We start from the raw sequence: 53937 nt of genomic DNA, 5'->3' as shown, positions 1-53937 counted from the left end.
AGCCGGCCTCGAAGAGCACCCCCAAGGGGCCGGCCACGGGAATCTTGATGGAATTCTCTTTGGTCACACTTGTGTGGGGAATTCGTTAAGCATCTCGAAAAGGCCAAAAATGGGCAGGGCTGCGGACGCCCTCCGGCTTTTGGGCCACACCCGGCCAGAATCGCGGGGATCGGAGGCGATTTTCGGCCCCGGGACGGGTGCCGAATCGGCCCAAAATGGCTATAAAGGACGGGTCTGTTAGCGCAGGTTCCGGAGAATCAAGATGAGCAGGTTGAAGCTTGTTGCCGCGGTTGCTGTCCTGTCGGCGGCAGTCCTTGCCCCCAGCCTCTCGGAGGCCCGGGTGCATCACCGGCATCACCGCTACTACGCCAACCCGCTGCCCTACCCAATCAGCTACCTGCACAATTACGGCCCCGGGATCACCCCGGGCGCCTTCGCCTATTATGACGGTCCGTCGAACAACCACTGCTACCAGGGCGCGGCCGCCTATATCGGGCAGGACCGCCGCAGGCACCCCTGCTTCTGAGGGGCGCCTGTCTCCAGCCGACAAGTCGTACTTCAAGTCTTATTTGGCGGCTCCTGACAGCAACAATTGCTTCTCGATCTCGTAGACCGGCAGCTTGACGAGATCCTTGCCGACCTCGCCGTGAAGGGCTTTGCGGACGGCCTCCGAATAGTCGGCACGGATCATGCCCAGCGCACGCGGCGAGGCCACCATGGTCAGCGCCGAGGTCTCCCCCGAGCTGACCGCAATATCGAGCCGGCCGGCCAGCGTCCGCAGGAAGGCGCGTTCGGCCTCATCGTGCCAATCGGTCTGCTCGACCGCGCTGCGCGCACCGCCAGTTGCGGCATGAAATCTGCCTGGCGCATCGGTCCCCTGCGCGCTGGTCGACGGGTTGGCCTGCTCGTGCACCTCCTTGGTGTGAAGATTTGGAAACATCTCGTCACCGAGATTTTCCAGGATGAGCGCCTTGCGCCCGTCGCACACGACGAGCCAGTCGCCTTTGTCGATTCTCATCTTGTTCATTGAACTGCTCCAAACGAAGTGTCGGCGTGGTCCCATGATCTTGCGGGGCCAATCAATCGGAGATGCTCTTCGAATGCCTCGAAGGACTGCTCACGGCGACAAGACTACGTGCGAAGCCGAGCTTCGGAATTGCGCGGGATCAAGGTTGGCTATGGGTCCAATTGCAATCGCTTGGCGGCGGTGGATCAAGCCTGCGGTTGGCTGAAGGTTCATTCATCAGCATTACATTTCGGCACCGCCACAATTTGAATCAGAACCTCTTCGATATCTTGCATCGCGTTTTGCAGAGGAAGACATCATCATGAAGCTTAAGATTGGCCTCGTTGCCGCGTCCCTGTTTGGTGCCCTTGCGGCATCGCCGGTGGCGTCCGCCATGCCCATTGCGCCCATTGCGCCTGCGCTGCAGGTCTCCAACATCGAGCAGGTCCGGTGGGTCTGTAATCCCTGGGGCCGCTGCTGGTGGCGTTCAGACTACTACGGGTATGGTCCGAGATATTATGGGTATGGGCCCCGGTACTACGGTTACGGCCCGAGATATTATGGTCCTCGCTATTACGGCTATCGCGGCTGGTGAAATGTGGAGGGGCCTTCGGGCCCCTTCGCATTTTTGGAAGGCGGTGCGCCCTCCCGAAGGCGCCGCGATGCGTAGACCGATTCCAAAACTGATCTAGATCAAAGCAGGAAAATGCCGCTGCGGCAGTTTGCGTCGATGGCGGATTTCATCGTTTTCCAATGCCCCCAGACGGGCATGAACGTCCAAACTCATCTGGAAAAGCAGCCGAAACTCGAGAGGCGGAGCTTCGAGGCGTTCAGCTGTCCCGCCTGCACGCGAGTCCATTTCATCGATCTCGCCTCCGGCCAGCCGATGAAGCGGGAGCGCTAGAGAGCGGGACGTATCGTCATCGTCCACACGTCGCACCTCTGTCACACCGCAATACTACGGCCCCGCTTCGCGGTTTACGGAATCACGACGTTTCACCATTGATATGATTTCCATCATTGAAACGGCTGCGGGCCAGACGAATGTTGTTCAGTGCTCTAGCGCCCTCCCCCGCCCTGCAGCTGACGACCTTCACCGACATCGATGCGTTCCGGCCGGCGGAGCTGTTTGAAGATGCCCGGAGCATCCCGCTCGATGTTGCGAATTTCGAGGCGGCTCGCGCGGTTGTCTGCCTGCCGGCGTGCCGGATCATCGTGATGCAAACTTTTGCGCGCATCCTGGATACGGCCTATCGCACGCCCGGCGGGATGGTGTTGCTGCCGATGTCGGATGATGGGCGGGCGAGTCTCAACGGCGTGGAGCTGGACTCGCGTTTCTTCGTTGCGCTGCGCGGCAACGACGACTGCCATTTCGTCGAACCCGGGACCAACCTTCACGCGATGCTCATCCTCTCGCCGGCCTTGCGGGATCGCGGCTGGTTCGACCGGGCCGACATGATCCAAGCCTATGCCCCGGACCGCACCGCCCTGATGCATGTGCGCCAGCTCATCCTCGACATCCTGCGAACGGCCAGCGCCGAGCCGGGCCTGTTCGCGATTCCCGAGATTGCCGCGCATCTCCAGGAGGGGCTGCTCCTCGCCATCGATGAACTGTTTCGCGTCGACCTGCGCACAGCCGGCGACAGCCGGATCGCGAACGGGCGGTCGTCAAGGCTGATAGAGCGGCTCGACGACTACGTCGCCGCCCATCCGATCGCCCCGATCTATTCGGACGGGCTCGCGAGCGAATTTGGCGTCTCGATGCGCACGCTGGGCAGTGCCGTGTCGAAGCTGCGCGGGATGAGCCTGCACCAGTACATCCGGTTGAAGCGGCTGTGGGCGGCCCGCGCCCGGCTTCTGAAAGGCGGCGGCAGCCTGACCGTCGCAAGCTGCGCCCGCGCACAAGGCTTCCACCACATGGGCGAATTCGCCGCGATCTATCGCGCGACCTTCAACGAAGCACCCTCGGAGACCCTGGCGCGCGGCCGGCTGCTCAGTCTTCGGACCGCGTAGCCTGTTGCGCCGGTCGCGGGGCCACGCGCCATTAGAACACAGACAGAACAAAAACCGGTGGATGGTTGCGCGCTTGCGCAACTAATTTTTGGCGTTCCGCGTCTTGCTCGCGCCCCTGAGCGGCACTGCCGGTGAAGGAGCCGGGTTCGCCCAGCCCGCCATCTGCAGGCAGGTGAGCAGGTCGACATAGCTTTGTATTCCCCCTGCCGCAGCCTCGCCTTCGCAGCTTTCGCGCGCCGGACCCGGAACAGTCAGCCAAGTCGAACTTAGCTGCTGCTGCGCAAGTGTCTCGTCACGCACGCATTCGCCAGCGTCCTGCGCCAGGGCCAGCCCTGACGCCTTGTCGTCAGCGGAAACATCCCTGCAAAGGGCTTCGACGTTGAAAACGGGCACACGGTCGGAAATCGGTATCGCGGGCTGGCCAAGAAGCGATAGTGCCAAAAATGCTGCTTTCATAAGATCCCCTCCCTTGAAACGGGTTGGATGCGGCAGCTTGAGGGAAGGTTAGGCCCGGTTTGTTTCCGGCTGGCTTCGCCGGGCCGGCAAAGAGTTTCGTCCCGTCCTTGCCCGGCAGCGGATTGTGGGCTTCCCGATTGACGCCGGTCGTAGGGATGCCGAGCCTGTCCTGCAGACATTTCCGGCCATGGAACCGCGGGAGATAACCGCCGCAAAAAGACTGAAAGTGGCGCGCTCGGAGAGATTCGAACTCCCGACCCTCGGAATCGAAATCCCAAAAAACCAAATTCCAGGGCTGTCTTGGCTCGTCCAAGCCGGTCCACGTAACCCCTTGATCTAGCTGCCCCTTTGATTGACGCCCGGTCCAGGCCTGTCTTAAACAGAACAGGAACGATCACGCCAATCTTGGTGCAAAAGTTTCCCGGGGAAACCGCGCGCCGAACCCCGGAGCCGGAATCCGATGCCCCGTTTCACCGACCGATACGTCGCCTCGCTCAAGGCCAAAGGGACCGAGCGCTTCGAGGTCAAGGACGACGCCTGCAAGGGGCTGGCGATCCGGGTAACAGCTTCCCGGAAGACCTTCTGCTTCCGCTTCAAGCGTCACGGGAAGATGCAGCGCATCACCCTGGGGGAATACCCGATCATGACGCTGGAAAAGGCGGTGCTCGCAGCCAACCGCCGATATGCCGATCTGCGCGAAGGCCGCAACCCGATCAAGGGAGCCCAGCTCGAAGCGGCTGAGGCTATGGTCGGCGCTGATGAGCTGACCTTCAACCGGCTGGCCGACCGCTACGTTAACGAATACGCGAAGCCCCGTAAGAAGTCGTGGAAGGACGACGAGTGGGTGCTGAAGCGTGCGAAAACCGAATTCGGTCCTCGCATCGTGTCGACCATCACCCGCAAAGAGCTGGTCGTCTTCCTTCGCGGGCTCGCCGCCACCTCGGTGCGCAACGCCAACAAGACCCAGGCGTCCATTTGCACCATGTACAATTGGGCCAACCTCGAAGACGAGACGATCATTAACCCCCTCGCCCGCATTCCCAAGGTTGGCGGAAAAGAGCGCGAGGAAGACCGCGTTCTGAGCGACGACGAACTGAGGGCCGTTTGGCCTGCCTTCGTCACCCCGCCCGATAATGTCTTCTCAGTCGCCGTAGGGATCGCCGTTCGCCTGATCTTCCTATCCGCACAACGCCCGTTGCAGGTCTCGGGTATGCGCCTTGACGAGCTGATCGACCTTGACGGCCCCGCGCCGCGCTGGGACCTGCCCGCGTCCCGAATGAAGCGCCCCAAGCCTCACTCGGTCCCGCTGAGTGCTGAAGCCGTGCAGCTCATCAAGCAGGCACTTGCGGAGAGACTGTACGAAGATAGCCCCTACGTCTTCCCGTCGACTCGGGGCAAAGGCGACAAGCCGATTGATAGGCACGCCCTGTCGCAAGCCGTCCGCCGACTTCGACTGAAGCTGAAGATGGCCGAGTGGTCGCCCCACGATGCACGGCGATCAGCCACGACGTGGGCTCGCGCAATGGGTATCCCGCGAGATACAACGGAAGCGCTCACGCATCACGCCATTGTCGGCAGCGGCAAAACCTATGATCGATACGACATGCAAGCTGAGAAGCGGCAGGCAGTCGACGCAATCGCGGCCTACGTCTCCAAAACGCTCCAGCCGAAGAACAGCCAAGCTAAGGAGGCGGCTTAAAGGCATCGTTGCTTACCGAGCCCACTCCGCCAAGTGAGGAAATTCTCGTTCAATCTCTTCGAATGTAATTTTCGTTTGGAAATTGTCGAGATGCGGAGCGTATTCAGCCCTTTTTCCCTCGCTGAAGAATATCCCTGTCGAAGCATCATGATGCGGCAACACCTTCGGCGGCGGCTTGTCTACCCAGCATTCTGCTCGCAACGGATAACCTCGCGCCTGAACGCCATCTGCCTTAAACTTGTCTTTCGGCTGTTTGATCTCAAAGTGAATGGCGAACCTTCGAGAGCCCCCGTCATCCTCAAACATTGCGAGGATGTCCGTTTCCTTCCCGCTGCATCCTAGGCAACGGCACCCCTCAGTGAAGTAAAACCTCCACCACTCTGCCGTTGGATTTTTCCGGTAGGCTTGCATTTCCTTGTGGAGAATGCGGGCGTCAGAAGAACTTGAAAATTTGGATTTCGACAAGACCCAGCGCCGGAACTCGGCGTCCTCTACCAGACTCCGGGCTATGGGTGCGGCGTATTGATATTCGATGGAGCCATATTTCATTTCAACTTCCGATTCCTATTTCTCTCAAAATTGCATTTTCAGTGTGTCGCTCTGCCCCTGCCTCGCAATGTCGGCGGCTGTCGCAGCCTGTCGTGTAACAGTTCCTCATAAAAACGTTGGCGCCTCAGCGTGCCACCTCACAAGAGCTTCCATATCGACTATAATGAGCTTGTCCGATAGTTGGGCCGACTCCATCGCTTCGTCGGTAAACGTGGATGTCGTCACGACGTAACCACGCAGAGCCGTCTGCTCTTCGATGACGCCTTTGAATTGTTGGATGGTAGGTCGACCGACCTTATTGTCACTCGAATTTCGTTTGCATTGAACGATGATCAGACCATCGGGGTGGATGGCAAAGCCGTCGACTCCGAAGTCATTTGACTTTCGCGTCGCCCACGCCTCAAAGCCCGCAGCTTCGAAGAAACTCATAGTATGCCGCTCGAACTCGAACGGGTCCATGCTGAGCAGATAAGCCCGAAGCGCTAGCTCCTCCAACGGAACGGTGACACGAGCGGGGTCCATTGGCTGCTCTTTCATCGCAGCCTTCATTTGCGCACTGGTGCGGCGCAATCGCTCGTCTTGGACAATCGCGTCAATGATCTCGGCGATGTGGGGGCGTGCTTCGGGGGTCGTAACAACCGCCTCGATTATCGAAGTGATACCCGCTGTCCCGAGAAAAATGAGTAAGAGTACCGGAACCCCGAGAGCCCCGCCAAAGGCTGCAATACCGGCAGCGTGTCCACCGACCAGGGGAAGTGAAGCCAGTGTCGCGGGCAGAGCGATCTTCATCGGAAGCGGAAGGTCTGATTTCCGGTAATTGGAAACGGCTTCAGAAACACTTTTTGCAATCGCGGAGACGGCCGTTCGCGAATTGATGAGCGTATTTAGCTTCTTGAACTTCTCGATTGGACGCAGGTCGCTTGCGAGCACAGCGCGCGAATCGCTAAGCCATTGAATGGCGAGTACCCGATCTTCGGCCCGCGTGGTGTGCCTGATCGCCGCAGCAAAGCAACCAACCAGCCACTTCTTGATGCCTTCTGTGATTGCATCGAGCATTGCCGCTTCCTTAAGGTGGTGACCGTCTTTATAGTGGCACCCGACGCACTAGCCAAGGGAATCGGCATGAGAACAGCATTGATACTAATAATCATTTTTGGCGCCCCTTGTGCCGTTCACGCCGAAGACAGCGCTCCTAGCAGACTAGACAGCATCACCAAGTCGGCGCGGGACATGATGCCTTCGATGCCGTCTGTCTCTTTGCCGTCAATGCCGGACCTATCGCTTCCCGACCTGTCCGACCCATCCGGGAAACTAATGGCAGAATTCAACTCGTTCACCCAGCAGGTTGGCGACGCTTTGCCCCTGCTCGAACAGATGGGCTATGAGGTCACCACGTTTAAGGTTACTTGGGGCCTCCCGCCTAAAGCTCGGTTGCGACTAAAGTCCAGCGGCAACACCGACCCGCAGAAGGTAAGTGCTATCGCCGCAAAGGCCCCGAGCAATGGCGTATTGGTATCGGCTCTAATCAGCAGCGCGGTGACGGCTAAGCGTATTCAGAGCACCATGAAATTGGGGACGGCCTTTCTCGATGTAGACTTCGCCGTCCCGCCGCGCGTGAATATGAAGTTTGTCAGCGCGAAGGAAGGCAGCAAAGAGGAACCACGCGACCTGGACGACTTAGAGTTCGCCTGTAAGAACTGAGACCCTTCACCGCGAGCCCGCGTCGTCCGAACAATCGCCCGGCTTGCCGCCCTGGTTTATGCAGGCCCGATACAGCCACGGCACAACGTAGCTTCCGGCCCATACTCCTCGCCCCGCGTGATCGGCTTCGCGTTGCGCGCTGTCGTATTTGCCTTTGGAGTAGCGCGGCCAATCGAACGCGAGCCCGCCACGGACCAGCCATTCCGCAAGATCAACGCTGCCAACTGAGCAGGTTGCGACCGTACGCCCATAGACATCACGCCCAACCGGCTCGCAGCTAACCGGCCGCCGCGCAATGAAGGCGTCCAGCTCGTTTGCTGCTTTGGCGCCACAACGATACGGCAAGCTGTCGTCGCCTCGGCAGAGCTGCGAGCTTTCAGGAGCATCAATGCCCCATAGCCGAATGCGGTTGCCGTGAATTTCGAGCGTGTCGCCGTCGATGATGCTTGCCTGTCCGATCAATTCACCAGCAGTCGCCTCGTGGATAGCGAAAGCGGATGCTAAAAGAGCTACGGCTAGTCGCAAGCGCTGCATAATGTCAGCGAAGCTCCGACATGAGGCACTCGTTCATGACGCCGAAGTCGAGGAGTTTTGGTCCCCTAGGATCGCGAAGAAAGTCATACGGGGGAAAACGTGACTCGCGCTGGAAATCGCGAGCCTTGATTTCACAAATCGCAAACTTTTTGCTTCCAAGAGTGTCAGCGTACTCGGTCAGTTTTAGGTACTTGTTGAACTGAATACCCTTCGCGGAAACGCACTCCTTAAGTGCGTCTTCGCCTCGCTGTTGCGGTGGGTTATTGGCAAGCGCTTCAGCGCAAGCGACGTAGATCATAGTTTTGTTGTACAGAACAAAGGCAATCGCTGAGTCCCCTTCCGCAGCCCGCTCGGCGGTCAGGGGCGGCACTTTATCTCTTATCTTGCGCTGGCGCTCTTTTTCCGCAGCCTCCTTAAATTGCTGAAGGTCTGCGTAAGTCGACTTTCTGAGCGTCTCGTAGAGCGCGTCGGTGTCGAGCACCTCAGCAGCGAAGCAAGCGGCAACATGAAAACTCACCAAGCTAAAAACTGCGATTCCTCTGAAAAGCTGCGTCGGCAATAGTTCACCCCCTGGATTCGCGCGCGGTTTAATTGCTCCCGTCGTGCACGCTTGACTAGCTTAGAACATAGTGCGAACATTGCCTAGTCCCCCTGTCGCCCGGATTTCTACATGCCTGAGGCTGCCGTTTCCAAGCTCCAGTCGGACGCGCTAGCGTTGGAAGCTGCCGCCGATCAGGCAATAGCGGCTTGCGGCGGTGACGCACGCGAAGCCGTGAAGGCGCTGTTGATTGCGAACGAGTTTCTAGAGCGCGAGATGGAAGAGCGGGTGTCACGCGGGTACATTCGCGGCGTGAAGCATGGCAGGTTCAATACGTATTCGGGATAAGTGTCGCATGGGAAACGACGTAGTACCTTCCGAGGGTGGCGGTTTTCTTGATCAACTCAACCTTCCGAAGATTGTGGCTGGTCCAGCGGGTGAGGCTATCTCGCGCTTAATCGGCGGCGCCGTTGACATTCCGGCCGCTTGGCTCGCGAGCGTTACACAGCGAATAAAGGACAAGACAGAAGCTAGAAGCGTGGTCAGCAAGGCCGTCGCCGATGCCGCTGCTAGTCTTGCAAAAAATGATCCGGAGGTAATTCAGCGTGCCGCACATTCGCTTTTGACCAAAGAATTGCGGCACCAGACGAACCGAGAGGAAATCGCAAGGAAGACAATCGAATATTTGGGCGAAGATCCCCCAGCGCAAACAGCGAAGCCGGACGACGATTGGCTGAACGTTTTTGAGCGTTACGCCGAAGATGCTTCCTCGGAGCGGCTCCAAGATCTTTGGGGTCGGATTTTTGCGGGCGAGTTGCGCAAACCGAAGGCATTCTCTTTGCGGACCCTACGATTTGTCGCCGAGTTAGACGAGAACGTCGTTGCGTTATTCGAAAAATGGTCACCCCGCGTTGTCAACGCAGATTTTATAGCATTCCCGTCCCAACATGGAGTTGAGTTCACCGAGCTCCTTCAATTGGAGGAGTGCGGCTTGATTACTGGAGCGACCGGTTCATTGAGTAAGTCGTTCGATGCAGGCAGCCTACCGGATGGGCAGATCGCTAGCTTTGGTTTTCAGTTCAAGAAGCATCTGTTGTTGGTGCATGCTCGCGCGCCTGTTAACTTGCAGGTTCAAAATGTACTACTAACCACCATCGGACGCGAGATATACGCGATCACGCGCACGCCAGCAGCGATGGAGCCAGTCCAAGATTTCGCCAACCGTCTTCCGAAGCACAATCTCTTGGAGATCGTGTGCTATCCCTTGGAAGGTGGCGCAGCAGGGCGGCTTTGGTCGAAGCCAGAAGAGCCAAGCTCCGTAAACCAAACGCCCGCCGAACGTGCCTAGTTCGGCTGAGTGTTTGGAGCGCCCTTCGACGCTTCGATGGAAGGGTGAAGCACGGCAGGTTCGATACGCATTTCGGCTAAATTAAACCGGCATGCCTTTCGGTGCATGCGCCCTAACTGTTCTTCTTTCTTGCCGCTGCTTTCAACTTCTCAACGCTCAATCTCACCGCTGCCAGCGCAGCGCGCCTTCTCACCTCTTCCGGCCAGTTATCCGTGGGCTCCCGCTTGGGCGCGCGGGGCGGACCTTGCAGCCGACACTTCTCCACCAGCGCTTCGATATGCCGTCGCGTTGTGAAGTACTGCCTGCCGATCTTGAATAGCTCAAGATTGCCCCGTCTGTGCTCGGCTTTGAGCGTTGCGATCGATATCGTATTATTGAAGATCAGCTCGCAGACTTGTTTCAGCGAGAGAGGTCGATCAAGCTCAGACACGCTAGGATCACGCATCGCGCTGAACTCAGCTAGGGAGATTGTTGGGTGCCGCCTTTGATGCTTCATCGAAAGCGCGCCCTACGTCGCCCAATTCGGGGTTGAACTCGATATCGATCCGACCATTTTTCCCTTTGCGGACGGTGACGAGATGGCGGCGCCCCTCATCGAGAGCCGCAGCCAGCTTCTCTTGCATCTGCTCCGTATCCAAGCCTCGACCCCATACATGCCGGGTAACGACCAACCCCATAAGCCGCTCTAGATCGGCGGGCACTCGTTGACGATCACTGCCCGCTCGATTTGACATGAACACTCCTGAAACCACTCAAACACGCCTGCAAGACTGTAAGACTCTTCGACTGCTGGATCACCGGGCAGTGGCCCCGCCACCATCAGCACGAAAGACCCATCCGGCTTTCGGTACATGCGATCCTCAAGCTCAAACGATTCTAGCGTCACCGGATGCCAATCGTCGTAGTGCCGCGTAGCGATCAGTTGCATTCCCCGCCCCTAAAGTTGGAATGCTTTGTCTGTTGCAAAGGCGGCGATTGCCGTCAAAGGGATTATTTCGAGGGCAATCGCGTTTGGTGTTAGATGTAGGTGACGAATCTCACAGCTTCAGGCGTCATACCTCACGAGCCCCGAACATGCGGCACGCTTCGGGTACCGTGTAAGCAACTCTCTCGCGGGCTTCTTGCCGAGGCACCTTTCCAGAAATAAGGGTCCACAATAGGTAACTACTGCCTGCACCGCAAAGCTCGGAATGAACGTCTTGCGCGATGCTGCCCAGGCGAGCCCGGGCAAGATCATGTCCGGCAACGAGTCGATCAACACAAGGGCGTCAATCGAGTTCTGACAGTCGCGCAGCTTTACGAGTGCCGGGACCAAGATATCTAGGGACGGCTCGTACGTTGAGCCCTGCCGTGGTGCATACTGAATACGCATCGGTCTTCCTTATTGCCCTGATGTCCCTGTGTTGGCGCTAGGCTTGGTGCCGTTGTCGCCAGGGCCTTGCATGCTCGTGCCGAGCTTGCCGTTCAGCGACATGTTCGCAACGCTCTCCGCGCGCTGCACAAGCCGCTGAAAGTACGCGCTCGGGCTAAGCTCGACTTGCACGTTGTTGTGCACTTCGGCCGATCCTGTGACGGTGCCGGACACGCTGACATCCTTGAAGCCCGACGACTGACCGATTGAGCGAATTGAGTCCTGCCAGCCGCCCGACGTGAGGCCGCCATCACCACCCTCCCGGAGATATCGACTCGACGGCCCATCCAACATCGTCGGTTGAAATCTATCGAACCGCCCGGGCTGCGGCACAAGCGTATTGTCCCATATGCTCGCCTTCCGTCGCTGCTTCTCGATAGCGTTCGCCACAGCCCATTCAGGATCGGCCCAATCGGCGATGTTATTGTCGAGCTGCTCGTCTGTGCTCGTGCGGATGCTCTGTTGCTGAAAGTACAGCCCGGCTGCCGTTGCAATTGCCGCTGTCGCGCCGGTCGCAGCGGTTAGAGTACCGCCAACCAGAGGCACAACACCTCCCGGTGCTCCGCTCGGAACGCCCGGCACCGCTGCCCGCGCTGCCAGTACTTGTAGCGCAGCCGACGCAGAATTGACGCTGCCGATGAACGTCACCACGCTGTAGGCCAACCCGCCGCCCGCCGCCACGGTCGCGATACCTGCGAAGATGCCAGCGGCCCTTTGCGCCTCGGGACTCAGATTGGTAAGCGCGGTCGTCGCGGCGTTCGCCGCATTGGTGACGCCCGTCAGCCAACCTTCGTTGGCCTTCACCATCGTGTTGGAGAGTGCTTCGGTGGAGGCCGTGAGCCTATCGACCGCCGCCGCTAGGCCCTTGTTCATTTCGTCGGCGACTTTCTGCGCGTAGCCGCCTGCATGCCCCAAGTCGCCCTTGGCCTCGTCGAATTTGTCCCGCTCTTGCAACAGCGCAACGCCGCGCGCACCTTGCTTGTCGCCCAAGAACGCCTGCATCAGCATGGGGTTGCCGGACTCGATGATACGATTAAGCAGCGCCTCACCTTTGAAGCCCTGCTTCGTAAAGTCGAAGTATTCGTTCGCGGCCTTGGCGAGGTGGCGCTGATCGGTCTTTGAGAGCTTATCGCCGCTCGCTTCAGCCGCGTTCGCTACCATCTCGGTAAACTTGCCGCGATCCGACAATATTTCGTCGCCGTGCTCTTCGAGCTGCGCATTGATGCCTGCGATAGCCTCTTTGCTCAACCGATTGCCGAACGTCCGGGCCATCTTGTCGCTGAGCCCCTCGCCGGTCACCAAGCCGTGCGCGGCGAAATCGTCAATTTTGATCCCGTTTTGCGCGAGCACTTCCCGGCCCTTGCGCGTGGGTGCCATCTCGCGGGCGTAGAGCTGCCGAGCAAACACGCCTGCTTCAGAGCCAACAATGCCGCCACGGCGCAAGGCCATACCCATTGCAAGATTGACTTCGGGCGAAACACCAGCCGCATTCGCAGCCGCCGCGCTGTACTTCGTGAACTCCTTTACATCCTCGAACGTCATGTTCGATTTCTTCGTCGCTACGGCGGCGAGGTCGTTAAGGTGCGTCGCCTTCCGCTGAGCGTCGGCGGGACTATCGAAGTGAACGCCATACTGAGAGATCATCGACTCCATCAGCTCAGCGTTCTGTTCGGGCGTGACGCCCATCGCCTTCGCACCGATAGCCGTGGGACGCGTGATCGCGAGGTTGGTCGCGGCGTCGTACTTCAGACGCCCGAACGTCTCATGTGCCTTTTGAGTCGCTTCAACGGTCGCGCCGTAAAGCGAGGCCAGCTCATTCTGTTGCTTGCGGAGTGCCACCATGTCACTCTCGCTATAGCCCGTGCGGGCCTTGATCGACGTATCTTCCCGCAGATAGGGCAGCGCATGCTTGATGGCGTCAACGCCCCCGTGCACGACCTTCATCGCGGCGTAGCCCGCGACAGTCGCTGCAATCGCCTTGTGCGCGGCGTGAACCTGATGCAAGAAGCCAAGATGCTTCTGCGCTGCGGCGTTCGCCTGATTGAAGCTGTTAGCGTACTTGCCGCCCAGGTTGCCGCCATCCAGCTCCCTTGCGGCTTTCTCGGCCTGCTTCAAAGTCGCGATCAGCTCACGGACCTTCGGACTCGCGAGATCATTCGCGGAAATTGTGGCTGTTACGGAAGGATTACTCACTATCCCATCCCCTTATTTTGGTTGCGGATGAATTTGTCGAAATCCGCGAATAGCTCGTAGTATCGAATTAACTTGCGCAGCCGCATCGCCTCGACGCTACGCACGTCAAGGCGATTGGCACTGATTAGCGAGGCGATCAGATACCGGGCTGTTCGGAAGGGTTTTTATCGGGCACCAATTCTAGGATGATATTGGTGATGGCACCCCGTAACCGCATGAAGTCTGACACAGACAAGTCCGACAGAATAAGATCGTCGACGCCCGTCATGTCCGCCGCGAACTGCAACATCGACTTATTGTCGTAGACATATTCGTGACTCTCGGTTTCGCCCTTGTCGTTCTTCACCGGCCGGATCGTAAACGGGTCACCGTGCTTAACGATTAGCCGCGCCTTCGGCGTTCTGAGGTTAAGTTCATTGACGACGCCATCATGGGTTTTCAACGGCGAAGACAGCTTGAACGTTGCGGTAGTCATTGAAGGTTTGATCCTGTCAGATGTTGGCGGGAATGAGTTTCGACGTGTCGACTTCGAGCTGTGCGAGAAATCGACTGAGCGGCGCGCCCGTCGTAGCGTGCGTGTCGAGCGCGTATTTGAGCTTCTTGGCTTCTGCGGTATGCCCTTGCCCATTCATCTGAAGGGCGTTGAATCTGATCTCCGCGAGCCGTCTCAGCTTCTCGGGCTCGACGTTCGATACGGCCGGGGCCTGTTTCGGCGCGGCGCTTTGCGGCTGCGCCCAGCCGCGATCACGATTGAATGCCTGCATGCTTGCGGCGATCTCGGCACGTCGCGCGGAGCGCGGGTCGTCATTGGTCGTCATGGTTTCTTCCGTGGCTTGTTCGGTTTCGATGGGCAGGCCGCGCAGGAACGCGCGGGCTTGCTCGACTGTCAGGTTTTCGGGAGTGCGCGACGTAAGAAGCTCCGCAGTCGCCGAAGGTCGTTCCGTAGCTTCCGCCAGTGTCATGATGGCTGCACGCCAACGCCTTGGACCGTCCGTCTCGCGGATTGAGCCTCGCTCGCGAACGGAGAAGCCCGCATCGTGCGCTGTCTCGCGAGACACGACCGTGCCACGAGGCAGAACAACGTTATCTTCCTCGTGGGGGTGCGGGATCGCGCTCTTTTCGGTGTCCGGCCAGGGAATGATGCTGAAGCCTTTGGCGATTGCTTCTTCTCGTGTCGTAATGTAGCCGTCCGGCAATATGACACGGTGATCCAACAGTGAATGCGGGTGAACCCACGCAAACTTGCTCGAATTCATTGCTCTGTCCTCAGTATCGACGGCGCGGCCAGCCGGTGGGCACGTAAGGCCCGACGCGCACCGCGCGGCCCGTGTTGATGCCGGACTCGCAGATGACTTCGAGTCGGCGGATTTCGTGCTGTAGCGCCTTCGTATCGGCGCGATGGTAGACTGACCGTCTGCCGTTAAACTGCACCTCTTGACGCGCCTTCCCGGCCAGCAGTTGATGGTACGCTGCGCGAAGTTCAGCCAGCAAAGCACATGGGTTATCAGCGGGGACAGCGCCCCCGCTGGGATTGAAGTTGTTCATTTCGTGTAACCTCTACTTTGACGACGTGTCGTCTTCGGGCGAGAAGTCTTCCCGGTTCTTAGGAACCGGATACGGCAGGCCCGCCGCTGTCAGTTGATCCTTCTCGGCCTTGCGCTGAGCCGTAACCTCTTCGAAGTCATACCCGCGCTCGCCAAGCTTCGCCTCAAGAGTTGCAAGCCCGTTCTCCATTTCCAGAATATCGGCTTGCGCCGCCTTCAAGGGGTCGGCGACCGGCTTGCCTTCGCCGCGCCAAACAGCGTTCGCGTAGGCGTCCGACGCTTCCCAAAACGCAGGGGCTCCCTTCGGGAGTTTAATGCGTCCTGTCTCACAAGCCTCTTCCAGCCACGCAACGAACGCCGCACGATAGAACGGCTCGACGATTGCCGCCCGCCTCCGCTTGTTAATCCGCCACGGCAGCTCCTGAGCCAAGCGCGCTGCGCTGAACGACGTGTTCGCATAGTCGCCACTGGCATCTTCATAGCTGCCGCCCGCCGCCTTCGCTGCCTCGCGGCTGAGCGACTTGTCGAAAGCGTCATATGTCGAATTGGGCGACTGTGCTCGATGCATGACCAGCTTGTCACCCCTCATCATGTGAGTGACGACGCCGGGTTGAAGGTTGATTTTCACACCTTCATCGCCGCCGTAATAATCCGTCTGCGCTTTCGCCCACGCTTCCATCGACACGCCAGGGGGAACCTGCACGCCCAACGGGTCATCGGTCGCGATAGTCTTGAACGCAGCCTCACGCGGCAAGTCCGACTCAACGGTCGCGGCAACCATGCTCTGGACGAGAGCAGACGCCAAGGCGAACTCTTGATGCGTCTTCTTGGAATGCGCAGAGGTAAGCGCAGCCGCCAAGGGCGAGATACCCCGAATCTGCCCGGGCGCGATAATATCGAAGAGATGCCCGACGCGCGGACGGCCCCACGACGTGCGGGCCTTCACAAAGATAGCCTGCGGCGCGGTGTTGAAGTTGCCGAGAACGAAAGGCCTGATCCAATAGCCTTCAAGTCTGCCGGTCTTATCGAACTGCACGCCCTGCATAACGCTGCCGTTGTTGTTTCCATCGGCCACGCGCGTGATGCTTTGGTCAAGTTGCCGAGCATCAAGCAAGTTGACTTTGGTGCCGGTAGCCGCCCCAGCCGCTCGCTTCCAGTCGAGCAGAAAAACCGTCTCTCCCGTGAGCAAGAACGACTTAAAGGCGGCAGTCGCCAATTGATGCAGCGTATGCCTGCCCGACGCGTCGCACTCGACGGGGTTGCTCGCCCACGTCGCCCATGCCGTTTCGATCTGATGCGCGAGCGCGCGGGCCTCTTCCGGGGAAATGCCTAGCGCGTCGGCGTTCGGTCGGGACGACAACGTGAGTCCGGTCCCAATTGCGTACGTCGCGAACGTCTCGACCAGGGCGGCAACGATCGGATTCGAGAACAAAAGATCAAGATTGATAGACGCGACTAACGAGCGCTCGCGGCTGATCTCACTGCCGGGCGTCCCCCAACTCGGCTGCCAGCCGTTGAGATACCCCGCAGTAAAGGGCCGTGCGTCATAGCGGCGCGCCCACACGATTGAGGGCCGGCCATCCGTACCATCCATGATGCCCGCTTGCGGGGCGAACGCGCCTTCAACGGGCGCTAGAGCGTCGGGCTTAGCTGCCCCACGCCAAAGCGCGCGAACCTTATCGGTGAAACCCATTTCTTACTCCCGAGCGCGGGCTGTTTTAGTCCAGCCCTTTTCAGCATTGAGCGCCGCGATGCTGACTTCGATCTCTTTCAGTCGGGCAGCTTTCGGGTCGCTTGAGATGTCGACCGTAGCCGCACTGAGGCCGATCTGCCCTTCTCGGTCCATTGCTTGCAGGTACGGATTTGCGGCCGGAGGCGCTTTCGCCAACAGACGCTTGGCCGTTTCGACATCCAGCCCGGACTCTGCCATCTCAAGGGCAAGATCGGGATTGCGTCGGCCTTCGGCGCTTGTGAGGATTCCTGTGATACGCAGCCGCTCGCTCGTGATAGCTGCGTTCTCCTCGCCGGTCACGACGACCGGCTTCCTCTGTGCTCGCATAATTACCTCATGGGTTGCGAGAGCGCGGCCAATCGTTTGGCCGACTCTCTAAGTGACGGTGTTGGTTGTGTCGGTGGGGACGGCTTGTTAGCCGTCAGGGCGTGGGCGTGCCTTGCGATAGCCAAGGCATAGACCAAGCAATCAAGCGGCTCGTTTCGCTTGATTGTGCGGTGATACGCGTAGCGCGGTGCTCCCTTCACGTATCGGACCCGCAGCTCTTCGGAAGCGAGGCCCTCGAAGTAGTCCGCGTCCAAGTGATCCGGCAGGCGGATAAGGCCGGGTCCGATCTCTTGAAGGGCAAGCGCCTTCTGAGCGGTAAGCTTGCCGCTGTCCGCGCCCACCAACATGAGCCTGAGCTGTCCGCGCAATCGACCGCCTTGCGCGATTATCGGTCGATCAAAGCCGGACACACCCTTTACGGCATACGCTGCGCGGGCTTTCCGCCGCTGAGCTTGCACGAACTTCGAGACCTGATCGGCGTTGAAGCCGGAGTCAATCGCCTGCACATACACGGGCAAGGCTCGCCCGTCTGCGGTTGCGAAAGTGGTCGCCATTGCTTCGTCGAGCTGTCGCCATACAGCGTCGCCGCTTGTGTCCCCCGGCAGCTTGAGGTGATTGAGGACGCTGAGCGTCTGATCGCCGTGGTGACCCAAGAACGTGCACTCAAGGCGATCCGCCTGCACGTCAACCCCGGCCGACACGAAAACGAGATTGGGCGCATAGGGCGGCGCGATCTTCTCGGCACGCTGTTGCAGCTCCGACGAAGACAGCTCGACCTCGGTGCCCGCGTCGTACACTTGCGCTAACGTCGTGTTGTAGAAGACTTGCTTGGCTTCAGGCGTGGTCGCCGCTTCAAAGTTTTGTGCCACGGACGCCATTGTCGAGAAGAGCGACGACAGCTCCGTGATATGGTAGGACCGAATGCCCGGTTCGCCGTTTGCAGTCGCTTCCCATCGTCCGCGCTCGATCATCGCGCGGCGTTTGGCTTCGTCGATTACGACTCCGCAGCCATCGCATGAAAGGTGCGCGGTCGCGGGCTTGCCTTCGTCCCACTTCAGATTCTCAAATGCGAATAGCGCGGAGTGTCCACAGTCGGGGCACTTCACGACAAGGCGCCGTTGATCGCCGCGCAAGTACCATTGATTAATGCGCGAGCCCATCCGGGAGGTCGGAGTCGACACGATGACGATCTTTCGGCCCTTCCCTTCGAACGTCTTCGTTCGCTTTATCGCAAGGCCTATGGGGTCTCCCTCGGGGCCAGCGGACGCGGCAAACCTGTCGATTTCATCAAGGAATAGATATTTGATCGCGCGAGCGGCAAGCTCGTCAGCTTTGAACGACGAAGCAAAGCTGAGCTGCCCTCCAGGGAATGTCTTTGCAGCGAGTGAATTCGTGCCCCCGCTGCTCCCCTTTCGGGTGTCTTGGCCTTTTCCGATCAGCTCTCTTAGTGCGGGCGACGAAGAGACCAACGGGTCAAAACGCTCCCGCACGAATTCTTCAGAGCGCGCGCCGGTCGGCGATACGTGGAGCATCGGGCCAGGATCACCGGCAATGCAATGCCCCATGATCGCGTTGATTACTGTCGACTTGCCCGTCTGCGACGCCAGCATAAGAACGATGATTTCAACATCGTCGTCCGCAATCGCGTCGATAGGCTCGCGCTGATAGGCTGTTAGTCTGAGCGGTCCCGGGATTGCGTTTGCCGAGCCCGGCAGGATTATTTGTGATTCCGCAAATGTGGTAGGCGCGACGATGGGCGGCGGTGCAAGCGCGCGCAGCCAGCCGCGCGCAAGCTGCTCATCGATCATGAAAGGGCTTCGGCGTCCAAGTCTGCAAAGAATTTGGCTTCATCCGCGAGCGTGCCAAGCACGTCACGGACTTCGGTTTCGACGATGCGCGCGATCTCCCGCGCGTCAGTCTTGCCCGCCACCTTGGGGGCGAGGCGATGGCCTAGCGACAGAAGCGCAGTGCGTGCCTCCGCAAGGATACGCTGGCCTGTAGCCGTCACAGCCTCGCGCGGTATGAGCGAGCCTTCGAGCTTGGCGTTCAGAAGCTCAATCTTGCGGGCTCTCAGGCGCTCGGCGTGCGCTCGTGCCTCTGCGAGACTATCGGTAGTAGTGTGGCCGCCCTCGCCCCTGCCGTTCGCCGCATGCCCGATGACGCGAGCCGGGTCCGGTATCGATTGTGCGAGTTGCGCCGCTTGCTCGAAGCTCGCGGTTTGCGGGTCAAGCCCGGCTGCCGTCACGGCGCGGCGAATAGTCGCCTGATCCAGGCCCGTTGCCTCGGCAACGCGACCGATCACGCCTTTGGGTCGACCCATGATCATTCTCTGCTATAGATTTTTGATTCTGTTTTTCCGCAAACACTGCGGCCGAGCACCGCAACGGACGAATTTCAGGTTGCCGGAAGGACCCAAGCGTGCCTGTGCGGCCCGCTGCCATGGCGCATTGTGCGCGACTTCGGCATTACATCAGCGACAAAGCCACTTCGCACATGCTCGGCTGCATTACGGTGGCATACGCCGCGATACCCGGCGGGGCTTCGCGCTTGTCATAGCTAAAGGATGCAAGAAAGCTGTGCGTGTCGAAGTCTTGGCCGCCAATCCTCAAATTCCTCGGGAGCGCATTGCCGCTCGCGCGGAATTTGGCCAAGCATTGGAGGATATAGACACGCGACTTCTCAGCGGTCGTGTTGTGCTTCTCGAAGCTCGGAAGCACATCGGGATACTCGTTCTGTTGACTCATGGTTCTTCTCTCTGTGTCGTGGACGCGCGCCGCGCCCACGCATGGGCGAACCGCCTGCGCTCCATACGGGTCGCGGCGCGCTAATCCGCCGCTGCCCTGTCGACGCGGCTTGCGGCGGTGTCTTGTCTTGCTATTCCGGGTCGGTTGGCGGTGCGATGTAGGGAAGACCTTCGGCGTGCAATTGCTTCTCTATCTCCCGGGGCAAGAGCGAGTTCAGTTCGAATTCAGCTCGCCGCTGCCACTCCTTACGCGGCACTGCTTTCTCGTTTCCGAGCGCATAGCTTGGGGTCTCGGCAAAGACGCCCTTTATTGGCAGCCTCGACTTACCGCGTCTCACAGCGGCGAACTTGCCGCCCACGGTGAACGCGCTGCGGACGGTAAGGCTCGCAGATGTTCCGCCCGTGAGCCGGTATGTGCTCGCGCGCAACCCTTGACCGCGAGTCACAGAAGCTCCGCTTGTCGACATGATATTGATACGCGCTTTGGTCGCCGTAAAAGATGCCGATAGGTCAGTGCGCGTCGTGCGTCTGACTTTGCCAACGGCACCCTTGAGGCGCGCTCTCGGCACCCCGATGTCTTCCGCGATTTTGGTTAGAGCAATCCTCCGCGCTGCCGTGGCGGATTTGTCGACCGCGCGTCTTATGGCGTTACGGAGGCCTCGCGCCGATAGCTCGCGCGCCCAGGCTTCGAGCTTGCTCGCGTCAAGCGTTACGGTGATTACGGACATACCCGGTGACCTGTTTGTTAGTTGAAGTATTCGCTCGCTGTGCTATCAGCGCCGCTTTAACGAGCTAGGAGCTGAGGAACTTGAAAGCAGCGAAGACGAAGAAGCGGCAACGCCGCGAATGGAGCGCGACCGATGTTCGCGATCTCAAACGCCACTCGAAGGCAAAGACACCTGTCACGAAAATCTCGAAAGAGATGAAGCGCACGATTGGCGCTTTGCGTCAAAAGGCTTTGGCGCTCGGTATCGGCTTGGGTCATCAGCGCTGATACGACACGGGCAGCCGCGCGCTCCTATGCCTGCGGCTGCCGGTAGGTGTAGCGTGCCGCGTTCGCGCCAGCGCGCTCCAGCCACTTCGCTGCGGTGTTCGCCAGCTTTTCGGCCCCTTCAGCGCCACGCCATTCGTTCTACGGCCTTGTTTGCCGCAACGGTCGCCAGGACGGCCCAAAGGTTCTTTAGTCGCTCATCTACGGTTTTTGACATCGGCATTCGCTCGGCTCCCACTTCGTGGGCTCTGCGGGCTCCGGCATCGTTGCGGCGAACCGGTCGCCCTGCTCAACCATGCGCGCGAGCGGCGATCCGGGCGCGATGCTCGGCATAGCGTGGCGATCAACCCGCATGCGCAGCGCGTCCACGGCCGGAATGCGGCCGATTGCGCCGAGCTTCTCGGCAGCTCGGTTGATGAGATCGGCGAGTGCGTTCAGCTCGCCTGCGAGCGCCTCATTCGCCATTATCATCGCTCGATTTGTCAGCGTCGCACGCGAAGGGCTTCGACCCGTCACCACTTCGCAGGTAGTTCAGGGGTACTTCATGCCCAAAGCGCTCGCCGTCACCGTAGCATCGCGCGGAGCCAACCCCGACGCAGGACGCCATCAAGGCTGCCAGCACTTCCAGCGCGTCGGCTTGACGTTCGCTTGCCTCCGCGAGCCTATCAAGCTTCGCCCCGATGGCGATCAGCGCGAGGTCGCGGGTGGGGACTGTATCAGCGGGCGGCTTCAGGCCTTCGGCGAGGCCCTCGAAAACAGGATCACTCATAGGGCGGTTCTTTCAATGTGGGGCGGGTGTGCGGGGGTGAACGCCGCGCGGACCGGGGACCCGGTAGACCCGCGCGGCGCATGCCCCGTTCAGGACAAGAGCCAGTGAGCCCGCATTCGCTGGCCCTCACCTATAGGGACGCCCTCGACAAAATCGGCTGGAATCCGGAATTGATCGGGTAAGCCTTTGTACGCATGAGAACTTCGTGCCGGGCATCTACAAAACGGCACGGCCATCTCGACCTCAGACTAGAGGCAAGGGTCCATCCTAGAGGACGAACTAAAGCACAGAAGAGCGGCTTTCTCTCTCTCTCTATACAGAAAACTAAACCAACAGTTGATTGATTTAATTGCCTCTACTAAAATTCGCGGGTGTGAAAACCCTTAAAGGTGATCCATGAAGCGCGTCCAAACAGTAATGATTTTCACAGTTATGACAGTCGCTGTTACGTATTCCGCCGAGGCTTTAGCGGCCTGCAATCATTTTCGATTGACCTTCAACAACGGCGGCTGCGTTCAAATGAATAGTTCAGTGTTGATGGGGTACACGGGCGGGGCTGAGGCCGCCTATCGAGTGGTAAAGCCGGCCCCGCCTGCCAATGGCATCAACTACGACCTGGAAGGCGCCAACATGACGGAGTGGCGTTTTGTGGCTACGACGAACTATTCTGATCGGCCCGAAAATTCTGACATTGCGATGATCGACACAGGTAAGCGAGCCATGAAGGCGACTTGTACGCAAGACATCAACTGCCATCACGGGAATTAGACGAAGAACGCTCCCACTCCCGACGCGACCTAAGTCCATCTGTGTCACCCGCAGCCTTATAGGCTGCGGGGAAGTGACACATGGGGAGTTTGGACCGAAAGCGTGTCAGGTGACACGCTCTGACACGCCTGACACGTTTCACCCCTTAATGCTTGATTTTGCTCGACTTAGCGGCGTTGCGAAAGCGTGTCAGAGGCGTGTCACTCTACCCGAAAACCGAGCGTGTCAGTCGGCGTGTCACCCGACCAACTGACACGCTTTCTGACACGCCTCTAATCGACGACGTAAAGCCGCCCTCTTCGCTCCGACAACACCTTATCTTCGACCGCCTTATCTATGACCCGCTTAACCCCCGTCCGGTCTAGCAGCGCTAGCGGCTTCCCATCCAGATCGCAGAATTGCCGCCGCTCCGCGTTCAGAGCTTCTCTGAGCGCCGCAGGCATCAGGGCCACCGAACTCAGCGGCTCATCGGCTGCAGCGGCCTTTTCGGCCTGCTCGCGCGCAACGCCCATGAGCATCGCCACCCGGTCTTCCCGTCTGTCAGAGACCTTGAGCGGCGTGACCTCTTCGTCGTCCACGGCCATGTCAATACCTTCGCCGACAGTGACCGGGCGTACGATACAGCTCGTAACGTCCTCGCCGTCTTCGTCCCGGCCAATCACGACTTCGACCAACTTGAACCTGATAGACTGAGCCTTGGAGGCGTCGCGCATCTTCTCGACACTGAGCATTGAAGCGCCCTTTCCTTCTTCGGCCAACAGTGTGAAGTCGACCGCGCCCAGGATCGCGCTAGAGCCGCGCATGCCCTTTGATACGTCCTTGCCGCTGTGATGGACGATGAGCACAGCGCAATCGAGCGCAGACGCAACCTTGCGCAGGCGTTCGCAAACGGTGCCCATATCCTTGTCGCTGCTCCCGTCTGCGCCGGTTGTCGCTGCGGCCAGCGTGTCAAGGATGATGAGCCTCACGGGCTGTCCGCTCTGCGCTTCACACTCTCGCGCAGCCGCTATCAACTTTTCGGCGGCTTTGCTGTCGCGGAAGAGATTGGGGACATTGTCCATCAACGCTACGTCGCCGCCACGCGTATCATTGTTATCGGCCCACGCCTTTGCGCGCCCGGCAAATCCTTCGGCACCTTCAGCGTAGCAATACAGAACATCCCCGCTCCGAGTTTTACGGCCGAACCATTCACGGCCTCGCCGCGCATGGCTCGCTAGGTCGAAGACGACGAACGACTTACCGACGTTCGGCAATCCGTACAGAGCGCCCACGCTGTTGAGCGGGATGAGTCGTTTCACTAGCCAACGAATAGGTCTGTAGTTCGCAACAAGCTCGCCTGCCCGTTGGGTCAATCCCGGCTTGGCGCCTAGGCTGTCATCGTCTTCGTCATCAACGGCTTCGAATGCGCTTCCGTCGCTCGGCTTCGAGACGTGTGCGGGATTGAGCTTCGCTCGCGCGAATTCCCTCGCCAGTTGTCTGGTATCGGGATCACCTGCTCCGTCCCATTCCTCGCAAAACACCGCGTAATCGTTCACGCTCAGCTCGGGGTAAGCGCCGACCAGGAACGTTGCAGCCTGCATGCGATTTGCTGAGCGATCCTCGCCCGGGTGATCGTAAGCAAACCCGAAATCGGGCCGACACTCTTTGATGTAGTCGAGCGGGTACTTACCGGCAACGGGATCAAAGAGCGCTGCATGATCCTCGCGTTCGCCGCTCTCAAGCTCTTCCATATACCTTTTGACTTCAGCATCCTTATCACTGAGCGACGTTTCACTCTCAGTCGACGCGCCGATAAGCTCCACAATCTCTTGCGGCAGTTGCGGAAGTTTCCCGCTCACGACCGCGCGCAGGAATTTGATGCGGTCTTCGTCGGAGCCATACGCAGCACCGTCCGCGCGGATCGAGCTGGGCGCGACAAATTGACCGTTCCGACCACGAACATCCGTCGAATACAGTTTCTTGAGCAGCCCAGCCTGATTAGTGAAGGTCCCAAAAGGATCGCTGAAGACGTAATGCCTGCCACCGCTCCGGGTAGCGCTCACATGCACGCCTTCAGGCAGTCCTATCTCAGCGAATAGCTTCGCCATCTTAGCAGGCCCGCCATCTTTAACATCAGAATCGAGAACGACGAGTTTGCTTGGACCACAGCTCACGCTCGGGACGGCGTCCGGGAAGCGGCGCCACAGCTTCTTGATGACTTCCGGATCACGAGTGGCGCCGACATGCACGGGCTCAACCTCGTGCTTCTCCATGAACTCTTCGACGGCGGCTTCAACGTCGGCCTTGGTGAGCGACGTGTCAGCCTTGTTAAATCTCGGCACCAGCGGAACCTTCCCGTTCGAGGGGAACACCCACAATCCGACCTTAGCCAATTGAAATGCTGTCTTGCGGTTGCGTGACCTGCGGGCACCTGAGTTATCAATGGCCTGCGCCGATGTATTCACGGGCTTGTCCATTCTTAAGCAGCTTTCTTCTTAATCGGCGACTTGCGTTTTGTGATCTCTGCCAGTGACGGCGGGACGTTCGGTTTCGGCAACACAGGGCCTTTAGGGCTGCGTCCTTCCTTCGCTAGGTACGCTTTAATTCGCTTCTCGTAGCCCTGGGAGCCGTAACGACTGGAGGCCCTTCGCCTTTGATCTGCGTTACCGCACAACTCTGCGAGGTCTTCTGCGTCACGGTCCGCAATCCACGCGTCGCGATCATGCTCGCTCATGAGGCCCAACATTCGGCAAATCTCCGGCGCGAGCAGACCCAATTCATCGAGCTTTTCGATACGGCTTTGCGGAATCATCATTAGGGCGCGGTCGCTTCCCTTCTGTGCGTCGAAGCGACTGAGCGTAGTTTCACGCGCGAGCGTATTGACGATCTCGTATCGTAAGCTAGCGAACAATCTTTCGATTTCGCGGTGCCAAGCAGGGCTATCGAACACGGTGCCGTTAGTCGCCCGTCTAATGTCGAGTTTCAGCCCCTTCAGTTGACGGGCCTCCTCAAGAGTCACCTGCTTCGTCGCTGCAACCGCGATAATTGCCGCTTCTAAGCTTCCGTCTCGCATTCGCGCATAGGCGGTTGACGTGCTGCATCCCATCTTCCGTGCCAGATCGACCGGGGTTGCGATTTTGAGAAACTTGCAGTCGCGCCGAATTGCGCCCGCGATAACTCTGATTTCGAATTCGCTCTGCGCGTCGGGTAACAGCCGCATGCCGCGTTCGATTCGAGCATATCGGCATTCGTCAGATTCGCAGGGACGGGTACACGCAAGATAAAAGCGCTGCGTTTCAATGCGTCGCTTGCGCCCCGCATCGATTGCGGACTCGGGGTCGGAATGGAGACGTTCCCCGCCAAGCCAAAATGCGGCAAGGCTTACGTCCGCTGATCCGGCCTCCCCACGCTTCTCAACAGAGACCCGCCTGCCCTGAGACATTAGGCACGGACTAGCGACAGGGCGGCCGTCTTCTCCCAATTGGTTTCCATTAGCGTCCGCGCCGCCGCGCGCAAGCCAATCGGTGCCTTCGCGCTCAAGGCGCTTCGATGCACCGACCGCGCGGGTGAGCGGCTCGTTTCGTTCGGTCTCGCCTTCGCGAGCTAGCACCTCGCGGCTGTCAAACAGCGACGCCGGGTTCTGAAATTCGGACATAACCGAAGGTCTCGAAGCCGGGGCGGTCAAGCGGACAGCACGCGAGCGATGACGCTGGCCCGGTATCGGCGCGAGCCGCCGAGCTTAAAGCCCTCTCCGACTACCGCTTTACCAGCGGGCGAATAGAGCCACGCCTTGGACACGCTCAATAATCGGCGGACTTCGCTTACAGTAAGGGCGGCGTCGTCAGGCATGCCCGGGCGGGTTGCGGGCCTCTGTTCAGCGCGTGCCGGGGGTTCCAAGGTTTTCATAGGCGCGAGTTCTCCTGTCCTCGCGGGAGCGCTTAGCTCACCGCTAGGTGCGTTACGGATGATCCGGCTGGGCCGGGGTTGGTGGGCGATAGGCGATGCGATGAAGGGCGTGTGGCCGTCCTCGGACGGGCTCAATCGACAACCGGAAACCGCAGCGTGAAAGCCCGGCTAGGCCGAGCAGTCATCATTAGTCTTAGTGGGGCCAAGGCAGATTTGTCGACTTAGGGGGCATCAGGCGGCGCCGACCCGGGCTCCGGTCATACCGCCAGCCGCCTCGGGATTTCCCGGCCGAACCGCTCAAGTCAATAAATGGGGCATTGGAACTATCGAAATCGCAAAAAAATTTCCCCCCGGATAGCCCACCCCCGGAGCCGCCAACCCGCGCGGCGGAGGCGCGCACAAAGTTTCCCCCGGGTTTCCCGAGGCGAACGGCTGCTCGACACGTTGATGCTAAGTATTTGATTTTGCTGGCGCGCTCGGAGAGATTCGAACTCCCGACCCTCGGAATCGAAATCCGATGCTCTATCCAGCTGAGCTACGAGCGCTTCGGCCCGACCGTCGGGCCACTACCGAGATACGCCTGTTCGGTGCCTTCAGGACCAGCACCAAGCGTGATGTTCGGATGCGTTCGACTTAGCAGAGAGGTTTGACAATAAAAAGCCCCGCCCGCCCTGAGCAGACGGACGCGCTCACCAGGTCGTGTTGAAGAGGCCGAAATGCGGCTGCTGCGCCATCAGCATCATCGGCCTGCCCTGCGGTTGCACCGGCCGCGCCCTGGCGACCCTGCGCTTGGACGCCTTGGCCTCGGTCTTCTTGACCGATCCTGCCTCAGCCTTCGACCCAGGCGGGATGAATTGGGCAAATGTCTCGCGGACCCGCGCCTTGGCCGACATTTCGTTCAGGACGGGTGACGCGGTTGCCTGCGGCGCGGCAACAGCGACCGTCTGCACGACGGGCGCGGCGATCGTCGGCTTGCTGGTATCGAGCACGACGCGTTCCGGCAGTTGGCGATCCGACCGGATGCGGATCGGCGGCGGATCGTTGCTTGCGCTCGCGATGCCCTGCGTCGCGGGGGGCGCCGGCCATACGAAATCCGCCGCGAGCAACAGAGCGAGCAGCGCTCCACCGACGAACATGAAATACCGAAAGATGGGCATTGGACATCGCTCCGTGCGCGCTTCCAGGCGCGGGCACTCCGCGTTAACCGGCGATCCTTTAATTCGTTCATAAGTGGGGCTGTTCGGTTCAACCGGCAACACCACGTTTTTTGGGCGACGCGGCATTAACGGTAACTTTTCCGCTATCGGAACCTGCGGCCGCTTACGCGCGCCGCGCTGCGATCACCGAGCACTTGGCCTGATCGGCATTGACGTTGATGACGCCGACGGAAATGCGCGCAAACGTCTTGCGGCTCTTCATGCTCACGATTTCGGGAAGCACGCGGCTGCGATCGGTCAGATGGCTGCCGTCGCGCCGGGTGAAGGCACAGACGATCTCGAGATCCTTTACGGCATAATCATTGTCGTTTCGCAGGGTGAACGTCACGAGCGCCTTCGAGCCAAGCCCGCCGCGTCGCCAGGTCTGGGAGGAGATCCGCAGGTGATCGAGCTCGGCTGCCGCGGCCTGGCTTGCCGCAGGGGTTGTGGCCGGCGCGGGATCGACGGTCGCCAACTCGGATTTCCGCGGCTCGCCTTCAGCACTGTTGCCCTTGGAAGGCGTCAGCATCCAGACACCACATCCGACAATCAGCGCGGCCAGCAACCACAGGAGGCTTCGGCCACATGAGACGCCTATGATCGTCGCTCTCCGTGCCAGACGGTCGCCGATCCCGGCGAAGTGTCCCAACCCGATCCGGTCAAACCCTGCGTTCATGGGTGCACCACCGACAGCGGCCGAAGCACGTTCTGTGCATCACGCTTCCTGCAAGGCCGATACGGCCTTTCGATAAGGGATTCGACCGCTAGTTACTTAATCCAATAGGGGAACTATGGTTCCCGCGCTCATGCGAATTCGGCAACGACGGTGGCGACTGCCGGCCGGGGTCGCTAACATGCACTGCAACATCGCAGGCCCCTGTCGGGAGGAAATGAAATGCCAGTCGTCACTTGGGATCACGTCCATCTGCGCAGCCCCGATCCGGAGGCCACGGCGGCCTGGCTGCGGGATATCCTCGGTGGCGAGATCGTGCGCGCGCCGGGGCGGATCGACGTGAACCTTGGTGGCGCCAGGATCTTCATTGCGCCGCTGGAGGGCGACAATGCCGTCAGCCCGCCCCCGCCGCATCCCCATCAGGGCCTCGACCATTTCGGGCTCACGGTGAAGGACATCGACGCCGTCGCCGCGGAGATCAAGGCCAAAGGCGTCGAGTTCACGCGCGAGCCGACGACGATCCGGCCCGGCGTCCGCATCTGCTTCATCCGCGGCCCGGAAGGCATCTCCATCGAGCTGCTCGAGCGCGACAAGAAGTACACCTGATGCCGCGTGGGCGGCGCTCTATGCCGCCCAAGCCCAGGTTGCGTCGGCTAGGTCATGCTGCCCGGCATGAAGCAGCGGATGGTGACGCCCGTGTAGCCGTAGATCGGCCATACCATGGTACGTCCGACCCGATTGGGCTCGGAGATCACGGCTTCCTCGGGCACATCGACCCAGACGAGCTCTTGCGCCTGACCATTCACCACATAGTCATAGCGCGGGACGCGGACACGATAGTGCCCGTCCTTGCTCTCCCAGTCGGAGTCCGAGATCGCCGAACCGTCGGCATCGGAGCAGCATGGCCCCTTGCCGCTGCGCAATCCGTCGAACCAGGCCTTCAATTCGGCATTGGTGTTGACGAATTGGCCGCGGTCGCGCGCGTGCCCCAAGGGGGCAGCGAGCGCAACCAGCAGGAACGCGCAGCCGAGCCTGCGCACGCTTCGCCAGCGTGTCGCTTTGCCAACCTGCTCTGCTTCGCAATTCGTGGGACGCGTACCGTACAGGCGCGGCTCATCGCCGCCGGAATAGATCCAGTGGGTCACGTTCGTCTTGCTCCAGCACCCCGCGGCCAGTGCAATGATGGTTATGCATTTCGCGGGCCAACTCCGATTCGCAACGACTGGTCCCGCGGCACTATGAGGCCGTCATATCCACGTCACAGACAAGCCGGGATAACTACGGTTCGCGGCATTGATCAGCGCTGTCGGTCGCCAATCTGACGCGTTGCGCAGGCCAACGCGCTTTGGCATAAAAGCTGGACCGGTCCGCCTTGGGCGAAGGTGGCCGACCTGCGGGCGTTATGAAAAACGGTCTTTATTCGATTCATGTGGCGCTGCTCGATGGTCGAGTCGGCAAGGGCAGCGGCGTGATCCTGTTTCGCGACGGCCAGATTCTTGGCGGCGATGCCTACCTCTATTACACCGGCAGCTACACGGTGAAGGACAACACCTTCAAGGGCGAGGTGCTGGTGCAACGGCACACCTCCCCGCGCGGCGACGACAATCCCCTGTTCGGCGGCCCGGCCCCGGTCGGCATCGGCGTCAGCGGCACCTTCACCGATACGCGCGCGGAGATGACCGGGACGGCGCTCGTCGGCAAGGCCAGCCAGATCTTTGGCGCCACGCTTCGCAAGCTTTCGGACGTAGACTAGCTATTCCGCAGCCTGCTCGAGCGGCGCCGTGCGCGGCAGGATCATCTGGATGCGCGTCCCGCCGCCCGGCTCGGAATCGAGATCGAGCCGTCCACCCAGCCGGTTGGTGACGATGCTGTAGACGATGTGCAGGCCGAGGCCCGTGCCGCCCTGGTCGCGCCGCGTCGTAAAAAACGGATCGAAGGCGCGGCGGCGCACATCGAGGCTCATGCCGCAGCCATTGTCGCAGAAGATGATCTCGACATTGTCCTTGCCGGACTCGCGCACCTGGATGTCGATGATCCCCGGACGTCCATCCGGGAAGGCGTGCGCCACCGCATTGAGGAACAGGTTGGTCAGCACCTGGCCGTACGGGCCGGGATAGCTGTTCATGGTCAGATCGGGCTGACAGTCGACGTTGAGCGTCAGGTTGTGTTTGCGCAGGCCCGGCCGCAGGCTCATCACCACCTGCTCGGTGAGGTCGGCAAGGTCGAAGGTGCGCTGGTCCGAATAGTTGCGGTCGGCAGCGACCTGCTTGAACGACTGGATCAGCTCGGCGGCGCGGTTGAGATTGGCCACGAGCTGCGAGGACGCATCGCGGCTGGTGTTGAGATAATCGTTCAGCGTCGAGCGGCGCAGCTCGCCCCGCTCGACATCGGCGCTGAACATCGCGGTCTTGCGCTCGAGCGCGGAGGCGACCGTCAGGCTGATGCCGACGGGATTGTTGACCTCATGCGCGACGCCGGCGACCAGCCGCCCGAGCGCCGCGAGCTTCTCCGCCTCGATCAGCGAGGCCTGGGTCTCGCGCAGATTGCGCAGCGCGGTCTCGGCGGCTTCCTTCGCCTTGCGCATCTCCAGCTCGCCGCGTTTGCGCTCGCCGATGTCGAGCGCCACGGTGACGATCCGCTCGATCTCGCCCTCGGTATCGAGCAGCGGCAGCTTGTTGACGAGCCATTGCCGCATGCTGCCGGAGGCGTCCTTGTACTCCTCCTCGTAGAAGCCGAGCCCCTTGCGGAGCTTGAGCACCCGCTTGTCGTTCTCGTCGGTCTTGGCGGCGCCGTAGCGCGACATCAGGTCGGCCGTGGTGCGGCCAAGCGCATCGCCGGGCTCGATGCCGAAGATGCCGGCCATGTAGCGGTTCATCAGCACATAGCGCAGGTCGCGGTCCTTGACGTTGATCACGGCGGGTACGGTGTCGATAACCTGCTGCAGCAGGCGCCGGCCCTCGGCGATCGCATCTTCAGCGCGCTTCTGGTCGGTGATATCGCGCAGCGTGCCCTCGTAACGGACGATCCTGCCCTGCTCGTCCCGCACGCCTGTCGCACTGTCCGAGAGCCACAAAATGTTGCCGCTGCGCTGGCGCACCTGGTACTCGAACTCGCGCACCATGCCGTCGCGCTCCATCAGCCGCTGATATTCGGCGCGCGCCTCTGGATGGACGTAGATGGTGTGGGCGATATCGTTGATGCTGTCGATGAGGTGTTGCGGACTGTCGTAGCCCATCATCCGCGCCAGCGCCGGATTGGCGTTGAGGAGGTCGCCGGCCGGCGTCGTGACATAGATGCCGTCGACCGAGCCTTCGAACAGCTTGCGATAGCTCTCTTCCGCAAGCCGTTGCTCGGTCAGCGCGCGCACCGCGGCCTCGCGGGCCGTGTCGGCCTCCTCCAGCGCACGGCGGAACACCTCGGCGGCGCGGGCGATGTCGCCGATTTCGTTGTCAAGGTCGGCCGACGGGATCGACGCGTTCTTCTCGCCGGCAGCGAGCGCGCGGATCGACCTTGCGATCTTTGCGAGCGGCCGGACGGTCCGCCGCACGACGAAGGCGGCCGCGACGATGCCGATCAGCACGCCGATCGTGCCGAACACGATGCTCTGCCATCTCGCCTCGGTCAGCGTACGGGCGAAGTCGCGCGACAGCACGTGGCCGCGCCGCGCGCTGACCTCGCGCAACAATTCGGTGACGCGGCCGATCAGACGGCCCTCGGTACCCAGCACCTCGCGGTCGATATCGGCGATCTGCCGTTCCCGGACGGCCACGGCGATGATGGCCTCGGCATAGCCGTCCACCGCTGCCTTCAGCTTGGCGTCAGCGATATCCATCGTCCGCATGCTCTGCGCGGCCTGCTCGGCCGCCGACGGATTGCGCGCCAGCAACCCCAGCGCGATCCGGCTCTGCGCTTCCGACAGGTGGGCCGCCAGCTCGCGGTCCGCGGTTCCGGCGACGGCCGCGTCGAACTGGTCGCGCAAGGGCGGCAAGCCGGCCAGCAGCTGGGCGCGCCGGTCGATCAAGGTGGAGATGCGATCCAGCCCGCTGCGGTAGGTCGCGAGCCGCTCGGTGACCCCGTCGATCATGTCCTGCTGCTCGGGCGCGAGCTCGATGCGGGTCTTCTTCAAGATGTCGCTGAGCGTTGCGGCCGCCTCGCCGACCTGCTTGAACTGGATGCCGGCGCCGGGATCGGTGACGAAGTCACGTGCGGCCAGCCGCAGCTCGTTCATGCGCCGGTCAATGTCCTCGGCGAGATCGCCGACACTCTGGAGCCGCTGCAGCTCCGCGAAGGTGGAATCGATGTGCCGGATCGCGATCACGCTCGCCGTCGAGGTGACGATGATCACCGCCAGCACCAGCAGGAAGCTGCCGAACGTCAGCTGGCCGATGGAGAGCGAGAATATTCGCTTTTTCTCGGGGTTCGGCGACAATTCGGCGGACATTGGTGTGGTGACCGGGCTCCTGGCAGCCCAATATACGACGTCTTGCGGCCTTGGGGGAACATGCCTTCGGCCGCGGAATATCCTTAAAATTGCAAGCCGCGACCGCCCTCCCTCCTCGGTTAACCTTTCCGGTCAGGACGTTTTGACGCTGACCGGGCCCCTCGCCGGGATGGTCATGGCGGCAACGCCGACGACGACGCAGGCAAGCCCGATCCAGGCGGTCTGGCTCAGGCTTTCGCCGAGGAAGGCGACGCTGATGGCGACCCCGATGGGCACGCGGAGATAGGCCTGCGCGGTGGTGCCGACCGAGCCGAGGGTCTGGATCAGGCGGAAGTAGATCGCGAACGCCGCGGCGGTCGAAAACACGGCGAGCGCGAGCAGCGCCAGCACGGAAGCCAGCGAGGGCGATAACGTCCAGGGCTGCTCGACCACGAGCGAGGCCGGGATCAGCGCCGCCGCCCCCGCCAGCAGCGAGCCGGCGGCGGGCGCCATCGGATCGAGGCCCTTGAAGCCGCGGCTGAAGATCGCGGCGCAGGCGTAGCAGATGGTGGCGGCGACGATCGCCGCCTCCGCGACGAGGCCGCGGCCGACGTCATGAAATGCATCGACGCCGACGATCAGGCAGATGCCGGCCATCCCGGCGACCACCCCGACCAGCTTGCGCGGCGTCGTCGCCTCGTGCCGGGTCACAGTGACCGTGAACAGGAAGGTGAAGATCGGCGCGGCCGAATTGAGGATGGTGGCGAGCGCGGCATCGACATGACGCTCGCTCCAGGCAATCAGCGTCCAGGGGATGACGCTGTTGAGCACGGCCTGGAAGGCGAAGCGCTGCCACGTCGCGGCGTCCGTCGGCATGCTGATGCCGCGCGCTCGCATCACCGCGAGCAGCAAGAGGCCCGCGATCGCGGTACGCGCCGCGATCAGCGTGATCGGCGGGATGGTGGCAACGCCGAGCTTGATGAAGGTGTAGGAGCCGCCCCAGAACGTGGCGAGCGCAAGCAGCAGCGCCAGCTCGACGGTGATGTTGGTGTCCTGCCGGCTGTCCATGTCACGCGGTCCGTCCTGCCTCGAGGCAGCGGAACTTACCGCGTCAGGATCACCGATAATTCGCTACGCATCGAAGTGTGTCAGCCGACCGCGCCGACCTCGAACACCTCGCCGTCATAGCCGGCCTCGCGGGGAATGCGGAGCTGGCGGCCGCTTTCGGTCTTCGTCATCACCGGCATGACCGTGACGATGGACATGCCGCGGGCATGGTCGATCGCCGCGCTCACGCTGCCCTGCTTCGCCAGCCGGATCAGGTTGCGCGTGGTCGGGAACGGCAGCTTGAAGCGCCCGCTCTCGCCGCCCTCCACTGCCTCGCGCGGCGACACCCAGATCGAATCCGTCGACTCTCTGCCGTCATGTGCACCGAGCTGGTCGGGCGGCGCGGCCGCAAGGAAGAACCAGGTGTCGAAACGCTTGGGCATGCCCTCCGGTGTGATCCAGTGCGCGTAAGGCACCAAAGTATCCAGCGCGAGCTGGAGGCCGTTGTCGGCGAGAATGCTGAGAAAGCTGATCTTGTGCTCGTTGAGCGCGACCCGATGCTTGTCCGCGATCTCGCCGGCACGTTTGGCATCGACCGGCGCGGATGAGCCTCTCAACCGCGCCAGCAGGATGCCGCTCTCCTCGAAAGTCTCGCGGATCGCGGCGATGCGGAAGCCCCGATCGGCCTCGCTTAGTCCCTCGCCGCCTGAATACAGGTCGGACCGGGCGACGATCTCGTTGTCGCCGGCATCGACGCTGCCGCCGGGAAACACCAGCGCGCCCGAATTGAACTCGATCTGATGATGGCGGACCATCATGAAGACTTCGATCTCGTCGCGGCTGTCGCCGTCTACACTCGCGCAGTCGCGCAGCAGGAGGATCGTCGAAGCGGGACGTGATGCTGATGTCTCGGCCATGCGATTAACCTGCGGCGCTCGATTGCGGCTGGAGATTGGCGCGCTTGTCGACGCGGGCGACGCGCGACAGGAGATAATCGACCTCGGCCTTCGCCGCCGCGGTGATGGTCGCGCCGGGCTTGCGCTGCGCGCTGGAGGCGATGATGCCGCGCTTCTGGAGAACGTATTTGCGTACGGCGAGCCCTGCCCCGGGCTGCTGCTCGTAGCGGATCAGCGGCAGGTGAGCGTCGAACAGGTCATGCGCGGCATCGCGCTTGCCCTCCTTCGACAGCCGCACGACGTCGATCAGCAATTCGGGGAAGGCGTAGCCGGTCATCGCGCCGTCGGCGCCGCGCTCCATCTCGAAATCGAGGAACAGGCCGCCATTGCCGCACAGGATCGAGAGCGGCCGCAGCGAACCGTCCTTCTGGAAGTTGCGCAGCGTCGAGATCTTCTCCAGCCCCGGCCAGTCCTCGTGCTTGAGCATCACGCAGTTCGGATTGTCGGTGACGATCTTGCGGATCACCGCGGGGGTGAACACCACCGACAGGGTCAGCGGATAGTCCTGGAGCACCCAGGGCACGTCGGGGCCGATCGCTTCAGCGGCCTGCTTGAAATAGCCGGTGATCTGGTCGTCGGTGCGCAGCGACGGCGGCGGCGCGATCATCACGCCGGCGGCGCCTGCATCCATCGAGGCCTTCGCCAGCGAGCGCATGGTGGCAAAGCCGGGCGCCGAGACGCCGACGATCACCTGCATCTTCTTGGCGCGCTTGACGAAGCGCACCGCCACCTGCTCGGCCTCGGCGGCATCGAGCTTCGGCGCCTCGCCGAGGATGCCGAGCACCGTGACGCCGTCGCAGCCGACCTCCTCGTAGAAATCGGCCAGGCGGTCGATCGAGCGCTCATCGATCCGGCCGTCATCGTGGAACGGCGTCGGCGCGATTGCGAAGGTGCCCTTGGCATCGGCGGTGAGTTTCATAAGTGCCTCGTCTCTCTCTAATTGTCGTTCCGGGGCGCGACGCAGTCGCGAGCCCGGAATCCATAACCACGCTGCGTGTGCGGGTTGCCGCATTCGCAGAAAACTAAGAATAGGCGCGCCGGCCTATTTGGGTTGCGCGAATGGCCCAAGGGCCAAACGCGCCGGGAGTATGGATCCCGGGCTCACGCTTCGCGTGCCCCGGGATGACGGCAACTCCTAAAACCGCCGCGCGCCCATCTTGATCTGCTCCTCGGAGAAGAAGATCTCCTTGGCGTGATCGACGATGTCCTGGGCGTTCCAGCCGGTGTGCGGCGGTTTCCAGCCTTCCATCTCCATCATCCGCATTTCGCGCACGCCGCGGGGCCCGGACACGCCCAGCACCTTGCCGGTCTGGTCGCCCGACAAATCGCTGACCATGTATAGCACGGCCGGCGCGATGCCGTCCGGCCCCAGCGCCGCACCGGGGTTCTCCTTATAGCGGGGCAGGTCTGCGGTCATGCGGGTCAGCGCGCCCGGGGCCAGCGTCCAGATCCGGATGTTGTATTTGCGGCCCTCGATCGCCAGCACGTTGGACAGGCCCCAGATGCCGCCCTTGGCCGCGCCGTAATTGGTCTGGCCGAAATTACCGATCAGGCCCGAGGTCGAGGAGGTGTTGACGATGACGCCGCCGCCGTTTTCCCGCATCCAGCGAAACACCGGCATGGTGCAACAAAAGGTGCCCTTGAGATGCACCTTGATGACCTTGTCCCAGTCGGCCTCGGAGGCTTTTGCGAAGGTCTGGTCGCGCAGGATGCCGGCATTGTTGACGAGGATGTCGGCGCGGCCGAAATGCTTGATGGCGTCGTCGAACACCGACTGGCCACCCTCCATGGTGGAGATGTCGGCCCCGTTGGCGACCGCCTTGCCGCCTCCGGCCTTGATTGCGTCCACCACCATCTGCGCCATCGACTTGTCGGCGCCGGAACCGTCGCGGGGCCCGCCGAGGTCGTTGACGAGGACGGATGCCCCTTCCCGCGCGAACAGCTTTGCGTAGGCCTCACCGAGCCCCCCGCCCGCGCCGGTGATCAGCGCGACCTTGCCGTCGAGTAGTCCCATGGTGGCTTCTCCCTGTTTCTTGTTTCTTCGCCTCTCCCCGCAGGCGGGGCGAGGGAGTACGCCGCCGGTGCCTTCCTAACCCAGCACCGTCTTGCCGTTCTTGATCACGGTGACGCCGCGCGACTTCACCTTGGCTTCGAACGAGATCACGTTGCCGTCCTTCCAGAGGTCCATGGTCACGATCTCGCCGGGATAGACCGGGGAGGAGAACCGCGCGATGTGCTGGCGGAAGGCGGCTGGGTCGTAGTCGGCATAGGTCTGCAGCACGCCGCGGCAGGTGATACCGTAGGTGCACATGCCGTGCAGGATCGGGCGCGGGAAGCCGGCCTTCCTGGCGAACTCGGGATCGGAGTGCAGCGGGTTGCGGTCGCCGCAGAGGCGATAGACCAGCGCCTGGTCGGGACGCGTGGTGATGTCGATGCTCTTGTCGGGCGCGCGCGACGGGATCTGGTGGGCATCGGGCTGGATCAGGTTCGGCCCGCCGAAGCCGCCATCGCCGCGGGCGAAGCGTGAGGCGACCAGAGTCGCGAGCTTCTCGCCCTTCTCGTTCTTCAGCACGGTCTGGTGGCTGATCACCACGCCCTTGTCCTTGCCCTTGTCGTAGACCTCGAGCACGGAGGAGTCGGCGGTGATGTGGGCGGCCGTCGGCAGCGGCTGGTGGAAGGTGATGTCGCGCTCGCCGTCGACCACCATCACGCGGTTGAGGTTCATCTCGCCGGGACCCGAGCCCCAGGCGGCGACGGAGGCGAAGGTCGGCACCACCTTGAGCGGCCGGGGCGTCAGCGTACCCTCGTTGACGAAGGCGAGCTCGCTCTCGTCCATCGGATCGGCGCCGAGCCCGATGCCGTAGGCATAGAGCATCACTTCACGGTCGGTGTAGGCGTATTTCTGGCCGAGGTTCTTGAGAGATTTAAGTTCTTCGTATCTGGCCGACATGTTGTTGGTTTCCTCCCCGGGTCTCTCTCCGCGAGCAGCGGCGCCCGTTAATGTGCCCTCTCCCCTTGTGGGAGAGGGCCACGAGAGCCGTGCAGCAATCTCATTTGGGTGAGGGGTTGGCTCCGCATCGAGAGTCCATCCGCGGAAAGAGACCCCTCATCCGGCGCTTCGCGCCACCTTCTCCCACAAGGGGGGAAGGAAGATTCGTAGGATGGGTAGAGCGCAGCGAAACCCATCATTGCCCGCGTCGGTGGGTTTCGCTTCGCTCTACCCACCCTACGCAGCACGCCGCGTTAGACCGGCGTGAAGAACGGCAGCGGCGCGCCGTCCGTCGGCTTGAACACCACCTTCACCTTCTGGCCGATCTTCAGCGTCGTGAGATCGCAATCGACGAAGTTTGTCTGGAGTGACGGACCCTCCTTCAGCGTAACGTAGCCGATCGCGTAAGGGCCGGTCGGCGACTTCCGCATCAGGCTGTAGGTGTAGATCGTGCCCTCGCCCGAACTTTGCTCCCACACCGTCTTGTCCGAATAGCAGAACGGGCAGATCGAACGCGGGAAGTAATGCGCTTCGCCGCAGGCGGTGCAGCGCTTGATCATGAACTTGCCCTGCTTCGCTGCTTCCCAGAACGGCGCCGTCTCGGCGTTGGTCACAGGTGCCGAATATTTCTTTGCTTCGCTCATCACACGCGCTCCAGAATGGCCGTCGAGGCTGCGTGGCGGACGCCGAGCAGGCCGCCGGTGCCGTGGGCGATGGCGAGATCGCAGTTCGGAACCTGCACCTTCGGATGCGCCTCGCCGCGCAACTGCCTGACGGCCTCGATGATCTTGGTCATGCCGCCGCGGTTGACGGGATGGTTGCTGCAGAGGCCACCGCCATCGGTGTTGAACGGCAGCTTGCCGACGCCAGAGATCAGATTGCCGTCGGCGACGAACTTGCCGCCCTCGCCTTTCTTGCAGAAGCCGAGGTCCTCGAGCTGCATCAGGACGGTGATGGTGAAGCTGTCATAGATCGAGGCATATTTGATATCCTTCGGCGTGATGCCGGCTTCGTCAAATGCGCGCGGGCCGGACCAGACGCCGGCGGAATAAGTGAGGTCGAGGTCTTTGCCGCCGCGCGGGCCCTTCATCGCTTCGCCATGGCCGATCAGGCGCACTTGCGGTTTCTTCAGGCTCTTGGCGATCTCGGGCGTCGTCACGATCAGCGCACCGCCACCGTCGGAGACGACGCAGCAATCCATGCGATGCAAGGGATCGGAGATCATCGGCGAGTTCAGCACGTCCTCGACGGTGACGACGTCCTTGAGCATCGCATGCGGATTGTATTGCGCATGATGCGAGGCCGCGACCTTGATCCAGGCGAGCTGCACGCTCGTGGTACCGTAGTCGTGCATGTGGCGCATGGCACACATGCCGTAGGCATTGTGCGTGGTCGCACCGTAAGCCAACTCGAAATCGGCCTCGGCACCAGCCGCACGCGGCGGCATCACGCCGGTGCGCGGCTTGCCTGCGAGCGTGATCAGCGCGATCGAGCACTTGCCCGCGGCAATTGCTTCCGCGGCATGGCCGAGATGGATGATGTAGGAACAGCCGCCGGTCTCGGTGGAATCGACGTGGCGCAGCTTTTGGGTGTTGAGGCCGAGATAATCGACCATCGGCCAGGCGCCGCCGGGGGCGTCGCCGGCGCAGAAATAGCCGTCGACATCGTCCTTGCTGAGCCCGGCATCCTCGATCGCCCCCTTGGCGACCTCGGCGTGGAGCTGCGCGGTGGATTTGTCCGGCGCATGCCGGGTCGGGTGTTCAAAAATCCCGGCAATGTAGGCCTTGCCCTTGATGGTCAAAACTTCAGGTCTCCGCTGGCGTTTCTTCTTGCTCCGTTTTTCTGAACCGCGGATGCCCCGTTGGCAAGCGCGGAAATATTCCGTCGGGCGAGAGGGCAGCGGGTCGACGCAAGTGCTACGCTTGCCCCATCATCCTGAGGCGCGAGCCATGCGGCGCAGCGCGCCGCATGGAGAGCCTCGAAGGATGAGCGGCCGAGCTGCTTCAGCGCTTTCCTCGCGGCAAGACCCGGGCCGTCGCCCTTCGAGGCTCGCTGCACGGTGCTACGCACCGCACCGCTCGCACCTCCAGCGACAATGGCTTCGCCATTGCGCGGGGGTGACGGTCATGCATTGCCCGTCTGCCTCGACGTCGTCACTGCGAGCGCAGCGAAGCAATCCAGGAGTCTTTCCCCGGACGCATTTCCGGATTGCTTCGCTGCGCTCGCAATGACGGGCAGAGTCGTAAAGGTGTTTTGCCCGACGGCACAAGTGATTTTCTTTTTTTCGAAAACAATCCCATGCAAAGTAGACCGGCGGTTGATTTCGAACAGAAATCGTAAGGTGGGCAAAGCGAAGCGTGCCCACCTCTCCTAGTGCAATCCGGGTAAGATGGTGGGCACGGCGCTTTGCGCCTTTGCCAACCCTACTGACTAGAGACCGCCCCTACTCCGCCGCGATCTGCCTTGGCGCGGATGGCGGGCTTGCGAGGTCGGCGGCGAGCTGGGCGTAGCGGGCCTTGGCGTCCGCGACGGCCTTCTCCTTCACCGGGCCGTAGCCGCGGATGCGGTCGGGCAGCGACAGGAGCTCCACCGCGGTGTCGATCGTGACCGGCGACAGCAGGCCGAGCACGGTGGCGACGTCCTTCTCGTAGCCCGCGATCAGATCGCGCTCGAGCTTGCGGTCGGCGCTACGGCCGAAGATGTCGAAGGGCGTGCCGCGCAGGAACTTGAATTTTGCAAGCACGCGGAATGCCTTCAGCATCCACGGGCCGAAGGCGCGCTTCTTCGGGCGGCCCAGCGGGTCGACGCCGTTGCTGAGGATGGGCGGGGCGAGGTTGAAGCTGAACTTGTAGTCGCCTTCGAACTGGTCGCGAAGCTGCTGCTCGAACGCGCCGTCGGTGAAGAGGCGCGCGACCTCGTACTCGTCCTTGTAGGCGAGCAGTTTTGCGTAGTTGATCGCGACCGCGCGCGGCAGCGCGTCGTCATAGCCGCCCTTCACCGCGACGTCTCGGACCTGGTCGACGAGCTTGCGATAGCGCTTCGCCAGACGACCATTCTGATAGGCGGTCAGATGCTTGGTGCGATGCTCGATGACCTCGTCCAGCGTCATTGCGTCCAGGGTCTTGGGCGCAACGACCTCGTCAGTCCCCTTCAGCATGTCCGCAAGGCGCGCGGGATCGGCGACCGCGAGACGGCCGAGGCGGAAGGCCTCCTTGTTCATCTTGATCGAGACGCCGTTGACCTCGATCGCCTGCTCGATCGCTTCCGCCGACAGGGGCAAGAAGCCCTTCTGATAGGCGTAGCCCATCATCATCATGTTGGTGGCGATAGAGTCGCCGAGGAGCTGCTCGGCCGGCTTGGTGAAATCGAAGAACACCGAGTCCTTGTGCAGCGCGGTTTCCAATAGCCCATTCAGCTTGCGGGTCTGGAAGTTGAAATCGCGGTTGAGGATGAAATCGGCGGTGGGAATGACGTGGCTGTTGATGATGCCGCGGGTGCGGCTGGTATCGCAGAGCGAGATCGTGTCCTTGGCGACCGCGACCACCTCATCTGCGGCGAGCACGAGATCGGCCGTGCCGGTGACGATGCGCGAGCAGGTCACCTCGGCCGGATGATCCGACAGGCGGACGTGGCTGAGCACCGCCCCGCCCTTTTGCGCCAGACCCGACATGTCGAGGATCATCGAGGCCTTGCCCTCGATATGCGCGGCCATGCCGAGCAGCGCGCCGATGGTGAGAACACCGGTGCCGCCGACGCCGCCGACCGCGATGTTGTAGGGCTTGTCCAGCGCCGGACGCGAGGCCGGCTCGGGCAGCTCGCCGATGTCAGCGAGCTCGCCAGGTGCACGGTGGCGCGGCGCGCCACCATCGATGGTGACGAAGGACGGGCAGAAACCCTTCAGGCAGGAATAGTCCTTGTTGCAGGAGGACTGGTTGATGGCGCGCTTGCGGCCGAACTCGGTCTCCAGCGGCTCGACCGAGATGCAGTTCGACTGCACCGAGCAGTCGCCGCAGCCCTCGCAGACGGCCGGATTGATCATGACCCGGCGCGGCGGATCCTCCATCAGGCCGCGCTTGCGGCGGCGGCGCTTCTCGGCCGCGCAGGTTTGCACGAACACGATCGCCGACGTGCCCTTGTACTCGCGGCACATCTTCATGACGTTCTGGAGCTCGTCGCGATGATATTTCTTCACACCCGGCGCGATGGTGTTGGCCGGATAGGCGTCCGGGTTTTCCGAGACCAGATAGATCTCGCTGATGCCCTCGGCGTGAAGCTGGGCCATGATTTTCTGCGGCGAGAGATCGCCGTCATGGCGCTGGCCGCCGGTCATGGCGACAGCGTCGTTGTAGAGGATCTTGTAGGTGATATTGGCCTTGGAGGCGATCGCCTGGCGGATGGCGAGAATTCCAGAGTGGAAGTAGGTGCCATCGCCGAGGTTCGCGAAAATGTGGTTCTCGTTGGTGAAGGGCGCGATGCCGACCCACGGCACGCCCTCGCCGCCCATATGCGTGAAGGTTTCGGTCGAACGGTCCATCCACAGCGCCATGAAGTGGCAGCCGATGCCGGCGAGCGCACGGCTGCCTTCAGGGACTTTGGTCGACGTGTTGTGAGGACAGCCGGAGCAGAAATACGGGACGCGGGAGACAGGCGCGGTCGCCTGCATTTGCGTGGCCTGGCGGCCGTTGAACCAGTCGGCCTTGGCGCGGAGCATCTCCGCGATCTCGGGGTTGAGGTTAAGTCGAAGCAGGCGTTCGGTGAGCGAGGTGGCAAGCGAGGCGACGCTGAGCTCGGCGGCGAAGGTCAGGAAGCGCTTGTCGTGGTCGTCCATCTTGCCGACGATGCGCGGGCGCACGTCGTCGCGCCAGTTGAACAGCTCCTGCTTGACCTGGTTCTCGACGATCTCGCGCCGCTCCTCGATGATGAAGATCTCTTCGAGGCCAACGGCGAACTGGCGCACGCCTTCCGGCTCCAACGGCCAGGGCATGCCGATCTTGTAGAGGCGAAGGCCGATCTTGGCGGCGACCTCCTCGGTGATGCCGAGTTCGCGCAGCGCCTGGCGGACGTCCTCATAGCTCTTGCCGGACGCCATGATGCCGAAGCGCGCGTTCGGCGAATCCATGGTGACGCGGTTGACCTTGTTGGCGCGCGCAAAGGCGATCGCGGCAAAGCCCTTGTAGTCCTGGAGGCGACGGTCCTGCTCGAAGCGGTCGTCCGGCCAGCGCAGGTTGAGGCCGCCGGGCGGCAGCTCGAAATCGGCGGGGATGATGAAGGGCTTCATCTCGTCGGTGAGGTCGATCTCGGCGGTGGTCTCCACCGTCTCGGTGATCACCTTCATGCCGACCCAGCAGCCCGAATAGCGCGACATCGCGATGCCGAGCAGGCCCATCTCGATCATCTCGTGGATGCTGGACGGATAGAGATACGGCATCAGGGCCGAGATGAAGGCGTGGTCGGACTGATGCGGAACGGTCGAGGACTTTGCGCCGTGATCGTCGCCGGCGAGGCACAGCACGCCGCCGTTCTTGGCGGACCCCGCGGCATTGCCGTGGCGGAAGACGTCGCCGCAGCGGTCGACGCCGGGGCCCTTGCCGTACCAGATGCCGACCACACCGTCATACTTGGCGCCGGGCGAGAGGTTGAGCTGCTGCGAGCCCCAGATCGCGGTGGCCGCGAGATCCTCGTTCACACCGGGCTGGAACTTGATGTTGTACTGCTCGAGATGTTTTCGTGCGGCGAAGAGCTGCTGGTCGTAGCCGCCGAGCGGCGAGCCGCGGTAGCCGGAGACGAAGCCCGCGGTGTTGAGACCATTGGCGCGGTCCCGCCGGATCTGGGCCATGGGCAGGCGGACCAGCGCCTGGATGCCCGTGGTGAAGACGTGTCCGGTTTCCTGGGTGTATTTTTGATCGAGACTGATCGGACCCTGGTTGATGCCCATGCTGTCCTCTTTGCCGCCCTGTTCAGGTCTTGCTCAATTAAGGTTGCTTAAGCCGTTGCCTGCCCGTTGTTTTTAGCTCGGGCGCGCCGACCACCTCTGCCACTCTATGTCGGATATTTAACGCTTCGCACCACAAATCTGGCTCGGAAGCGGCATCGGGTAAAAATCGCAATTTCGTGGCCGGAAAGGCGCCGGGCATTTTCAATTTGTGTCACCATGCCCCGCCATCGCGAAATGACGTGACGCCCCTATAATGCGGATAGTGGCGATTGGTCGCGGGAGAGGCCGAGGATGCGGACGATTCTGGCAGGCCTGATTTTGTGCAGTGCAGTTGCGAGTGCAGCCGCAGCCAGCGAGCCGTCGCCGGAGATGATCGCTCGCGGCGAGGCACTGGTGGTGGCCGGTGACTGTGCGGGTTGCCACACCGCCGATCCCGCGAAGCCTTTTGCCGGCGGAACGCGCATCGACACGCCCTTCGGCGCGATCTTCACCCCGAACCTAACGCCCGACCGCGACACCGGGATCGGCGCCTGGAGCGATGCCGATTTCACCCGCGCCCTGCGCTACGGCACCGCGCCGGACGGCTCGCTGTACTACCCGGCCTTTCCCTATCCCTATTTCACCCGGATGACGAAGGACGACACGCTGGCGATCCGCGCCTATCTCGGCACGCTCGCGCCCGTCGTGAGCCGCAACAAGCCGCCGGAGCTGCGATGGCCGTTCGGCCATCGCGGCCTGATGCGGGTCTGGAATTACATGTACTTCAAGCCCGGCCTGTTCGAGCCGGACCAGAGCAAGAGCGCCGAGTGGAATCGCGGCGGCTATCTCGTCACCGGGCTCGGCCATTGCGGCGCCTGCCACACGCCGAAAAACTATTTTGGCGCGGACAAGGACGCACAGGCGTTGTCCGGCAACGAGGTCGGCGGCTGGTTCGCTCCAAGGCTCGATGGCGCGGCGCGCAGCGGGCTGAAATCGTGGAGCACTGAGGACATCGCCGAGTACTTGCAGAGCGGGCGCAACGCCAGGAGCCATGCCGACGGGCCGATGGCGGAGGTCGTTGTCGGCTCGACGTCGAAGATGAGCGACGCCGACGTGCGGGCCATGGCGGTGTATCTGAAGAGCCTGCCGGCGGCGCGGCGTGAGCCGATCGTGACGCCGCCTGACGAGGCCGAGCTGAAGGCCGGCCAGGCCGTCTACGCGCGGCTCTGCATCGCCTGCCATGAAGCCGACGGCTCCGGCGCGCCGCGGATCTATCCGCCGTTGCCGGGCAATGCGCTGCTGCAATCGCTCAATCCATCCTCCACCTTGCGCATCATCCTCGACGGCGCGCACACCGTGACGACGCCGCGCGCCCCCAACTCGGGCGAAATGCCGGCCTATGCCAAGCAATTGTCCGACGAGCAGATCGCGGCGGTGACGAACTACATGCGCAATTCCTGGGGCAACGCCGCGCCGCTGGTGACGCCGGCGCAGGTGGCGAAGGCGCGGAAGCAAGGGCCGTAGTTATGACCCCCGCTCCTCATCACCCGTGAACACGAATTTCGGCATCTCCCATTTGTAGCGAACCGCGAGCAGGCGGAAGCTGATGCCGAGCACGAAGGTCAAAATGGTCCAGAGCTCGGCGTTGAGCTTGAGGCCAAACGCCGTGGCGTAGAACAGGCCGGTGACGACCGATACGCTGGCATAGAGCTCGGAGCGAAACAGCAGAGGCACGTCGTTGCAGAGGACGTCGCGCAGGACACCGCCGGCGCAGCCCGTCACCATGCCGCAGACGATGACGATCGGGAGCGAGGCATCCATCTGCCAGGCGACGTCACAGCCGGCCATGGTGAACACGACGAGGCCGATGGCATCGAGCACGATGAAGGCGACCTTCAGCCGGTGCACGAGGCGCGCAAACAGGATGGTGATGAAGGCGGCGCCGCCGGCCAGAGCGAGATAGATCGGGTTGGCGACCCAGGCCAGCGGGTAGTGGCCGAGAAAGAGATCGCGCAGCGTGCCGCCGCCGAGCGCGGTGATGCAGCCGAGGAAGCAGACCCCCAACCAGTCCATGCTGCGCCGTCCGGCCGCAAGCGCGGCCGTCATGCCCTGTGCGGCCACCGCGACCAGGGATAGGAAATGCAGCACGCTATCGCTCGGCGGCAGGCTCCACATTGCTTTGTTCCCTTGCTCGCGTGGAACTCACGTCCCGGGTTCCCACGAACAGGTTCCCGATTCCCGGGGCGCGGGCAACAACATGCGACGAAAGCATTAGGGAGCACGGAACAGAACCTCGCAGCCACGGGTTGTCTCGGCGCAATAATCGAGGAGACCAATCGATGGCTGACGACCGTTTTCCCAACGATCCGTACCGCCCGAACCTCGCCGACGATGAGTATCTTCGCGCGGCACGCCGGGATGCCGACCTGCAGGCCGATCCCGAGCTCGGGGAAGGCCCCGCCTCCAGCGGTAAAGTTGCGTTGTTCGCTGTTGCGATCGCGCTGGTGCTGGGCGCCGTATTCTACGGCCTGAACAACACGAGTACGACCAACCAGGCCAGCAACGCCCCGGCCTCGCAGACCGCACAGAAGCAGCCGACCAATCCGGCGTCGCCTCCGGGCATGCGTGACGCGACGCCGAAGAACAATACCGCGCCGGGTGTGACCACGGGTGCGGCGCCGAGCAAGCCAGCGGAGCCTGCCGCGCCGTCTGACGGCGGCAAGGCGCAGTAAAAGGCACGCAGTAACCAATCGCGTTGAAATGCGAAAGCGGCGGGATCAGGCGGGACCCGACATCCCGCCGCTTGTCGCTTGGGCCGGCTGAATCGTTCGCGTCAGCTGAACATCTTGTTGAGTTCGCCGCCGGGATAGCCGCTTCCGAGCTCTGCGAAGGTCCCCTTCTCCGCCATCTCCTTCGCCGCGCGCATGAAGCCGCCCCAGGCGGCGCGCGCCAGCGAGCCGCCGACGCTGATCCGCCGCACGCCAAGATCGGCGGCCTCCTGCAACGACAGGCCCGAGCCACCGATCAGCAGGTTGAACGGCCTTGGATGCACGGCCTTCACGACCGCGGCGATGTCCTCGCGCGTCTTCAGGCCCGGCGCATAGAGGCAATCGGCGCCGGCGTCCGCATAAGCGGTGAGCCGGTCGATAACGAGCTTGAGATCGGCAACGCCCCATAGGTAGGCCTCGCAGCGGCCGACCAGGAGCGTGCCGCTGTCGCCGATCGCCTTGCGCGCCGCCCTGATGCGCTCGACCGCGAGCGCACGCTCGTAGATCGGCTTGTCCTTGTCGCCGGTGGAATCCTCGATCGACAGGCCGGCGACGCCGGTCCGCACCCCGCGCTCGACATTTTCCGCGACCCTGTCGGGCTCGACGGCAAACCCGCCCTCGAAATCCGCGTTCACGGGGATGTCGACGGCCGAGCACAATGCTGCCAGATGCTGACAGACGTCGTCGACCGTGACGCGGTTATCGGCGTGGCCGATGGTCCAGGCAAAGCCCGCGCTCGACGAGGCGATCGCCTTGAAGCCGAGATGCTGTAGCGCCTTGGCACTGCCGACGTCGAACGGATTGGGCAGGATGAAGCAGCCGGCATCGTGCATCTTCCTGAACGTCGCGCGTTTGTCCGCGGTCGTGACATGCATGTTTCTCTCCCTTGTTGGCCGCGCAGACATAGGCACCCACCCGGGGCAGCGCCAGTGCGCGCCCGGGCACGTGCTAATGCGCGTCGTGTACGGCGCGGCTGTCCTTCGGCGCCTGTTCGCGATCGGTCATGCCGTAGTCGCGGATGACGCTGGCAATGCGCAAGCGGTAGTCGGCGAAGATCTTGCCACGACCCTTGGCTTGGCTGCGGCGGTGCTCCATCGTGTTGCGCCAGGCCTCGACCGCGGCCTCGTCGCGCCAGAACGAGACCGACAGGATCTTGCCCTTCTCGGTCAGGCTCTCGAAGCGTTCGACCGAGACGAAGCCGTCGATGGTTTGCAGGAGCGGCTTCAGATCGGCCGCGAGGTCGAAATAGTCCTTGCGGTGTTCCGGCTTCGGCCAGACCTCGAAGATCACGGCGATCATGGGCATCTCCCTGTTTGCGACGTGGCTACAATACCACCTTGCGCAGGAAGGTCCGCTCCTCGGCAAGAATAAACTTGTTCTCCTCGGCGAAATGGAAATTGGCCATGCCTTCCGCATCCTGGCGCAGCCGCGCGCGATAGGCTTCATAGGCGGCCAGACTCTCGAAGGTGATCAGCGCGAAGGCGATGTTGTTGGTGCCCTCATGCGGCATGAAATAGCCGATCAGGTCGCCGCCGCATTTCGGGATGATGGTGAGCCAGCGCTTCGAATAGTCCTCGAACTGCGCGCGCTTGAACGGATCGAGCTGGTAGCGGATGAAGACGGTGACGGACATGCGGGTTCTCCTCGTTTCGCCGTCATTGCGAGCGCAGCGAAGCAATCCAGAGTGCGGCCGCGGAGGCAGCCTGGATTGCTTCGTCGCTTCGCTCCTCGCAATGACGAATTGGTTACACCCTACGCGCTTGCCCGGCACCAATGCTTCGGCTACCATCGAAGCATGAAAGCAGGACCCGACATTGCCATGGTCGCCTCGCTGGTCGGCGACCCCGCCCGCGCCAACATGCTCACGGCGCTGATGAACGGCCGCGCGCTCACCGCGAGCGAGCTCGCGCAGGAGGCCGGCATCACGCCGCAGACCGCAAGCTCCCATCTCGCCAAGCTCGAGGCCGGCGGACTGATCGAGCCGGAGAAGCAGGGCCGGCACCGCTATTACCGCCTCACCGATCCCGACGTCGCCGGCGTGCTCGAAGGGCTCGCAGGCCTTGCCGCACGGGCCGGCCACATGCGCGTGCGCACGGGACCAAAGGATCCGGCGCTGCGGCGGGCGCGGATCTGCTACGACCATCTTGCCGGCGATCTCGGCGTGCAGATGCTGGACAGCCTGCGCGAGCGAAAACTGGTGAAGCAGAAGAAGCAGGAGATCGAGCTGACGGTGGAAGGCGAGCGCTTCCTCGCCAGGCATTTGCAGATCTCGCCCGACATGCTTACCCATCCGCGCCGCCCCGTCTGCAAGGCGTGCCTCGACTGGAGCGAGCGGCGCCATCATCTCGCCGGCACACTCGGCGCGGCGATGATGAGGCGCTTCACCGAACTGAAATGGGCCGCGCGCGATGCCACGCCCGGCAGCCGCGTCGTGAACTTCACCCGCACCGGCGAGAAGCAGTTCGCCGCGCTGTTCGGCAACGGGCGGGAGTAATCACGCAAATCGCGATAAATCGCACGTTTGCGTGTGATCGGACGATCTCGTCACGGCCGGACTTGACCCCGCCATCCACGCGTTTATTGCGGCTCGCACGTGGATGCCCGGGACATCTGCGCGAAGACGCGCTTCGCGCCTTTGCCCGGGCATGACGGAGACCGTGTCTCACAGCGTCAATTCCAATCAGAGCCTCTCCATGAACCGCATCCTGCCGGCCGCACTCTGTGCCGCTCTTCTCGCCTCCGCCCCTCTCGCATCCCACGCCGCCGATGCCACACCGCGCGAGCCCTACGGCATCGCGCTCGAGGGCTTCGCCTATCCCTACCCCGTCAACCTCTTGCCGCTCGTCAGTGACGGCGAGAACGTCCGCATGGCCTATATGGACGTGGTCCCGGCGCAGCCGAACGGCCGCACCGTCGTGCTGCTGCACGGGCGCAATTTTCCGTCGAGCTACTGGGCGCCGGTGATCAAGATGCTGAGCGAGGCCGGCTATCGCGTCGTGGTGCCGGACCAGGTCGGCTTCGGAAAATCCTCCAAGCCGCAAGGCGAGCTGCATTTCGACACGCTGGCGCGCAACACCATCGCGCTGCTCGATCATCTCAAGATCGACAAGGCAGACATCGTCGCCCACTCGCTCGGCGGCATGCTGGGGGTGCGCATCGCGCGCGCTTATCCGGATCGGGTCAACCATCTCGTGCTGACCGCGCCGATCGGGCTCGAGGATTACCGCCTCTACGTGCCGCCGGTGCCGACCGAGAAGATCATCGAGACCGAGGACAAGCTGACGCCGGAGGGCTACCGCAAGCAGCTCGAGACCAACTACGCAATCAAACTTCCGCCGGACCAGATCACGCCGTTCATCGACGCCCGCTTCAACATCAAGGGCAGCCCGGATTATCCGCGCTGGCTGCGCGCCTTCGTCAGCTCCGGCCAGATGATCTATCGCGAGCCGGTGGCGCACGAGATCCCGCTTGTTTCCGAGCCGACGCTCTTCATCATGGGCGCAGACGACCACAACGCACCAGGCCGGCCGAACGCGCCGGAGGCGCTGCGGCCGAAGATGGGGCACAACGCCGATCTCGCAAAAGCGTTCGCCGACAAGATGCCGAACGCACGAGCCGAGGTGATTCCGGACACCGGTCACCTCGTCTTCCTGGAAGCGCCCGACAAGTACCGGGAGCTGGTGCTCGGCTTCCTTGGCCGCTAGCGCCAATCGCTGTCGCCTGAAGCAACATCGCGACAAGCATTCATGTCGCATTCAGGTCATGATTGCGAAGTTGGATCGCGCCGTGTCGACACATCCCACCCGAATTTAATGTGTCGAATCGTGTCTTTTGATTCATTGTGCGCCGCAAGCGCCCTCCCCAAAGACGAGAAGGAGATCAAATGAAATATCTGTTTGCCGCCGTCATGCTCGCCAGCGCCGTCGTCGGTTTCAGCGAGGCGGCCAGCGCCGCTGGTGGCTGCGGCCCCGGCTGGTACCGTGGCCCGTATGGCGGCTGCCGCCCGATGCGCGGCGGTCCGGTCGTCGTTGCCCCTGGCCCTGTCGTGGTCGCCCCGGCGCCGGTCGTCGTGGTGCCGCGTGCACGCGTCTGCCCGTACGGCTTCCGCTGGTACTACGGCCGCTGCCGTCCGATTTGATCTGATCTTCTCGTGCTGCGAAATGGCCGCGCGGCATTGCTGGCGCGGCCATTTTCTTTTGCCGGGATGAACGAAAACGGGGACCGCAAGGCGGTCCCCGTTTGTCAGGGAAGGCCGAGTTGCCGGCCCCGACCTACCAATGCCGCCAGTGGCGGCGATGCCAGCGTCGGCGCCAGCCCCAGTGCCGATGACGCCAGCCCCAATGCCGGTGACGCCAGCCCCAGTGGCGATGATGCCAGCCGCCGTGCCAATGAACCTGCTCAGGCTTCAGACGAGCGGCTTCCTCGCTGGTGGTGACCGCGGGATGAGCCTCCGAAGTGCCTTGCGGCGTGCGGGCCAGCTCACCGATCGGTTGCGGCGACAGCGGCGCGGCCTGTGCAGTCGCCGTGAACGCGGCCGCTCCAGCCGCGACACCGAATGCAAGCTTCAAGAAGTTGCGGCGCTCCATGACATCTTTCCTCTTGGATCATCGTCCTCGTGATGCAGAATGAAGTGTCGGAGCAGCGACATGAACTGCGGCTGAAGCGCGCGTTCAGGTTCATTGAAAAGCTGACATGAAGTGACAGCGCTGATACATTTGCCCCGGATTTCGCTGCGCTCCATCCGAGCTACGATTGCCTCAGCACCGTCCTTCCGGGGCGACGAGGCTATGTCCCAAATTCCTGCGCCAGCACCAGCGTCTCTCTCGCGCGCGTCACCTCGGGCCAGTCGCGGTTGAAATCGGCCGTCAGCCGCTTCAACGCCTCGCCCTTCAGCATGGCCTCGAGCGCCGCCTCGTCATCGAACTGATACACCGCCTGATGCAGCGACGGATCGTCGAGGCTCCAGAACCGCCACGCTTTGCTCACGCCGAACGCCTTCACCGCATCCGGCAGATGTTCGGTCTCGTACCATTTGTCGAACGCGGCACGCCTGCCAGCATCGGTGACGGTGGCGCGGACGACGAAGAAGGCGGCGGGCATTGGGATCTCCCTGATGTTTTTGTGACCCGGCAACGCTGACAACGGGGAACTTAGCAGCGGACGCACATTGACGCGACCGCCCGCTGAAACGCGGCGCCAGCCGTCATACTTTGTTCAAAGACCGGGTCGAAGATTTCCGACACGACAAGGGCTGGGTCGTCCTGCATGGGTTCATCAAAACCAGAGGAAACAGCCATGGCAACCAAGGTAAAACCGGTTCCCGAGGGATACCACACCGTCACGCCCTATCTCGTCGTCGATGGTGCGGAGAAGATCATCCGCTTCATGAAGGACGCTTTTGGAGCCCAACCGGTCTTCGAGCCGATGATGCGGCCCGATGGCAAGGTTGGACATGCGGAGTTCAAGGTCGGAAATTCCATCATCATGATTTCCGACGCCTCGGAGCGCGCACAAGCAACATCCACGATGCTCTATCTCTACGTACCGAACGTCGATGCAGTCTATCAGAAGGCGCTCAAGGCCGGCGGCACATCGGTGATGGAGCCCGCCGATCAATTCTACGGCGACCGCAGCGGCGGCGTGACGGATCCGGCGGGCAACCGATGGCACATCGGCACCCATATCGAGGATGTATCGCCCGCCGAACTGAAGAAGCGTGCGGCGGAGGCCATGAAGCAGCAGCACAAGGCTGCGTAGACGAAGTCACGGCCTCGCAGGATAGGCTTCGCTATGCTCAGCCCATCCTGCGCGGGCTCTAGAGCGTGCGATTGCGCCGGCGCTGCAGCGGGAGGTTCAATCCAAATTCATCACGCCTCTAGTTCTGTGAACGCGTAAAGGGGACAAACCGCACGTAGGCGACGCTGCGCGTCGTTGTCTTGCCGGGCGCGACTTTTTCGACGACCGTGAGCTGCTGCGTGCCGTAACCGGCTCCCACCGGCATGATGAGGCGACCACCCACCTTGAGCTGCTCGATCAAAGGCGGTGGCGTATGCCCCAGCGCGGCCGTCACGATGATGGCATCAAACGGACTGCATTCGGGCCAGCCATCGTAGCCATCGCCAAGCCTGACGCTGACATTGTCATACGCGAGGTCTCTCAGAGTCTTCGTGGCGGTCTCGGCCAATTGCGGGATGATCTCGATGGTGCAGACCTTTCGCGCCAGGCGCGCAAGGATGGCGGCCTGGTAGCCCGAACCTGTGCCGATCTCGAGCACGACGTGATCGGGCGCGACTTCGGCCAAATGGGTCATCAAGGCCACGATGTAGGGCTGCGAGATGGTCTGGCCGAGGCCGATCGGTACCGGACTGTCGGCGTAGGCGATCGCGCAGGATCGCTCGGCGATGAACAGATGGCGCTTGGTTTGCGCCATGGCGTCAAGCACCTTCTCCGACAAGCCTTGCTGTCCCAAGCCACTTCCGGCGGACCGGGCGTAGGCCCTGATGGTTTCGACCATGGCGGCGCGTTCACGGACGCATTGGTCGTCCTGTGGCGCATCCTGCGCGGCCGCCTCCCACGCAGCGACAACCATGGCAAACACGTGCAGCAACGCCTTCATGATCGTGCGCTCTCTACGAGATACGCAATTCACGTCGTCCGCTGCATCCAGTCGCTACAGCTTGTAGCCGATCTTTCGCAGCAGGTCTTTCCGCCACGCGATGTCCGCGTCGGTCTCGATGCCCAGCGGCGAGCTGCCGTCCACCACGCCGAGCACGCCGCGGCCGAGGTCCGTTTGCGCGACGATCACCTGTGTCGGATTGGCCGTCGCACAATAGATGCGGCAGACCTCCGGCACCGCGCGCACCGCAGCCAGCACGTTGACGGGAAAGTATCCGTCACCCAGGAAGATCAGGAACGTGTGACCGGCGCCGATGGCCAACGCATTGTCGCGTGCCAGCGTAAGCGCGGCTTCGTCGTTCCCCGACCAGCGCACCAGCCGCTTGCCCGAGGCTTCACAGAAGGCCAGTCCGAAGCGGATGCCCGGCACCGCGCCGACCAGCGCCTCGTGGAGGTCTTCCACGGTCTTGATGAAATGCGACTGGCCGAAGATGAAGTTGGTGGCGTCCGGCTTGACGATGGGCACCACGGTGAGTTCCATGGCTGCGCTCCCTCAAGGGTCCAACGCCAGTCATGGTAGGCCTGCGGCAGGCGATTGCAAGCCGCTTCACACCAGCTTCATGGGCGTATCAGCGACCAGACGAAGATCGATCCTGCCGATCAGCTCCAGGCGGCGCATCTCCGCAGCGCTGATCGCAGCGTTGGTTTGCCGCAACGTGCTGACATTCGATCCGAACGAAACGATCCCGCCCAGCACCAGGGCGATCGAACCGAGCGCCGCCGTTTGACCGAAACCAAACAGGCCGAGGATCGTGATCAGCAGCAGTGCGGCTCCGCCGCCGATCGCGATCTTGGAAGCCAGGATGAACTTCCGGCAGCGTTCGGCGATCTCGACCAGCGCCTCGATCCGCGCTTCGATCTCTGAAATCTCGTCGGTGGGATCGTCTTCGGTCATTGGATTTTGGATCGAGCCCGTAGGGTGGGTTAGCGTAGCGTAACCCACCGAGGTCTTGACGCGTAGCCGGTTCCGCTGGTGGGTTACGGCTTCGCCTAACCCACCCTACGCTTTTGTCACAACGGCAAATTGTCGTGCTTCTTCGCCGGCATTTCCGTCTTCTTGTCCTTCAGCATCGCCAGCGCACGGGCGATGCG

The 53937-nt window shown here is 62.1% G+C and carries 61 protein-coding genes and 1 tRNA gene; 18 read left to right on the top strand and 44 right to left on the bottom strand.

Annotated elements, in window-relative coordinates; genetic code table 11:
• Nucleotides 1-262: 262 nt before the first annotated feature.
• Complete coding sequence (locus tag AXW67_RS23855; protein WP_027555136.1) at nt 263-526, top strand: hypothetical protein; 264 nt, start codon at nt 263-265, stop codon at nt 524-526.
• A 39-nt stretch (nt 527-565) separates the two neighbouring features.
• Here the strand turns inward: AXW67_RS23855 and AXW67_RS23850 are convergent, their stop codons facing one another.
• Nucleotides 566-1027, bottom strand: a complete 462-nt coding sequence (locus AXW67_RS23850; RefSeq protein WP_027555135.1) for a host attachment protein — start codon at nt 1025-1027, stop codon at nt 566-568.
• 301 nt (nt 1028-1328) lie between these two features.
• Between AXW67_RS23850 and AXW67_RS40800 the strand changes: the two genes are divergently transcribed.
• The 3 genes from AXW67_RS40800 to AXW67_RS23840 all read left to right on the top strand — a co-directional run bounded on the left by AXW67_RS40800 (nt 1329) and on the right by AXW67_RS23840 (nt 3019).
• On the top strand, nt 1329-1601 hold the full coding sequence (locus tag AXW67_RS40800) for a hypothetical protein (RefSeq protein WP_082908020.1): 273 nt from the start codon (nt 1329-1331) through the stop codon (nt 1599-1601).
• 111 nt (nt 1602-1712) lie between these two features.
• Nucleotides 1713-1910, top strand: coding sequence for a hypothetical protein (locus AXW67_RS23845; protein WP_035686518.1), 198 nt, complete (start codon nt 1713-1715; stop codon nt 1908-1910).
• 140 nt (nt 1911-2050) lie between these two features.
• Nucleotides 2051-3019, top strand: coding sequence for an AraC family transcriptional regulator (locus AXW67_RS23840; protein ID WP_063679825.1), 969 nt, complete (start codon nt 2051-2053; stop codon nt 3017-3019).
• Nucleotides 3020-3100: 81 nt separating this feature from the next.
• Here AXW67_RS23840 and AXW67_RS23835 read toward each other — a convergent pair whose 3' ends face one another.
• Nucleotides 3101-3475 (bottom strand): hypothetical protein, encoded by a 375-nt coding sequence (locus tag AXW67_RS23835; RefSeq protein WP_063679824.1) that lies wholly within the window; start codon nt 3473-3475, stop codon nt 3101-3103.
• Between the two features lie 460 nt (nt 3476-3935).
• On the opposite strand from AXW67_RS23835, the gene AXW67_RS23830 reads away from it, so the two are divergent.
• The gene (locus tag AXW67_RS23830) at nt 3936-5174 is read left to right on the top strand and encodes a tyrosine-type recombinase/integrase (RefSeq protein WP_063679823.1); all 1239 of its coding nucleotides are present in this window, start codon (nt 3936-3938) and stop codon (nt 5172-5174) included.
• 12 nt (nt 5175-5186) lie between these two features.
• On the opposite strand, the gene AXW67_RS23825 is transcribed toward AXW67_RS23830, so the two are convergent.
• Both AXW67_RS23825 and AXW67_RS23820 read right to left on the bottom strand, forming a co-directional pair.
• Complete coding sequence (locus AXW67_RS23825; RefSeq protein WP_063679822.1) at nt 5187-5723, bottom strand: hypothetical protein; 537 nt, start codon at nt 5721-5723, stop codon at nt 5187-5189.
• Nucleotides 5724-5828: 105 nt separating this feature from the next.
• Nucleotides 5829-6779 carry a restriction endonuclease gene (locus AXW67_RS23820; RefSeq protein ID WP_063679821.1) on the bottom strand — a complete coding sequence of 317 codons (951 nt, stop codon included), beginning with the start codon at nt 6777-6779 and terminating at the stop codon, nt 5829-5831.
• 258 nt (nt 6780-7037) lie between these two features.
• Here AXW67_RS23820 and AXW67_RS23815 point away from each other — a divergent pair, with 258 nt between their 5' ends.
• On the top strand, nt 7038-7424 hold the full coding sequence (locus tag AXW67_RS23815; protein WP_145927820.1) for a hypothetical protein: 387 nt from the start codon (nt 7038-7040) through the stop codon (nt 7422-7424).
• 6 nt (nt 7425-7430) lie between these two features.
• Here the strand turns inward: AXW67_RS23815 and AXW67_RS23810 are convergent, their stop codons facing one another.
• Together AXW67_RS23810 and AXW67_RS23805 are read right to left on the bottom strand one after the other, a co-directional pair.
• A complete protein-coding gene (locus AXW67_RS23810; RefSeq protein WP_063679819.1) occupies nt 7431-7958 on the bottom strand; it encodes a thermonuclease family protein in 528 nt (175 codons plus the stop codon).
• A gap of 4 nt (nt 7959-7962) precedes the next feature.
• On the bottom strand, nt 7963-8517 hold the full coding sequence (locus AXW67_RS23805; RefSeq protein ID WP_063679818.1) for a hypothetical protein: 555 nt from the start codon (nt 8515-8517) through the stop codon (nt 7963-7965).
• 111 nt (nt 8518-8628) lie between these two features.
• On the opposite strand from AXW67_RS23805, the gene AXW67_RS23800 reads away from it, so the two are divergent.
• Nucleotides 8629-8844, top strand: coding sequence for a hypothetical protein (locus tag AXW67_RS23800; protein WP_063679817.1), 216 nt, complete (start codon nt 8629-8631; stop codon nt 8842-8844).
• Nucleotides 8845-8851: 7 nt separating this feature from the next.
• On the top strand, nt 8852-9844 hold the full coding sequence (locus AXW67_RS23795; protein WP_063679816.1) for a DUF2806 domain-containing protein: 993 nt from the start codon (nt 8852-8854) through the stop codon (nt 9842-9844).
• Nucleotides 9845-9956: 112 nt separating this feature from the next.
• On the opposite strand, the gene AXW67_RS23790 is transcribed toward AXW67_RS23795, so the two are convergent.
• The 12 genes from AXW67_RS23790 to AXW67_RS23735 form a co-directional block, all read right to left on the bottom strand.
• Nucleotides 9957-10274 (bottom strand): hypothetical protein, encoded by a 318-nt coding sequence (locus AXW67_RS23790; RefSeq protein WP_145927819.1) that lies wholly within the window; start codon nt 10272-10274, stop codon nt 9957-9959.
• Between the two features lie 25 nt (nt 10275-10299).
• A complete protein-coding gene (locus AXW67_RS42815) occupies nt 10300-10467 on the bottom strand; it encodes a hypothetical protein (protein WP_161491282.1) in 168 nt (55 codons plus the stop codon).
• A gap of 62 nt (nt 10468-10529) precedes the next feature.
• The gene (locus AXW67_RS23780) at nt 10530-10772 is read right to left on the bottom strand and encodes a hypothetical protein (RefSeq protein ID WP_063679813.1); all 243 of its coding nucleotides are present in this window, start codon (nt 10770-10772) and stop codon (nt 10530-10532) included.
• 453 nt (nt 10773-11225) lie between these two features.
• A complete protein-coding gene (locus AXW67_RS23770) occupies nt 11226-13448 on the bottom strand; it encodes a phage tail tape measure protein (RefSeq protein ID WP_145927818.1) in 2223 nt (740 codons plus the stop codon).
• A 136-nt stretch (nt 13449-13584) separates the two neighbouring features.
• On the bottom strand, nt 13585-13923 hold the full coding sequence (locus AXW67_RS23765; RefSeq protein ID WP_063679810.1) for a hypothetical protein: 339 nt from the start codon (nt 13921-13923) through the stop codon (nt 13585-13587).
• 16 nt (nt 13924-13939) lie between these two features.
• Nucleotides 13940-14704: a hypothetical protein gene (locus AXW67_RS23760; RefSeq protein WP_063679809.1), complete on the bottom strand. Its 765-nt coding sequence runs from the start codon at nt 14702-14704 to the stop codon at nt 13940-13942.
• A 10-nt stretch (nt 14705-14714) separates the two neighbouring features.
• The gene (gene gpW / locus AXW67_RS40795) at nt 14715-14993 is read right to left on the bottom strand and encodes a gpW family head-tail joining protein (RefSeq protein WP_082908018.1); all 279 of its coding nucleotides are present in this window, start codon (nt 14991-14993) and stop codon (nt 14715-14717) included.
• A gap of 12 nt (nt 14994-15005) precedes the next feature.
• The gene (locus AXW67_RS23755; RefSeq protein ID WP_063679808.1) at nt 15006-16685 is read right to left on the bottom strand and encodes a phage portal protein; all 1680 of its coding nucleotides are present in this window, start codon (nt 16683-16685) and stop codon (nt 15006-15008) included.
• Nucleotides 16686-16688: 3 nt separating this feature from the next.
• Nucleotides 16689-17024: a hypothetical protein gene (locus tag AXW67_RS23750; RefSeq protein WP_145927817.1), complete on the bottom strand. Its 336-nt coding sequence runs from the start codon at nt 17022-17024 to the stop codon at nt 16689-16691.
• 29 nt (nt 17025-17053) lie between these two features.
• Complete coding sequence (locus AXW67_RS23745; RefSeq protein ID WP_063679806.1) at nt 17054-18859, bottom strand: phage terminase large subunit family protein; 1806 nt, start codon at nt 18857-18859, stop codon at nt 17054-17056.
• Nucleotides 18856-19353 carry a hypothetical protein gene (locus tag AXW67_RS23740; protein ID WP_201723706.1) on the bottom strand — a complete coding sequence of 166 codons (498 nt, stop codon included), beginning with the start codon at nt 19351-19353 and terminating at the stop codon, nt 18856-18858. Before AXW67_RS23740 ends, AXW67_RS23745 begins: the two co-directional genes overlap by 4 nt.
• A 163-nt stretch (nt 19354-19516) precedes the next feature.
• Nucleotides 19517-19795 (bottom strand): hypothetical protein, encoded by a 279-nt coding sequence (locus tag AXW67_RS23735; protein WP_063679804.1) that lies wholly within the window; start codon nt 19793-19795, stop codon nt 19517-19519.
• A gap of 807 nt (nt 19796-20602) precedes the next feature.
• On the opposite strand from AXW67_RS23735, the gene AXW67_RS23725 reads away from it, so the two are divergent.
• Entirely contained in the window at nt 20603-20788 is a 186-nt protein-coding gene (locus tag AXW67_RS23725; RefSeq protein WP_063679802.1) for a hypothetical protein, read from the top strand.
• Nucleotides 20789-20986: 198 nt separating this feature from the next.
• On the opposite strand, the gene AXW67_RS23720 is transcribed toward AXW67_RS23725, so the two are convergent.
• Both AXW67_RS23720 and AXW67_RS23715 read right to left on the bottom strand, forming a co-directional pair.
• Entirely contained in the window at nt 20987-21250 is a 264-nt protein-coding gene (locus AXW67_RS23720) for a hypothetical protein (RefSeq protein WP_063679801.1), read from the bottom strand.
• On the bottom strand, nt 21240-21554 hold the full coding sequence (locus AXW67_RS23715; protein WP_063679800.1) for a hypothetical protein: 315 nt from the start codon (nt 21552-21554) through the stop codon (nt 21240-21242). Before AXW67_RS23715 ends, AXW67_RS23720 begins: the two co-directional genes overlap by 11 nt.
• A 396-nt stretch (nt 21555-21950) precedes the next feature.
• On the opposite strand from AXW67_RS23715, the gene AXW67_RS23710 reads away from it, so the two are divergent.
• Nucleotides 21951-22322, top strand: coding sequence for a hypothetical protein (locus AXW67_RS23710; RefSeq protein ID WP_063679799.1), 372 nt, complete (start codon nt 21951-21953; stop codon nt 22320-22322).
• Between the two features lie 272 nt (nt 22323-22594).
• Here the strand turns inward: AXW67_RS23710 and AXW67_RS23705 are convergent, their stop codons facing one another.
• The 5 genes from AXW67_RS23705 to AXW67_RS23685 form a co-directional block, all read right to left on the bottom strand.
• Nucleotides 22595-24778 carry an AAA family ATPase gene (locus AXW67_RS23705; protein WP_063679798.1) on the bottom strand — a complete coding sequence of 728 codons (2184 nt, stop codon included), beginning with the start codon at nt 24776-24778 and terminating at the stop codon, nt 22595-22597.
• A gap of 2 nt (nt 24779-24780) precedes the next feature.
• The gene (locus AXW67_RS42130) at nt 24781-25956 is read right to left on the bottom strand and encodes a hypothetical protein (protein ID WP_145927815.1); all 1176 of its coding nucleotides are present in this window, start codon (nt 25954-25956) and stop codon (nt 24781-24783) included.
• A 719-nt stretch (nt 25957-26675) separates the two neighbouring features.
• Nucleotides 26676-26752 (bottom strand) — tRNA-Arg (locus tag AXW67_RS23695).
• A 144-nt stretch (nt 26753-26896) separates the two neighbouring features.
• Entirely contained in the window at nt 26897-27364 is a 468-nt protein-coding gene (locus AXW67_RS23690) for a hypothetical protein (protein WP_063679796.1), read from the bottom strand.
• 163 nt (nt 27365-27527) lie between these two features.
• On the bottom strand, nt 27528-28079 hold the full coding sequence (locus tag AXW67_RS23685) for a hypothetical protein (protein WP_063679795.1): 552 nt from the start codon (nt 28077-28079) through the stop codon (nt 27528-27530).
• 219 nt (nt 28080-28298) lie between these two features.
• Here AXW67_RS23685 and AXW67_RS23680 point away from each other — a divergent pair, with 219 nt between their 5' ends.
• Nucleotides 28299-28682 carry a VOC family protein gene (locus tag AXW67_RS23680; protein ID WP_027555130.1) on the top strand — a complete coding sequence of 128 codons (384 nt, stop codon included), beginning with the start codon at nt 28299-28301 and terminating at the stop codon, nt 28680-28682.
• A 47-nt stretch (nt 28683-28729) separates the two neighbouring features.
• Here AXW67_RS23680 and AXW67_RS23675 read toward each other — a convergent pair whose 3' ends face one another.
• Nucleotides 28730-29221 (bottom strand): hypothetical protein, encoded by a 492-nt coding sequence (locus tag AXW67_RS23675; protein ID WP_063679794.1) that lies wholly within the window; start codon nt 29219-29221, stop codon nt 28730-28732.
• A gap of 257 nt (nt 29222-29478) precedes the next feature.
• Between AXW67_RS23675 and AXW67_RS23670 the strand changes: the two genes are divergently transcribed.
• Complete coding sequence (locus tag AXW67_RS23670; protein WP_027555128.1) at nt 29479-29829, top strand: GrlR family regulatory protein; 351 nt, start codon at nt 29479-29481, stop codon at nt 29827-29829.
• Here the strand turns inward: AXW67_RS23670 and AXW67_RS23665 are convergent, their stop codons facing one another.
• The 9 genes from AXW67_RS23665 to AXW67_RS23625 form a co-directional block, all read right to left on the bottom strand.
• Nucleotides 29830-32517 carry a PAS domain S-box protein gene (locus AXW67_RS23665; protein ID WP_063679793.1) on the bottom strand — a complete coding sequence of 896 codons (2688 nt, stop codon included), beginning with the start codon at nt 32515-32517 and terminating at the stop codon, nt 29830-29832. It abuts the gene before it with no gap.
• Nucleotides 32518-32649: 132 nt separating this feature from the next.
• The gene (locus AXW67_RS23660; RefSeq protein WP_063679792.1) at nt 32650-33564 is read right to left on the bottom strand and encodes a DMT family transporter; all 915 of its coding nucleotides are present in this window, start codon (nt 33562-33564) and stop codon (nt 32650-32652) included.
• 80 nt (nt 33565-33644) lie between these two features.
• Entirely contained in the window at nt 33645-34460 is an 816-nt protein-coding gene (locus AXW67_RS23655) for an NUDIX hydrolase (RefSeq protein WP_027555125.1), read from the bottom strand.
• Nucleotides 34461-34464: 4 nt separating this feature from the next.
• On the bottom strand, nt 34465-35418 hold the full coding sequence (locus tag AXW67_RS23650) for a dihydrodipicolinate synthase family protein (protein WP_063679791.1): 954 nt from the start codon (nt 35416-35418) through the stop codon (nt 34465-34467).
• Nucleotides 35419-35634: 216 nt separating this feature from the next.
• Nucleotides 35635-36513 (bottom strand): SDR family oxidoreductase, encoded by an 879-nt coding sequence (locus AXW67_RS23645; protein WP_063679790.1) that lies wholly within the window; start codon nt 36511-36513, stop codon nt 35635-35637.
• A 75-nt stretch (nt 36514-36588) separates the two neighbouring features.
• The gene (locus AXW67_RS23640) at nt 36589-37449 is read right to left on the bottom strand and encodes a MaoC family dehydratase (RefSeq protein WP_063679789.1); all 861 of its coding nucleotides are present in this window, start codon (nt 37447-37449) and stop codon (nt 36589-36591) included.
• A gap of 293 nt (nt 37450-37742) precedes the next feature.
• On the bottom strand, nt 37743-38132 hold the full coding sequence (locus AXW67_RS23635; RefSeq protein WP_063679788.1) for a Zn-ribbon domain-containing OB-fold protein: 390 nt from the start codon (nt 38130-38132) through the stop codon (nt 37743-37745).
• Nucleotides 38132-39289, bottom strand: coding sequence for a thiolase domain-containing protein (locus AXW67_RS23630; protein ID WP_063679787.1), 1158 nt, complete (start codon nt 39287-39289; stop codon nt 38132-38134). The genes AXW67_RS23635 and AXW67_RS23630 overlap by 1 nt, the downstream gene beginning before the upstream one ends.
• Before the next feature lie 642 nt (nt 39290-39931).
• Entirely contained in the window at nt 39932-43423 is a 3492-nt protein-coding gene (locus AXW67_RS23625; protein WP_063679786.1) for an indolepyruvate ferredoxin oxidoreductase family protein, read from the bottom strand.
• 291 nt (nt 43424-43714) lie between these two features.
• Between AXW67_RS23625 and AXW67_RS23620 the strand changes: the two genes are divergently transcribed.
• On the top strand, nt 43715-44926 hold the full coding sequence (locus AXW67_RS23620) for a c-type cytochrome (protein ID WP_063679785.1): 1212 nt from the start codon (nt 43715-43717) through the stop codon (nt 44924-44926).
• Here the strand turns inward: AXW67_RS23620 and AXW67_RS23615 are convergent, their stop codons facing one another.
• Nucleotides 44927-45577: a trimeric intracellular cation channel family protein gene (locus AXW67_RS23615; protein WP_063679784.1), complete on the bottom strand. Its 651-nt coding sequence runs from the start codon at nt 45575-45577 to the stop codon at nt 44927-44929. It abuts the gene before it with no gap.
• Between the two features lie 164 nt (nt 45578-45741).
• Between AXW67_RS23615 and AXW67_RS23610 the strand changes: the two genes are divergently transcribed.
• Nucleotides 45742-46134, top strand: coding sequence for a hypothetical protein (locus AXW67_RS23610; RefSeq protein ID WP_063679783.1), 393 nt, complete (start codon nt 45742-45744; stop codon nt 46132-46134).
• A gap of 101 nt (nt 46135-46235) precedes the next feature.
• Here the strand turns inward: AXW67_RS23610 and AXW67_RS23605 are convergent, their stop codons facing one another.
• From AXW67_RS23605 to AXW67_RS23595, 3 genes are all read right to left on the bottom strand, one after another.
• Nucleotides 46236-47045 (bottom strand): isocitrate lyase/PEP mutase family protein, encoded by an 810-nt coding sequence (locus AXW67_RS23605; protein WP_063679782.1) that lies wholly within the window; start codon nt 47043-47045, stop codon nt 46236-46238.
• A gap of 73 nt (nt 47046-47118) precedes the next feature.
• The gene (locus AXW67_RS23600) at nt 47119-47469 is read right to left on the bottom strand and encodes an antibiotic biosynthesis monooxygenase family protein (RefSeq protein WP_063679858.1); all 351 of its coding nucleotides are present in this window, start codon (nt 47467-47469) and stop codon (nt 47119-47121) included.
• A gap of 25 nt (nt 47470-47494) precedes the next feature.
• Nucleotides 47495-47803 (bottom strand): NIPSNAP family protein, encoded by a 309-nt coding sequence (locus AXW67_RS23595; protein WP_027555111.1) that lies wholly within the window; start codon nt 47801-47803, stop codon nt 47495-47497.
• A 162-nt stretch (nt 47804-47965) separates the two neighbouring features.
• On the opposite strand from AXW67_RS23595, the gene AXW67_RS23590 reads away from it, so the two are divergent.
• From AXW67_RS23590 to AXW67_RS23580, 3 genes are all read left to right on the top strand, one after another.
• Nucleotides 47966-48664 (top strand): winged helix-turn-helix domain-containing protein, encoded by a 699-nt coding sequence (locus tag AXW67_RS23590; protein ID WP_063679781.1) that lies wholly within the window; start codon nt 47966-47968, stop codon nt 48662-48664.
• Nucleotides 48665-48863: 199 nt separating this feature from the next.
• Complete coding sequence (locus AXW67_RS23585; protein ID WP_063679857.1) at nt 48864-49874, top strand: alpha/beta fold hydrolase; 1011 nt, start codon at nt 48864-48866, stop codon at nt 49872-49874.
• Between the two features lie 179 nt (nt 49875-50053).
• On the top strand, nt 50054-50308 hold the full coding sequence (locus tag AXW67_RS23580; RefSeq protein WP_063679780.1) for a GCG_CRPN prefix-to-repeats domain-containing protein: 255 nt from the start codon (nt 50054-50056) through the stop codon (nt 50306-50308).
• A gap of 133 nt (nt 50309-50441) precedes the next feature.
• Here AXW67_RS23580 and AXW67_RS23575 read toward each other — a convergent pair whose 3' ends face one another.
• Together AXW67_RS23575 and AXW67_RS23570 are read right to left on the bottom strand one after the other, a co-directional pair.
• Nucleotides 50442-50756 (bottom strand): twin-arginine translocation signal domain-containing protein, encoded by a 315-nt coding sequence (locus tag AXW67_RS23575; protein ID WP_063679779.1) that lies wholly within the window; start codon nt 50754-50756, stop codon nt 50442-50444.
• 199 nt (nt 50757-50955) lie between these two features.
• A complete protein-coding gene (locus tag AXW67_RS23570) occupies nt 50956-51270 on the bottom strand; it encodes a hypothetical protein (RefSeq protein ID WP_063679778.1) in 315 nt (104 codons plus the stop codon).
• A 195-nt stretch (nt 51271-51465) separates the two neighbouring features.
• Between AXW67_RS23570 and AXW67_RS23565 the strand changes: the two genes are divergently transcribed.
• Nucleotides 51466-51927, top strand: coding sequence for a VOC family protein (locus tag AXW67_RS23565; protein WP_063679777.1), 462 nt, complete (start codon nt 51466-51468; stop codon nt 51925-51927).
• A 118-nt stretch (nt 51928-52045) separates the two neighbouring features.
• On the opposite strand, the gene AXW67_RS23560 is transcribed toward AXW67_RS23565, so the two are convergent.
• The 3 genes from AXW67_RS23560 to AXW67_RS23550 form a co-directional block, all read right to left on the bottom strand.
• On the bottom strand, nt 52046-52786 hold the full coding sequence (locus AXW67_RS23560; RefSeq protein WP_063679776.1) for a protein-L-isoaspartate(D-aspartate) O-methyltransferase: 741 nt from the start codon (nt 52784-52786) through the stop codon (nt 52046-52048).
• A gap of 54 nt (nt 52787-52840) precedes the next feature.
• The gene (locus AXW67_RS23555; RefSeq protein ID WP_063679775.1) at nt 52841-53326 is read right to left on the bottom strand and encodes an adenosine-specific kinase; all 486 of its coding nucleotides are present in this window, start codon (nt 53324-53326) and stop codon (nt 52841-52843) included.
• Nucleotides 53327-53392: 66 nt separating this feature from the next.
• Nucleotides 53393-53740 carry a hypothetical protein gene (locus AXW67_RS23550; protein ID WP_063679774.1) on the bottom strand — a complete coding sequence of 116 codons (348 nt, stop codon included), beginning with the start codon at nt 53738-53740 and terminating at the stop codon, nt 53393-53395.
• Between the last annotated feature and the right edge of the window lie 197 nt (nt 53741-53937).

This window comes from Bradyrhizobium neotropicale (genome assembly GCF_001641695.1).
GTDB classification, from domain to species: Bacteria; Pseudomonadota; Alphaproteobacteria; order Rhizobiales; family Xanthobacteraceae; genus Bradyrhizobium; species Bradyrhizobium neotropicale.
This window is presented reverse-complemented; position numbering and strand designations above follow the sequence as displayed.

Coding starts and splice junctions, on each gene's coding strand:
- AXW67_RS23855 (WP_027555136.1), top strand. CDS start 263: ATGAGCAGGTTGAAGCTTGTTGCCGCGGTTGCTGTCCTGTCGGCGGCA.
- AXW67_RS23850 (WP_027555135.1), bottom strand. CDS start 1,027: ATGAACAAGATGAGAATCGACAAAGGCGACTGGCTCGTCGTGTGCGAC.
- AXW67_RS40800 (WP_082908020.1), top strand. CDS start 1,329: ATGAAGCTTAAGATTGGCCTCGTTGCCGCGTCCCTGTTTGGTGCCCTT.
- AXW67_RS23845 (WP_035686518.1), top strand. CDS start 1,713: ATGCCGCTGCGGCAGTTTGCGTCGATGGCGGATTTCATCGTTTTCCAA.
- AXW67_RS23840 (WP_063679825.1), top strand. CDS start 2,051: ATGTTGTTCAGTGCTCTAGCGCCCTCCCCCGCCCTGCAGCTGACGACC.
- AXW67_RS23835 (WP_063679824.1), bottom strand. CDS start 3,475: ATGAAAGCAGCATTTTTGGCACTATCGCTTCTTGGCCAGCCCGCGATA.
- AXW67_RS23830 (WP_063679823.1), top strand. CDS start 3,936: ATGCCCCGTTTCACCGACCGATACGTCGCCTCGCTCAAGGCCAAAGGG.
- AXW67_RS23825 (WP_063679822.1), bottom strand. CDS start 5,723: ATGAAATATGGCTCCATCGAATATCAATACGCCGCACCCATAGCCCGG.
- AXW67_RS23820 (WP_063679821.1), bottom strand. CDS start 6,779: ATGCTCGATGCAATCACAGAAGGCATCAAGAAGTGGCTGGTTGGTTGC.
- AXW67_RS23815 (WP_145927820.1), top strand. CDS start 7,038: ATGGCAGAATTCAACTCGTTCACCCAGCAGGTTGGCGACGCTTTGCCC.
- AXW67_RS23810 (WP_063679819.1), bottom strand. CDS start 7,958: ATGCAGCGCTTGCGACTAGCCGTAGCTCTTTTAGCATCCGCTTTCGCT.
- AXW67_RS23800 (WP_063679817.1), top strand. CDS start 8,629: ATGCCTGAGGCTGCCGTTTCCAAGCTCCAGTCGGACGCGCTAGCGTTG.
- AXW67_RS23795 (WP_063679816.1), top strand. CDS start 8,852: ATGGGAAACGACGTAGTACCTTCCGAGGGTGGCGGTTTTCTTGATCAA.
- AXW67_RS42815 (WP_161491282.1), bottom strand. CDS start 10,467: ATGCAAGAGAAGCTGGCTGCGGCTCTCGATGAGGGGCGCCGCCATCTC.
- AXW67_RS23780 (WP_063679813.1), bottom strand. CDS start 10,772: ATGCAACTGATCGCTACGCGGCACTACGACGATTGGCATCCGGTGACG.
- AXW67_RS23765 (WP_063679810.1), bottom strand. CDS start 13,923: ATGACTACCGCAACGTTCAAGCTGTCTTCGCCGTTGAAAACCCATGAT.
- AXW67_RS23760 (WP_063679809.1), bottom strand. CDS start 14,704: ATGAATTCGAGCAAGTTTGCGTGGGTTCACCCGCATTCACTGTTGGAT.
- gpW (WP_082908018.1), bottom strand. CDS start 14,993: ATGAACAACTTCAATCCCAGCGGGGGCGCTGTCCCCGCTGATAACCCA.
- AXW67_RS23755 (WP_063679808.1), bottom strand. CDS start 16,685: ATGGGTTTCACCGATAAGGTTCGCGCGCTTTGGCGTGGGGCAGCTAAG.
- AXW67_RS23745 (WP_063679806.1), bottom strand. CDS start 18,859: ATGATCGATGAGCAGCTTGCGCGCGGCTGGCTGCGCGCGCTTGCACCG.
- AXW67_RS23735 (WP_063679804.1), bottom strand. CDS start 19,795: ATGAGTCAACAGAACGAGTATCCCGATGTGCTTCCGAGCTTCGAGAAG.
- AXW67_RS23720 (WP_063679801.1), bottom strand. CDS start 21,250: ATGGCGAATGAGGCGCTCGCAGGCGAGCTGAACGCACTCGCCGATCTC.
- AXW67_RS23715 (WP_063679800.1), bottom strand. CDS start 21,554: ATGAGTGATCCTGTTTTCGAGGGCCTCGCCGAAGGCCTGAAGCCGCCC.
- AXW67_RS23710 (WP_063679799.1), top strand. CDS start 21,951: ATGAAGCGCGTCCAAACAGTAATGATTTTCACAGTTATGACAGTCGCT.
- AXW67_RS23705 (WP_063679798.1), bottom strand. CDS start 24,778: ATGGACAAGCCCGTGAATACATCGGCGCAGGCCATTGATAACTCAGGT.
- AXW67_RS42130 (WP_145927815.1), bottom strand. CDS start 25,956: ATGTCCGAATTTCAGAACCCGGCGTCGCTGTTTGACAGCCGCGAGGTG.
- AXW67_RS23690 (WP_063679796.1), bottom strand. CDS start 27,364: ATGCCCATCTTTCGGTATTTCATGTTCGTCGGTGGAGCGCTGCTCGCT.
- AXW67_RS23685 (WP_063679795.1), bottom strand. CDS start 28,079: ATGAACGCAGGGTTTGACCGGATCGGGTTGGGACACTTCGCCGGGATC.
- AXW67_RS23680 (WP_027555130.1), top strand. CDS start 28,299: ATGCCAGTCGTCACTTGGGATCACGTCCATCTGCGCAGCCCCGATCCG.
- AXW67_RS23670 (WP_027555128.1), top strand. CDS start 29,479: ATGAAAAACGGTCTTTATTCGATTCATGTGGCGCTGCTCGATGGTCGA.
- AXW67_RS23665 (WP_063679793.1), bottom strand. CDS start 32,517: ATGTCCGCCGAATTGTCGCCGAACCCCGAGAAAAAGCGAATATTCTCG.
- AXW67_RS23660 (WP_063679792.1), bottom strand. CDS start 33,564: ATGGACAGCCGGCAGGACACCAACATCACCGTCGAGCTGGCGCTGCTG.
- AXW67_RS23655 (WP_027555125.1), bottom strand. CDS start 34,460: ATGGCCGAGACATCAGCATCACGTCCCGCTTCGACGATCCTCCTGCTG.
- AXW67_RS23650 (WP_063679791.1), bottom strand. CDS start 35,418: ATGAAACTCACCGCCGATGCCAAGGGCACCTTCGCAATCGCGCCGACG.
- AXW67_RS23645 (WP_063679790.1), bottom strand. CDS start 36,513: ATGGGACTACTCGACGGCAAGGTCGCGCTGATCACCGGCGCGGGCGGG.
- AXW67_RS23640 (WP_063679789.1), bottom strand. CDS start 37,449: ATGTCGGCCAGATACGAAGAACTTAAATCTCTCAAGAACCTCGGCCAG.
- AXW67_RS23635 (WP_063679788.1), bottom strand. CDS start 38,132: ATGAGCGAAGCAAAGAAATATTCGGCACCTGTGACCAACGCCGAGACG.
- AXW67_RS23625 (WP_063679786.1), bottom strand. CDS start 43,423: ATGGGCATCAACCAGGGTCCGATCAGTCTCGATCAAAAATACACCCAG.
- AXW67_RS23620 (WP_063679785.1), top strand. CDS start 43,715: ATGCGGACGATTCTGGCAGGCCTGATTTTGTGCAGTGCAGTTGCGAGT.
- AXW67_RS23615 (WP_063679784.1), bottom strand. CDS start 45,577: ATGTGGAGCCTGCCGCCGAGCGATAGCGTGCTGCATTTCCTATCCCTG.
- AXW67_RS23610 (WP_063679783.1), top strand. CDS start 45,742: ATGGCTGACGACCGTTTTCCCAACGATCCGTACCGCCCGAACCTCGCC.
- AXW67_RS23605 (WP_063679782.1), bottom strand. CDS start 47,045: ATGCATGTCACGACCGCGGACAAACGCGCGACGTTCAGGAAGATGCAC.
- AXW67_RS23600 (WP_063679858.1), bottom strand. CDS start 47,469: ATGATCGCCGTGATCTTCGAGGTCTGGCCGAAGCCGGAACACCGCAAG.
- AXW67_RS23595 (WP_027555111.1), bottom strand. CDS start 47,803: ATGTCCGTCACCGTCTTCATCCGCTACCAGCTCGATCCGTTCAAGCGC.
- AXW67_RS23590 (WP_063679781.1), top strand. CDS start 47,966: ATGAAAGCAGGACCCGACATTGCCATGGTCGCCTCGCTGGTCGGCGAC.
- AXW67_RS23585 (WP_063679857.1), top strand. CDS start 48,864: ATGAACCGCATCCTGCCGGCCGCACTCTGTGCCGCTCTTCTCGCCTCC.
- AXW67_RS23580 (WP_063679780.1), top strand. CDS start 50,054: ATGAAATATCTGTTTGCCGCCGTCATGCTCGCCAGCGCCGTCGTCGGT.
- AXW67_RS23575 (WP_063679779.1), bottom strand. CDS start 50,756: ATGGAGCGCCGCAACTTCTTGAAGCTTGCATTCGGTGTCGCGGCTGGA.
- AXW67_RS23570 (WP_063679778.1), bottom strand. CDS start 51,270: ATGCCCGCCGCCTTCTTCGTCGTCCGCGCCACCGTCACCGATGCTGGC.
- AXW67_RS23565 (WP_063679777.1), top strand. CDS start 51,466: ATGGCAACCAAGGTAAAACCGGTTCCCGAGGGATACCACACCGTCACG.
- AXW67_RS23560 (WP_063679776.1), bottom strand. CDS start 52,786: ATGAAGGCGTTGCTGCACGTGTTTGCCATGGTTGTCGCTGCGTGGGAG.
- AXW67_RS23555 (WP_063679775.1), bottom strand. CDS start 53,326: ATGGAACTCACCGTGGTGCCCATCGTCAAGCCGGACGCCACCAACTTC.
- AXW67_RS23550 (WP_063679774.1), bottom strand. CDS start 53,740: ATGACCGAAGACGATCCCACCGACGAGATTTCAGAGATCGAAGCGCGG.